The sequence below is a fragment of the Adlercreutzia murintestinalis genome (assembly GCF_943192905.1).
Classification (GTDB): Bacteria; Actinomycetota; Coriobacteriia; order Coriobacteriales; family Eggerthellaceae; genus Adlercreutzia_A; species Adlercreutzia_A murintestinalis.
On sequence record NZ_CALPCC010000001.1, the window covers coordinates 57,672 to 115,342 of the forward strand.

Annotated in this window: 31 protein-coding genes (1 of these 31 only partly in view); 5 read left to right on the plus strand and 26 right to left on the minus strand. The window is 62.0% G+C overall.

Annotation, left to right across the window (positions count from 1 at the left end):
- Positions 1-12 precede the first annotated feature (12 nt).
- Positions 13-2,391 (plus strand): acetyl-CoA carboxylase carboxyltransferase subunit alpha, encoded by a 2,379-nt coding sequence (locus NFR19_RS00260; protein ID WP_251211767.1) that lies wholly within the window; start codon positions 13-15, stop codon positions 2,389-2,391.
- 154 nt (positions 2,392-2,545) lie between these two features.
- Here the strand turns inward: NFR19_RS00260 and NFR19_RS00265 are convergent, their stop codons facing one another.
- The 3 genes from NFR19_RS00265 to lysA form a co-directional block, all read right to left on the minus strand.
- Complete coding sequence (locus NFR19_RS00265) at positions 2,546-3,874, minus strand: putative ABC transporter permease (RefSeq protein WP_251211768.1); 1,329 nt, start codon at positions 3,872-3,874, stop codon at positions 2,546-2,548.
- 96 nt (positions 3,875-3,970) lie between these two features.
- Positions 3,971-4,669 carry an HAD family hydrolase gene (locus NFR19_RS00270; protein WP_251211769.1) on the minus strand — a complete coding sequence of 233 codons (699 nt, stop codon included), beginning with the start codon at positions 4,667-4,669 and terminating at the stop codon, positions 3,971-3,973.
- 223 nt (positions 4,670-4,892) lie between these two features.
- Positions 4,893-6,248: a diaminopimelate decarboxylase gene (lysA, locus tag NFR19_RS00275; RefSeq protein ID WP_251211770.1), complete on the minus strand. Its 1,356-nt coding sequence runs from the start codon at positions 6,246-6,248 to the stop codon at positions 4,893-4,895.
- Positions 6,249-6,455: 207 nt separating this feature from the next.
- Here lysA and NFR19_RS00280 point away from each other — a divergent pair, with 207 nt between their 5' ends.
- The 3 genes from NFR19_RS00280 to NFR19_RS00290 all read left to right on the plus strand — a co-directional run bounded on the left by NFR19_RS00280 (position 6,456) and on the right by NFR19_RS00290 (position 7,792).
- Positions 6,456-6,788: a hypothetical protein gene (locus NFR19_RS00280; protein WP_251211771.1), complete on the plus strand. Its 333-nt coding sequence runs from the start codon at positions 6,456-6,458 to the stop codon at positions 6,786-6,788.
- Positions 6,785-7,192 carry a type II toxin-antitoxin system VapC family toxin gene (locus NFR19_RS00285; RefSeq protein ID WP_251211772.1) on the plus strand — a complete coding sequence of 136 codons (408 nt, stop codon included), beginning with the start codon at positions 6,785-6,787 and terminating at the stop codon, positions 7,190-7,192. The genes NFR19_RS00280 and NFR19_RS00285 overlap by 4 nt, the downstream gene beginning before the upstream one ends.
- Before the next feature lie 204 nt (positions 7,193-7,396).
- Positions 7,397-7,792: a molybdenum cofactor biosynthesis protein MoaE gene (locus NFR19_RS00290; protein WP_251211773.1), complete on the plus strand. Its 396-nt coding sequence runs from the start codon at positions 7,397-7,399 to the stop codon at positions 7,790-7,792.
- 98 nt (positions 7,793-7,890) lie between these two features.
- On the opposite strand, the gene NFR19_RS00295 is transcribed toward NFR19_RS00290, so the two are convergent.
- From NFR19_RS00295 to NFR19_RS00350, 12 genes are all read right to left on the minus strand, one after another.
- The gene (locus tag NFR19_RS00295) at positions 7,891-9,174 is read right to left on the minus strand and encodes a homoserine dehydrogenase (protein WP_251211774.1); all 1,284 of its coding nucleotides are present in this window, start codon (positions 9,172-9,174) and stop codon (positions 7,891-7,893) included.
- 268 nt (positions 9,175-9,442) lie between these two features.
- Positions 9,443-16,753, minus strand: coding sequence for an InlB B-repeat-containing protein (locus tag NFR19_RS00300; protein ID WP_251211775.1), 7,311 nt, complete (start codon positions 16,751-16,753; stop codon positions 9,443-9,445).
- 472 nt (positions 16,754-17,225) lie between these two features.
- Complete coding sequence (locus NFR19_RS00305; RefSeq protein ID WP_251211776.1) at positions 17,226-18,116, minus strand: hypothetical protein; 891 nt, start codon at positions 18,114-18,116, stop codon at positions 17,226-17,228.
- A 50-nt stretch (positions 18,117-18,166) separates the two neighbouring features.
- Positions 18,167-18,922, minus strand: a complete 756-nt coding sequence (locus NFR19_RS00310) for a hypothetical protein (protein WP_251211777.1) — start codon at positions 18,920-18,922, stop codon at positions 18,167-18,169.
- 158 nt (positions 18,923-19,080) lie between these two features.
- Positions 19,081-19,839, minus strand: coding sequence for a DUF3244 domain-containing protein (locus NFR19_RS00315; RefSeq protein ID WP_251211778.1), 759 nt, complete (start codon positions 19,837-19,839; stop codon positions 19,081-19,083).
- Between the two features lie 169 nt (positions 19,840-20,008).
- Entirely contained in the window at positions 20,009-28,570 is an 8,562-nt protein-coding gene (locus NFR19_RS00320; RefSeq protein WP_251211779.1) for a leucine-rich repeat protein, read from the minus strand.
- 299 nt (positions 28,571-28,869) lie between these two features.
- A complete protein-coding gene (locus NFR19_RS00325; protein WP_251211780.1) occupies positions 28,870-29,010 on the minus strand; it encodes a hypothetical protein in 141 nt (46 codons plus the stop codon).
- A gap of 160 nt (positions 29,011-29,170) precedes the next feature.
- Positions 29,171-33,169 (minus strand): phosphoribosylformylglycinamidine synthase, encoded by a 3,999-nt coding sequence (locus tag NFR19_RS00330; protein WP_251211822.1) that lies wholly within the window; start codon positions 33,167-33,169, stop codon positions 29,171-29,173.
- A gap of 52 nt (positions 33,170-33,221) precedes the next feature.
- A complete protein-coding gene (locus NFR19_RS00335) occupies positions 33,222-33,902 on the minus strand; it encodes a hypothetical protein (RefSeq protein WP_251211781.1) in 681 nt (226 codons plus the stop codon).
- 78 nt (positions 33,903-33,980) lie between these two features.
- On the minus strand, positions 33,981-34,871 hold the full coding sequence (locus NFR19_RS00340; protein ID WP_251211782.1) for a phosphoribosylaminoimidazolesuccinocarboxamide synthase: 891 nt from the start codon (positions 34,869-34,871) through the stop codon (positions 33,981-33,983).
- 40 nt (positions 34,872-34,911) lie between these two features.
- Positions 34,912-36,690 carry a sensor histidine kinase gene (locus tag NFR19_RS00345; RefSeq protein ID WP_251211783.1) on the minus strand — a complete coding sequence of 593 codons (1,779 nt, stop codon included), beginning with the start codon at positions 36,688-36,690 and terminating at the stop codon, positions 34,912-34,914.
- Positions 36,691-36,741: 51 nt separating this feature from the next.
- The gene (locus NFR19_RS00350; RefSeq protein WP_251211784.1) at positions 36,742-37,449 is read right to left on the minus strand and encodes a response regulator transcription factor; all 708 of its coding nucleotides are present in this window, start codon (positions 37,447-37,449) and stop codon (positions 36,742-36,744) included.
- Positions 37,450-37,742: 293 nt separating this feature from the next.
- On the opposite strand from NFR19_RS00350, the gene NFR19_RS00355 reads away from it, so the two are divergent.
- The gene (locus NFR19_RS00355) at positions 37,743-39,290 is read left to right on the plus strand and encodes a twin-arginine translocation signal domain-containing protein (RefSeq protein WP_251211785.1); all 1,548 of its coding nucleotides are present in this window, start codon (positions 37,743-37,745) and stop codon (positions 39,288-39,290) included.
- A 436-nt stretch (positions 39,291-39,726) separates the two neighbouring features.
- Here NFR19_RS00355 and purB read toward each other — a convergent pair whose 3' ends face one another.
- From purB to NFR19_RS00410, 11 genes are all read right to left on the minus strand, one after another.
- On the minus strand, positions 39,727-41,076 hold the full coding sequence (gene purB, locus NFR19_RS00360; protein ID WP_251211786.1) for an adenylosuccinate lyase: 1,350 nt from the start codon (positions 41,074-41,076) through the stop codon (positions 39,727-39,729).
- 634 nt (positions 41,077-41,710) lie between these two features.
- On the minus strand, positions 41,711-42,382 hold the full coding sequence (locus tag NFR19_RS00365; RefSeq protein WP_251211787.1) for a potassium channel family protein: 672 nt from the start codon (positions 42,380-42,382) through the stop codon (positions 41,711-41,713).
- Entirely contained in the window at positions 42,383-43,171 is a 789-nt protein-coding gene (locus NFR19_RS00370) for a potassium channel family protein (RefSeq protein WP_251211788.1), read from the minus strand. It lies immediately after the preceding gene.
- A 20-nt stretch (positions 43,172-43,191) separates the two neighbouring features.
- Positions 43,192-44,079 carry a CMP-2-keto-3-deoxyoctulosonic acid synthetase gene (locus NFR19_RS00375; RefSeq protein ID WP_251211789.1) on the minus strand — a complete coding sequence of 296 codons (888 nt, stop codon included), beginning with the start codon at positions 44,077-44,079 and terminating at the stop codon, positions 43,192-43,194.
- Between the two features lie 167 nt (positions 44,080-44,246).
- Entirely contained in the window at positions 44,247-45,053 is an 807-nt protein-coding gene (locus NFR19_RS00380; protein ID WP_251211790.1) for a hemolysin family protein, read from the minus strand.
- Positions 45,054-45,059: 6 nt separating this feature from the next.
- Positions 45,060-47,093: a hypothetical protein gene (locus NFR19_RS00385; protein WP_251211791.1), complete on the minus strand. Its 2,034-nt coding sequence runs from the start codon at positions 47,091-47,093 to the stop codon at positions 45,060-45,062.
- 401 nt (positions 47,094-47,494) lie between these two features.
- A complete protein-coding gene (frc, locus tag NFR19_RS00390; protein WP_251211792.1) occupies positions 47,495-48,814 on the minus strand; it encodes a formyl-CoA transferase in 1,320 nt (439 codons plus the stop codon).
- Between the two features lie 272 nt (positions 48,815-49,086).
- Positions 49,087-49,902 carry an LPXTG cell wall anchor domain-containing protein gene (locus NFR19_RS00395; RefSeq protein WP_251211793.1) on the minus strand — a complete coding sequence of 272 codons (816 nt, stop codon included), beginning with the start codon at positions 49,900-49,902 and terminating at the stop codon, positions 49,087-49,089.
- 35 nt (positions 49,903-49,937) lie between these two features.
- Positions 49,938-55,730 carry a M60 family metallopeptidase gene (locus NFR19_RS00400; protein WP_251211794.1) on the minus strand — a complete coding sequence of 1,931 codons (5,793 nt, stop codon included), beginning with the start codon at positions 55,728-55,730 and terminating at the stop codon, positions 49,938-49,940.
- A gap of 323 nt (positions 55,731-56,053) precedes the next feature.
- Entirely contained in the window at positions 56,054-57,211 is a 1,158-nt protein-coding gene (locus NFR19_RS00405; RefSeq protein WP_251211795.1) for a hypothetical protein, read from the minus strand.
- 12 nt (positions 57,212-57,223) lie between these two features.
- A protein-coding gene (locus NFR19_RS00410) for a hypothetical protein (protein ID WP_251211796.1) crosses the window boundary here: on the minus strand, positions 57,224-57,671 show its 3' portion. Its footprint extends 779 nt past the window's final position; the window shows 448 of its 1,227 coding nt (coding positions 780-1,227); its start codon lies beyond the right edge, outside the window; the stop codon is at positions 57,224-57,226.

The following is a 57,671-nucleotide window of genomic DNA, read 5'->3' on the forward strand; positions in this document are numbered from 1 at the left end:
CGCAGATCAGCCATGGATCCTGAACGCTACTATAAATACACCGACCTGGGAACGGTCGACCACCCCGCAGGCACAGCCCCCGTGCACGAGGCGCCCGCCGAGGCTGACGATGCAGCGCCGGGAGTGGTGTACCTGCTCGATCAGCTGAGCCAAAAGCGCCCCGGTCCGGTGCTGGTGGCAGGCTTTGGCACCCCGCTCAAGAATGCCGTGCGGGCGGCGGACGGGTTCGGCGTGAAGCCCCTCTACACCACGGGCACCGACGACAAGCTGCGCGCATTCAGCTTCGGGAGCACCGCGCAGGTGGCCTCGCTCGGCCCGAAGTTCGACGAGCGCCTGTTCTCCAACGAGTACGCCATTCTTGAAGCCGCAGCTTCGGTGGCGGCGCGCACCCTGCTCTGGGCGCAGAAGCAGCCGCCCAGCGAGCTGCTGCGCCAGGAAGCAGCGCGGCGCGACCTGTTGCTGATGGTGCCCAGCGGCATCGATCGCACTTTGCTCACCTGGAACGGCGCAACCCCCGACGAGCCGGGCCAGCCGGTTGAATGGCGACGCTGCGCCCATTGTGGGCTGACGCACAACTATGCCCAGGTGCGCGCGCAGGGCTGGAAGTGCCCCAGCTGCGGCAGGCTGTATCGCATGGACTCCAACGAGCGCATCTGCGTGACGCTGGATGCGGACAGCTTCCAGGAGATGGATGCCTGCGTGGCCGAGATCGACCCGCTGGGCTTCCCCGAGTTCGAGCAGATCATCGGTCGCGCGCAGGAGCGCAGCGGCCTTGAGGAAGGCGTGCGCACCGGCGTTGGCCGCATCGGCGGCATTCCGGTAGCCATCGGCATCATGGAAACAGCCTTCATGATGGGCAGCATGGGTCATGTGGTGGGCGAGAAGCTGACGCGGCTGATCGAGCGCGCCACCGCCGACGAGCTGCCTGTGATGATCTTTTGCGCATCGGGCGGCGCGCGCATGCAAGAGGGTCTGGTGTCGCTCATGCAGATGGCGAAGGTCTCTGCGGCGGTGGAGGCTCACGGTCGTGCCGGGCAGTTGTTCGTGTCGATCATCACCGATCCCACGACCGGAGGCGTGACCGCCTCGTTCGCCACGCTTGGCGATGTGATCTTGGCTGAACCGCAAGCGCTGCTGGGCTTCGCCGGGCGCCGCGTCATCCAAGACACCATTCGCCAGACGCTGCCCGAGGGGTTCCAGAGCGCTGAATTCGCGCTCGAACATGGGCTGATCGATGCCATCGTGGAGCGCGACCAGATGCGCGCCACATTGGAGAGCATCTTGAGCTTGCACGGCTACAAAGCGGTCGGCCAGGGCGCCGATCGAGCGACTCGCGAAGCGACCGACGCTGATGCGACCAACACTGATGCACCTGATGCTAGCGCGCCCGGCACCACCACACCTGAAACCGAAACGCCGGGCACCCTGCGAGCGCTGATGAGCGGCCTGAGCGGTCTGGCAGACCTGGTGGGCACCGCCGTCAGCGAACAAACATCCCGCGCAGGCATGTGGTGGGCGCTGCGCAACAAGGGCGTGGCCGACGCGCCCCGCCTGCGCCCTGCTACCAGCAGCATTCAGATACCACGCCCGGGCACGAAGGACGAGCCGGTCAACCACGCTTGGGAAAGCGTGCAGTTGGCGCGCAATGCCAAGCGGCCCACCTCGCTGTTCTACATCGACCAGCTGGTAGACGGGTTCATAGAGCTGCACGGCGACCGCATGTTCGGCGACGATGGCGCCATCGTGGGTGGCATCGGGCGCATCGACGGCCGCCCGGTGACCATCGTGGCACAGGAGAAGGGCGCCGACCTGAAACAGCGCGTAGCCCGCAACTTCGGTTGTCCGCAGCCCGAAGGATACCGTAAAGCCCAGCGTCTCATGATGCAAGCCGAGAAGTTCGGGCGTCCCATCGTGTGCCTGGTTGACACCCAAGGCGCCTTCTGCGGGCGCGAGGCGGAAGAGCGCGGCATCGGCAACGCCATCGGCGAGAGCTTGGCGCTCATGGCGGGGCTGACCGTTCCGGTGGTCACCGTGGTGCTGGGCGAGGGCGGTAGCGGCGGCGCGCTGGCGCTCGCCGTAGCGAACCGCGTAGCCATGCAAGAGCATGCCGTCTACAGCGTGCTGTCGCCGGAAGGCTTCGCCAGCATCCTATGGAAGGATGGCAGCCGCGCACCGGAAGCCGCCGAGGTCATGAAGCTCTCTGCGGCCGATGCGCTCGAAATGGGGATCATTGAGGACGTGGTGCCCGAAGGCGCCGCCCCCGCGCACGAAAACCCCGACCAAGCGGCTGCGGCGGTGTGGCTGTATGTCACCACCGCCTTAGACGAGCTGGCCGAGAAATCGCCCGAAGAGTTGCGCAATCAGCGCTACAGCCGATTCAGGGCGTTCTAGGGAACATACGACAGGAAAGCCAAAACCGCAAGAAAGCCCCGGGGTCATCGAAGCGCGATTCTGCAGCGCTAGAAAAATGTGGTACACCTTGTCGCATTTTTCGACGCGCGAAGCCGAGCGCGAGATGGCCCGGGGGCTTCCGAGCGAACCTTCCCTAAACGCTTCCGTGGCGCACCGCGTTGTCGGGATGGATCGTCATGGATTGGAACCGATTGGCCATGTATTCATCATCGAAATAGTCCGCATAGAACTGTTGGATGGGCGTCACCACCGGATCGCCCGACAAGCGCTCGTACCAACAATCCAGCGCTTCCAGCGTCATGATGGCATCCACCAGCATGAACACGGTTGCCACCGTGGTCACCACATAGCGCCAGTTCCACGGAATCAAGTTCACGATGCGCAGCAGCAGCGGCAGCAGCAGCTTGATCCATACCACGCCCAGCGCGCCCCACGCCGCCATGGCAAGCCCGCACGTGCGGCCACCGATGGAGAGGAACTGCCCCGTATAATCCCAGGCCACCGCACCGAAGGTGTATTGCATCCACCAGCTGACGAAGTACTCGAACGCGCCACCGATGACCGCCGAGCACAGGAAGATGAGTAGGATGTTGCGCTTGTACAGGCGGTTCAACAGCAACGTCATCAGCACCGCACCAATACCGTAAATGGGGCTGAACGGCCCGAACAGCAGCCCCGCGCGGTCCTGCCATTCGCCGGGCACCACCACGAAGTAATGATAGAGCGTCTCCATGCCATCGCCCAGCATGCACACCACGAAGAAGATCCAGAACAGATTGAAGAAGTTCAGGTCAATGTAGCCCTTCCCGGACACATCACGCCCGAGCGTGCCGTCCTCCTGCTCCTGGCGCAATTCGCTCTCGTGCAGCTTGCGTTGCAGGCGCCGCTCGTCGCGCAGACCTGGGTCCAAATACACCTGGAAGGCCACCAAAATGCCCGCAGCCACGCCGTACAAGATCAGATAGGCGCTGACGCCATACAGCATGATCGAGCAACTAGCGCCCACCAGCAACGTGATGTACAGCGCATAGATCACCAGCGCTGCGAACCGTCGTCGATTGCGCAAGATGCCAATGCCGAACGCCAAGAACCCAAGCGCAACCAAGATCAGGTCGGCCATGAACACGAATGTGACCACGATGCTAGACAGACCCATCTGATCCATGCGCCCCGACTGGAAAGCCTGAACGGTGCCCACCAGATCCCATACCAGGTTGCCCATGCCATACAGCGCGCCCAAGATGCAGAGCACGCCGAATATTTTCATGGCAAGGGGCAGCTTCTTGCTATCCACTGGCGCGCTGACCATACGGCGCCACCAACTGCCATCGTACGCTTCGCGAATGTCCTCACGAAGGCCGTGCAACTCGGCGCCGAAATCGGCTCCCGTGGACAAGGTCTGCCCCTTGCGCGGGTGCCGGTCGTCTTTACGTTCTCGTCGGTCGTCTTTATGCTCTGTCATGAATGCTCCTTGGGAAAGGGCGCTCAGGTCCCTGCCTCATCTTCAAAGCGCACCTTGCAGGCAGCGCTTCGATCCGTTCCGTTTGTCATGCCGCTCTCATGCGTGCGTTTTGTCCTGCCCTGCATAGGCTATCGCAAGGAACCGTTCTGCGGTCAACTCCGTAAACGAAGCGACGAACAGATCGGAGGTCTCTTTGAGCTGCTCGGGCGTGCCCGCGATGTCGTTGTCAAAAACGCTCATTGTACGATAGCCTGCCGCGCGCAACGTGCGAAGCGCATACGCCGCATCCTCAACGCCCCACGTGACCGCACGCTCGGTGCCGAGCGCCGCGCGCGCTGTATCATAAACGAGCGGTTCGCGCTTAGACGAGCGCACGTCCTCAACTGACACGATGGCCCGCATATACGGGGCAAGCCCCGCATTGTTCAACCCTTCGCGCAAGAACGCAGCGGGTGTAGACGAAGCCACCGCCATGGGCACACCCGCCTCCGCCAGCCCGCGCACAAACGAAGCAGCCCCCGGTTTCAGAACCACCTCGTCAGCATACCAATGCATGATCTCACCGGCGATCAACTGCTCCACCGCCGCGCCCGATGCGCCGAATCCGTAGCGCTCGTGGATGTAGTCGCCGCACTCCCGCAAGGTTGCCTGCGTGAAATAATCGCGGTCGGCCTGCGTCAGCTGCACCCCTGCGCGTTCGGCGATGCGGTCGTCCAGCGAATGCCACATGCCCATGCTGTCCAGCAACGTGCCGTCGCAATCGAAGATGACGCCTATGTCCGAGCGAGTTTCCATGACCTGCCATTATAGCGATAGCAAGAGAGGGAAACGTCCCGTAATTCCTTACAACGCTCGAAGAAGCGTGTCGATGATGCCCTGCTGTGTCCGCACTCTCATCGCATGTCGTACAGGTACGCGCAAACTCTTCGCGTCAATCGCGTTTCTAGATCATCTCTGGCAATAACCGACTTTATTGCCAGAGATAGCTATTTGAGAGTCCTGCTCAGATGATGAAACCCTAGAGATCCTTCGCGTAGAGGTCCTCGTAGGTCTCGCGGCGCGTGGTCACGCGAGCCTGCCCGTCGCGCACGAACACCACGCCCGGGCGCGGCTGGCCGTTGTAGTTGCTGGCCATGGTGTAGCAGTACGCGCCGGTGCCGAACACGCACACGATATCGCCCAGGTCGGCCTGCTGCAGCGGCATATCGATGACCACCGCGTCGCCGCTTTCGCAATGCTTGCCGCACAGCGTGACGATCTCGGTGCGCGGCTGGTCGGCCTTGTTGGCGATGGTGGGCTCGTAGTCGGCATGGTAGAGCGCCGTGCGGATGTTGTCGGACATGCCGCCGTCCACCGCCACATACTTGCGAATGCCAGGCAGCGTCTTCAAGATGCCCACCGTGTACAGCGTGACGCCCGCGTTTGCCACCAGGCTGCGGCCAGGCTCCACCAGCAGGCGCGGCAGCGGCAGGTCGTGGCGGGCGCAAGCCTCGCGCACGGCTGTGCAGGTGACCTCGGCGAACTCTTCGATGCTGGGCGGTTGGTCGTCAGCGGCATACGCGATGCCCAGGCCGCCCCCCAGGTCAAGCTCGGTGATGGTGTGGCCGTAGCCGTCGCGCACGCGCGCCATGAAGTCGATCATGACGTCGGCCGCCTCGCGGAACGAGTGCAGCGCGAAGATCTGACTGCCAATATGGCAGTGCAGCCCCACCAGACGCACATGCGGGGTCTCAAGCGCCGTGCCCACGCACGTATAGGCGAAATCGTTCAGCATGGTGAAGCCGAACTTGGAGTCTTCGCAGCCGGTCTTGATGTACTCATGCGTGTCCGCCTCCACGCCCGGCGTGATGCGCATGTAGATGTCCTGCGTGATGCCCAGGCGCCCGGCGATCTCGCTGACGCGCGCCAGCTCGATGCGGCTGTCCACCACGATGCGGCCCACGCCCGCGCGCATGGCCTCTTCCAGCTCGGCTGGCGTTTTGTTGTTGCCGTGCACGAACACGCGCTCAGCCGGGAAACCGGTTGCCAGCGCCCGCGCCAGTTCGCCGCCGCCGGACACGTCCAGGCACAGGCCCTCTTCGTCCACGATGCGCACCATGGCCTTGTTGATGAACGCCTTGCTGGCGAAGATGATGTCGCTTTGCGAGTAGCGGGCGGCGAACGCCTCGCGGTATTCGCTCATGCGGGCACGCACGTCGGCCTCGTCGAACACGTAGAGCGCTGTGCCCTGCTCGCGCGCCAGCTCCACCATATCGACGCCGCCGATGAACAGGTGGCCGTCGCGCACTTCGGCGGTGCGCGGCAGCACCGCACCCAGCTCCATGGTGGTGCGCATATCGGGCTGCTTGGACAGGTCAGAGGCAGGTAATGACATATTTTCTCCTTGCGATGATCGTATCGGACGATTCTACCAAAAGCCGCCACCGGCCATGTTTCCATCGTGCTACAAAGCACAGGGAAGGCACGTGACCATCCGCGCTGGTAATGCCGGTACTGCCGGTAACAGATCCATGCCGCGCGTTGCTTCATCCATTATGCATGCATTTCGCATGCTATACTGGAACCACGAGAAAGGATCATCATGCCAGCACTCCAGGTGAAAGACTGCCCCTCTGCCGTCTACGAGCAGTTGCGAACATGCGCCTCGGAAGAGAATCGCAGCATCTCGCAGCAGGCTCTCACCATCATCGAGGATTTTCTGAGCGCCCGCGAGATCGCCTGCGATGTCCGCCCGCACCAGCCCGCTCCACGTCAGCATTCGCGCTATGCCGCTTCGCACGACGATATCAACTATGCGGAAAAACGCCAGGCAACGTTTCGTCGCCTCGATACGCTTCCTCCCTTTCCGCTGTCGGAGGATGCGCCGTCCGCCGTTGAACTGTTGGCGCGCATACGAGCCGAGGAAGCCCGATGATCGTCCTGGATGCATGCACGGTTGTGGAAATGGTGCGGCAAACATCAGAAGGCCGCGCGTTGCGTGCGCTTTTGCTGAGCAACGAAAAGGTCATCAGCTGCGATCTTGTCAGAGCCGAAGTTGCCAGCGTGTTCCGGAAACTCGCCCGCGCGGAAGGTTTGACGCCGGAGCAGGCCGAGCAGTACCTCTCTGCATCCATGTTCCTGATCGACGAGTTCTATCCTCTTGACGATCTGCAAGCCGAAGCCCTCCGGGAAAGCGTTCGGCTGGACCATTCTACCTACGACCTGTTCTACTTCGTGCTGGCTCGCCGCACCGGGGCCACGCTGTTCACGCTGGATCGCAAGCTCATGCGTCTCTGCCAAGAGCATGGGGTTGACTGCCTTTCCGAAACGGCGCTTTGAGCCCTCCCTCGGCATTTCTGATCATCTTGGACGATATTTATTCTCAATCAAATACAATTACGGTATGATGAACAGCGAAAAAGAGCTGCTCGGCAAACCGTGCAGACGAAGCGCGCAAACCGCTCGAACTAGATACGCAAGCCACGCGAACCGCGAAGCGACCCGCATCGATCGTCTCCGCGAACCGCGAGATAGGAGAACAACATGGCCACGCAAGAACCCTCGATGGATCAATGGCTCGCAGAAGCCAAAGCAACCCCCGAGGCAGCGCAATGCGGCATGTTCCTGACGCACAACGGCGTGGTGCGCGTGACACCGAAGGCGCAGGTCCGCGAAGGCGTTGAGGGCCTGGGTGACGTGGCGCAGGTTGAGTTCAGCTACGACGCGGCGGGCGTTGACGCCGCGGTGGCCGACGCGCTCACCTGGCCCGGCGTGCACTACGTGCGCGTGTGGTTGAATGAAGGCGCCCTGAACGTGGGCGATAGCATCATGTACGTGCTGATCGGCGCGGACATTCGCCCCAACTGCATCGACGCGCTCCAGAAGCTGGTCGGCAAGATCAAGAACGATCTGGTGGTGGAAAAAGAGATCTACGCCTAAACGTCCTGCGTACCGCGTAGATCCCCTCTTTTCCCACAGTACTACTCTTCTGTGCGGGTCCTGCGCTTCCACGCAGGCCGCATGCTTTCGCGCAGACCCTACTCTTCCACGCGGATCAGCGACGGGCGCCCGCTCACGGTGTTCGGCAGCGCGCAAATTTCGTCGATAGCGTCGCGAATATCCTGCTCGCACGCGATGTGCGTCACATACACCAAGCTCACGCAGCCATCTTCGCCCGCGCCCCGCTGGATCATGGAATGCACGCTGACGCCATGATTGGCGAACACGCCTGCCATAGCCGCCAGCACGCCCGGTCGGTCGGCCGCGCAGAAGCGAATGTAGTACTTCATGGACAGGCTGGTGATGGGGCAGATGGGCAACTCGTCGGTGCAGGTGCAACCCACGATGGGCGCCACGCCCTGCGTCACGTGCCGCGCCACCTCCAGCACATCGCCCATGACCGCACTAGCCGCCGCACCGGCACCGGCGCCTTCGCCGAAGAACATGGTCTCGCCCACGAAGTCGCCCTCCACGTAGATGGCGTTGAACACCCCGTTCACCTTCGCCAGCTGGTGGTCCACCGGAATCATGGTGGGGTGCACGCGCACGTCGATGCCGGTAGGCGTGCGATGCCCGATGGCCAGCAGCTTCACGGCGTAGCCCATCTCGGCGGCCGCTTCCAGATCGGTGGGCGTGACCGACGTGATGCCGTCGGTGAACACGTCGTCCATGACCACGCGCGAATTGAACGCGATGCTGCTGAGGATGGCGATCTTGGCGGCAGCGTCGAAGCCGTCCACATCGGCTGACGGGTCGGCCTCCGCGAAGCCGGCCGCCTGCGCCTCGGCGAGCGCCTGGTCGTAGCTCATGCCCTCTTCGGCCATCTTCGTGAGCATATAGTTGGTAGTGCCGTTCACGATGCCCTTCACCGACAGGATCTCGTTAGCGATCAGCGAATGCTTGAGCGGCCCGATGATGGGAATGCCGCCGCCCACGCTGGCGCCGAACATGAGCTCTACGCCTGCCGCATCGGCCGCATCCATGACCTCTTGGCCGTGCGTGGCCATGAGGGCCTTATTGGCGGTGACCACGTTCTTGCCCGCCGCAAGCGCGTCGAGCACCACGCTGCGCGCCACGGTGGTGCCGCCGATCAGCTCGATGACTATGTCGATGTCCGGATCGTTCACGATGTCGTGGTAGTCGGTGGTGAAGAGGTGCCCCACGCCGTGCGCCTCGGCCTCGGCGGAGGTCAGCGAGCACACGCGTGCCAGCTCTACATCAACGCCCAGGTGGCGCTCGAAATCCTCGCGATGCTTTTGCACGATATCGATGCAGCCGCCACCGACGGTGCCCGTGCCGACAAGCCCAAGCTTTATGGTCATGTGATTCTCCTTAGAATGCGTTTGGAAGATTCTATCACGCCGGGCAGTGAAACCATTTTGGGCGATACGTGACGATCACAGGGAAAACGCGGGTGTGCGCGTGTGGGTCGGGATAGGTGTGAGGCACATGTGGGACAGTTGTGTGTGCATGCCGAAGGGGCGCCCTCTGCATATGCAAAGGGCGCCCCGGAGGACGCCCCTTTTCCCGATGCAACGCAGCTTCTGCTACGCCGTCCCTTGGTTATGCGACACCTGGTGGTCGGTGAGGTTAATCATCTATCGCTGCATGTGCCGCAGCGGCATCCTTGCGCCGACCGCGCGAACGGCTCCATACGAGCACTGCCACACCGAGCGCACCGCACGCCACGGCAAGCAGGCCGGTCGCCATCGGCATGCCGTTGTCCCCGGTGGTAGCTAGGCTGGTCAGCGTGCGCAACAGGCGACTTCCCGCGCTTCCTTGGGGATCTCCCGCTGCAGGCAAGGTTGCCTTGAACTCAACGTGCAATGTCACCTTCGCATCCTTCACGCATACCTCAGAAGGCACGGTATAGGTGCGAGAGGTGTAGTCGCTCTTCTGGCCGTTAAGCGTCACGCTTGCCACCTGATAGCCCGCATCAGGGGTGAAGGTGAACTGAGCAGTCTCGCCTACCTGGTAGTTCTCCTTCGCAGCGCTGATGGCGCCGCCTTTGCCTGCAGTTGCCTCCACGAAGTAGTGCGCTTGCGCTTGGCTCTTCTTCTGAACCGTGGCGAGCACGCTGCCGGGCCCGTAGGCGTAGAAGGTGTTGGGCGCATCCGCAGCCACCTCTTCCGCCCGATCGCGCGGCGTGACGGTCACGTATCCCGTATCATCCGGTGAGATGCTCACCAGTTCGTACTGGGCATTCAAGAGCTCGGCCTTCACTTGCAGCGCACCGCCATAGGCCAGATCAAGCTGTCCATCAACAGTGGTCTTGCCGTCTGCCAAGCGCGTAGCCGTCATCTTCAACACGCTGGCATCCACCGGCACGCGCTGACCGGATTCATCTATCTCAACCGCGCGCACCAGCACGCGATTCGTGAACGCACCACCCTGGCCCGTGAAGATGACGATGGGCTGATCGATGAACCATGTGCCATCTTCGCGTTGTTCGGCCTTGAGCGTGAGTTCGTAGTGCCCCGGTGCTGGCGCATCCACCCACACGAAGCTCTCGCCTGGACGCAGCGCACCGCTCTCCTTCATCTTCTGCGCCACCTTGGCTGGGTCTTGCACACCATTCGTGCGCACATCGCTGCCGCTTAGATCGACCGTCATACCGTGGATGGTAACGCTCTCCAGTTCCTCCTGCGTACCGTCTGCACGTGTGCCCGGCGTGATGATGAAGGTCTTCTCGCCATTAGGCGCCACCACATTGGTGCCGTCCCCCGGCACGACCGTACCGTTACCACCCACGGTGGGCGTGCTCGTCACAAGACCAGCAGCCGCATCGGTGTAGAGGTAGTACTCCTTGCGCGTATTAGCAGGGTCGTTCATGCAATCGTCCAGCGTCACGCGCATGGTGAAGCTCTCGCGGATGTTGCCCACCTCAACGTAGCTGTAGGGCTTTTGCACGGTAGGCACACCGTCGATCGACGACACCTGGTTGGTCTGGCTCGATCCTGCCTGCTGCACCGACGAACCGCTCCCCACCTGTGCCGGGCGCATCTGGCCGGTGCTGTAATCGGGCAACCACGGGTTCACCGCAGGGCGCTCAGTACGTCCATCGGCATATTCCAGCACCACGTCAGCCACATAGAAACCGTCCGCTGGCTTGATGAGGAAGAGCTGCGACGCACCCGGTGACAAGCTCAGCGCATGGTTGGGGTCCACCGTGCCGCCATAGATGTTGCCCGATACCTTCACATCCACTTTCACGTTCACGTTGATGCCGTTGTCCGGATCGGACACCGTACCGTCCGCATTCACGAACGTTGCCGCCACCACCGTGTCGGCTTGCACGCCCTTGATGGTGTACAGGTACGACCCATTGGCAAGCTGCACCGCATCGGCGGTCACCGTGCGACCGCCCACGATCAGCGTGCCCAACGTTGCGCCCGCACGCGGCACCAGCGTGATGGTCAGATCGTCGCCCGGCCGCACCAGCGCCGGACTTGCCGGCTGGATGCTGCCCGCGCCCTGCACGTCGTAGGTCACCTGCACCGTGCGACCCGGCTCGGGGATGTTCCCTTCGCCTTCGGCCACCAGACGGAAGCGCACCGCTACATTCAAGGCACCCGAAAGGTCATGCGCGGTGAACTGGTAGTAACCGCCCTCTTGGGTGAACACCACCGGGTCCCCATTAGCGGTGACCGCATCCACCGTGCACCCCTTGAAGGGAACCATGGTGAAGATGACGTCGCTCCCCGCAGGGAACTGTTGGGTGCCGCCCGGCGTGACCGTGCCCAGCATGTTGCCCGAAGCATCAGGCAGCACCGTGGTGGTCACCGTATAGACCGCGCTCGGGTCGGTCTGAGAATACCCTGGCCCGAACTCCACGAGCACCACGGCAGCGTCAACATCGTCGAAGTAGCGCAAGGGCACATCCACCGGCAGCCGCCCTGCATCCGTGCCCAAGCTCGTTTGCCAGAGCACCTGCGACGGATCCGCCGCGCTCACCACGCGCACCGCAGCTATCTGATTGCCGAACGTGGGTGCCAGCGTCAGTGTCTGGTCTGCGCCTTCCTTCACGTGCACCACGCCGCTCAGCGATGCCTGTACGCGCGCGCCATCCACGTCGATCGTGTAGGTCGTGAAACCCTCTTCGCCCGCAGAACCATCCTGCACGAATACCGCACGAACGCTGTGATCTGCCTGGATGTTGCCGAGCGTATAGCAGCCAAGAGCCAAGGCGCTCGCCGGTATATACGTTGTCGTCGTGCCACCTGCGCCCGCACCGGTCGCATTCGCGTCGATCGCCAGATAGCTCAGATGGAAACCCTCGTCAGGCACCGCGCGCAGCGTCAAGGAAGCTCCTGCATTCACCACGGTGTCGCCCGCTGGCACCACCGTACCGCCCGCACTGGCAGACGCGTTCACGGTGTAGCGCGCATACGTGGGCTTGTTGCCGTCGGGGCCACCCTTATCCACCTGCTTGAAGCACACCGAAAGCGACACATCGGCGCGAACGGAGAAGAAGGTGTAGCTTCCCATCGCCGTGTCGATGCGATGCACGAGCGCGCCGCGCCGAATCTCAATGTAGTCGAGCACGTTCACCTTGCCCTCGGGTGCATCCAGATCGGGCAGAAAGCTGAACGTCTGCTGACCGCCATCCACCACTTCGATGTCGCCCACATCTCCGGCACGCACGTTCCCCGGTGTGACCATGCCGTTGCCGCTCACGCTCACATACACGTGGTGCAGCACCGCATCACCGGGCGTCGGGCGCTCTTCGCCTTCGTTACCGCCACCTTCGGTCTGCCGCTTGAACGTGGCACGCACCACATGCGCCGCACTGACCGGAGCGAGCAAATAGGAATCGCCATCAACCTGGTCCATCTGATCGATACCGTCCACCGTCAGGCTCGCCAGCTGATACCCATCATCGGGAATGAGCGCATACATCACGCTGCCGCCCTTGGGCACGCGCGCATCGCCCGCCGGGCTGATGGCGCCGCCGCCACCGCTCACGCTGGCGTTCACCGTGAACATCTCGTCCTCATTGGTACCCGGCGCGTTCGTTTGGGCCGCATACACCACGCGAAGCGTCATATCCGAGGTCACGCCCGCCAGGAGGTAGCTCTGTACGCTCCCAGCCACGCGCGTCGAACCCACATAGACATCGCTCACCACGTATCCGGGCCGCTCGACGAAGTAGAACATCTGAGACGCGCCCTGCGCCACATTCACCACCGACCCGCAATCGTAACCCGGGCTGACGTACCCATAGCCGCTCGCATCATGGGGACCAGCCGACGCGGAGACTCCCGTCGGTCCTTCCGTCACCACCGTGACCGCATGGCTGACCGCCGCGCGCTCGAACGTCGCTTTCAGCGTCACGGTCTTGCCCGCGAAACGGCTGGCGCTATCGGCTGGCAGCCCGAAAGCGTAGCTATACGTGCCCGCGTCCTCGTTCATGGAGAGCACCGGGATGGGCACGCTCCACTGCGGATCAGCGCAGGTCGCCTCAACGCTCACCAAGGCAGCCCCCCGATCGGGCTTGAACGAAATAGTCAGCGCCGAATCGACGAACAGCTCCTGCGCGCCCGCCGGAGACACCGTGCCGCTCCCTTCGGCTTGCACGTCAAGGGTGTAGCGCGCGGTCTCGTGGCTGGGGTCGAAATCGGGGTCCATCTCGAATGTGGCCACCACGCGCGTGTTGGCGTTGATGGTCAGTTTCAGGCGCTTATCCACCACCATGCTGGTCAGATCTTGCGCGGTAACGCCGTCGAAGCTATCAGCCTGCGCGGTCTGCACCGAAACGCTGGCGAGCCGCTGGCCCGCATCGTTCATGAAGGAGAACTCCACCACCTGGCCGTCTTGCGTCTGAGTGGTGCCCGCAGGGGTGATGCTGCCACCCCTACCATTAGCTACTTCGGTCTGCACGTTCCAGCGCACCTTGGGCGATTCGGCCGTTGGCCCGAACTCCACGAGCACCTTGTAGTCGGTATCTGCCGCAGGCGTCAGGCACAACACGCCATCGCTCACATACCGGGTGCCATCAGGCGCGCTCATGTTCGTCACGTCCACCATGCGCCCGCCATCGCCCACGTTCAGCCACACCTTATCCAGCGTATATCCTGTGTCGGGGATCAGCGTGAAGGCCTGTTGCACACCAGGCGCTGCCTGATAGACGCGCTGCCCGTCCACCAAGGTACCCGCGGGCGACACCATGCCGCCATCCGTCGTGGCAATGGCTATCTGCACCGGGTCGGGCAGGGGCGCAGGATCTGGCTGCTGGCCCCCTTCAGAAGCGTCAGCGAACTCCACTGCGATGGTGTACATGCTGGGCTCTCCCAGTTGATTCCACGGGCTTGCCGTAGGATCGAAGATATAGGAAGCCGCCTGCGCGTCGTTCAGTTCCACGCTGCGCAGCAGGCCGTCAGACGACACCGTCACCTTCGACGCGCGCCAGGTCTCTTTACCTGCCACCGTACCAAAGTTCAGCGTCAGCGCACTGCCGCGCGCGAACGTCACGCCGCCTTCGGGATTCACGGTGCCGTTGCCGTCGGTGACCACCGTAGCGTAGACATAGCGCGCCGGATCGGGCATCTGCTCAGGCACGAACACGGGCGTGATGGTGGTGGAAGCAGCGAAGGAGAGCGCGAAACTGCCCTGCGAAGCGCTCGCATCCACACCCAGATCGGTCAGGCTCTTCTTCGTATTGCCGACCCATACGCCGTCGAAACGATACTCATCCTGCACGGTGAAGCGGAAGTTCACCGGCGTGTCATGCGCCACCTCGTAGGGAGGCTGCGCGGTCTCACCAGCGCTGGCGAGCCACACCCGGCCGCCCGCAACCTGCGCCACATCAACGCTGACCGGGCCGCGCTCGAAGGTGGCCACCACCGTCAGATCGCTGGTCACGCTGGTCAGATTCACGTCGTAGCTCTTCTTGCCCGCCGCCTGCGCGGTCAGGTCGGCCAACGCGGCCACGCTGTTCGCGGGCGCCTCGCTCAGCGCGCCAGCGTACACCTTCACGCTTTCGATCACGTGATCGCCATCAGCCCGCACGGCGCTCACGAAGTAGTTACCGTGCGTCACGCCCATATCAGAGCTGCCGCCAACAGTACCGCCCGCGCCAGCCAGGCCGATCACCTGATGACGGATATCCAGCGTAGGCGGCTGGATGCCCGGTTCGTATTCCACCTGCACCAACTGCGCGTCGGTCGTCATGGCGGGAATGGTGAACGTGGTGCCGGTCACGGTCATGAGCGGCGCGTTGTTCAGCGCCGACTGCGTGGCGCCCATGCGCACGCCGCGCACCACGTATCCATCGGCTACCTTCTTGAAATTGATCAGCACGGGGCTGCCCACTTGCACATTGGTGAGCGCAGGCTCCGCCGCCTGAGCCGTTTGCTGGCTGGCTACGCCATCGGCGCCTACCTGCTGATACGTTGCTTCGATGATGCTGTTCGCCACGGGATCATCGAACGCACTAGCCGGGTTCGCGCACACGCCCGTGATGGACATATCCAGCTTCGACGGCTGCCCGCTCGGCACGAACGGAGCGAACTCCACCACCAGCTGCGTGGTGGTGTTCGCTGGTCGCGATTTCAGCGTCAGCGTGTTCCCGTTCAACGTGTAAGCGCTGAACGAGGCGGTGGTGCCATTGATGGTCACCTTCGCGCCATCCAGCACGAAACCGCCCAGCGGGCTCAATTGGAAGGTCGCATCCGTGCCCACCGGGCGCACCAGCGTTCCTGTCGGACTGATGGTACCGTTCACGGCACGTGCCTCCACGGTGTAGCTGCCCGCCGCGGGCACGGCTACCGCGAAGGCACCTAGGGTGCCACCCAGGCCATCGGTCGCGAAATCGAGCGTAGCGCGACCGCTATCGGGCACGGTCAGCGTGGCCGTCAGGGGCGCCCCGTCCGAGCCGGTCGTCTGACTGGTATAGGTATAGGGAGAAGCCGTTTGACCAGGGTCTTTCGTGAACGTGACGCTGTAGGGCTTGCCGCCGACGAGGCTCACGATAGTGAAGCTGTCGGTCCCGAGCAGCTGATCGCGCGTGGCGTCGGTGATCTGCATGTTCACATTGGTGGCCGCGTCGAAGAGCGTGGGGTCGGGAAGCATCGATCCGTTCACGATCTCCATCTGCCATGCCTCGGCGATCTGCTGACCAGCTGCCGCGTTTTCCAGCATGCCCAGCGTGCCCGCTGCCGCGCTGCCGTTTCCGGCCGTGATGTCGGTCACGCTCAGGATGGCCGATGCCGCAAAGGCGCCGTCCACCACCGCTTGCGGCTGCTCAGGCGATGCGGTGTTGTCGATCTGGTCGCGCGTGAACTGCGAATCGCTGATGGGGAACTCGGCGAACGTGACCCCTTGCGCACGCTGGTCGCCGTTGCCGATGAGCGTCATGCTGAACACGTATTTGCCCTCACGCGGCTCATCGCCGAAGATACTGTTCAGCGAACAGTCCACCTCGTAGGTGTGACCGGTCGCGGGAAGCGGGCGCGTGATGCGATAGGCGCTGTTCGTGCGGCCGTTCTTCGTCCAGGTCAGCTCCATCACATAATGGCTGCCGGATACGATCTGACCGTCCACGGTAGCGCCGGTCGGGTACGGGCTGCCGCCCTCGAACTTCGCCCAGAGCCGTCCGCTATCAGTGTCGGCTTGCTTGGACGCCTCCACCGTGATGGTGCCTTGCGGGCCCCGACTGTCGGTCGCCCGGAAACTGGAATAGGTGGAGACAGTGACCACCGTGTTGGCATCGGTGGTGCCCTCAGCGTTCAGCTGACCACCTTGCTCGTCTTCGGTGGGCTGCCAAGCGTCCATGGCATCTTGCGCTTCATCTGCCGTGGTGGCCGCCCACGCCGTCAGCGCGGTAGCCGGACACAGCGAGACTACCATGATCACCGCCATGAATGCGCTGAGCATCCGGCGCAGGCCGAACGCTATACGCACGTTGCCCGCTTTCCGAAGCGCATCTGCATGTACCCTTGATGTCGCGCACGTTCTTGAGCGCGCTTCAAATGTCTTGCGCGTACTGCTTGCTATGCGAGGCGCATCTGCATGCGACTGCGTCGGCTGATCTGCGCTCGTGCGCATGTGTTTCCCGATTTTGCTTCCCATAATCAGCTCTTTTCCCTTTACGCTCTATTCACAACAGCTTTCCCAATGCTGCACGTGAACCATTCTTGGATCCGTTCTTTCGTTCCCGAAACCCTTTGAATGTTTCACGTGAAACATTTCCACTCGCTCTAACAAACACACCCGTGCTTCTCCCTACATGTTTTCGCGAAGCATCACTGTGCGATCTGGCGAAATCACCTGCATTTCCCCCAGAATGTTTCACGTGAAACATTCTTTCGCTCACGCGTTCAACCGTGCCTGCATAAGACTCGCTCCCCCATTGGATGCCCGAGCGCCTTCACCATCAGCTCTTCACCTGCACGGTGATCTTCGCCGCTGCCTGCCCGATCTGCTGCTCGGTATCCGGGTCGTACGCGCTGAACACCGCTGTGCACGGATACGTGCCCGCCGGAAGCGACACATCCAAGCTGTCGCGCTGCACGTGATAATCAGGCTCGATCATGTCGGTGGTGTAGATCACATCTCCCGTGTCGTCTCGCGTGATATTCACCTGCATCAAATACTTGTTGCCCGGCACATTCTCGATGCGCAACTCGCCTTCCGCATCGCCGTTTTCAAACTCCACCACCGAAGCGATAGAGATGTTGAACATGCCCTCTTCCACCTGCCGATCGAGCTCGGCCTGTATTTCTTCGTCGGTCTTGCCCTCGAGCTGACCGCGCGTGCCCTGCCGCGTGCTGGGCGCCTCTTGCATAAGGAAGAAGATAGCCACCGCAAGCGCGATGCAGACGAGTGCCACGATGATGGAGATCACGATGACACGCCTACTGCGCTTCTGCTTCACCTGCACCGGCTGGCTGGTGGCGGGCTGCACATACGCCTGCGGATACGCATACACCGGCTGGCCGTATTGGTTGTAGGCAATCGGCTGGGCCTGGTTCGACTGCGTTTGCTGGCCCTGCGCGTATGGATCGTAGGACTGCGCTTGCCCCGGCTGGCTCTGGTGCGCTCGGCCCGACTGAACATGCTGCGTCTGGTGACCTTGCGGTCCCTGTCCCAGCTGGCCTTGATAAGGCTGCTGCGGTATATACCCCGACGCATACCCCTGACCACCTTCATAAGGGGAAGGCACACGACCTTCGAAGCCGTCAAAGCGGCCATCGGCGCCCGCGAACTGCTGTGCTCGCGGGTCGCCCTGGTAGTACTGATCTTTTTGATGGCCGCTGTTCGTCATGTGCCTTCCTTGATGTTCCGTATCGCGAACGATCACGCCAGCTACGGCGTTTACTCAGCCAGACCCACCGTGTAGATGATGCCAGCCAGGTCGAGGTCAGATGCTTCCTTGGCCAGCACCGAGCTAGATGCCTTCACCGTAATGACGCACTTACGAGCGGCAACGGCATCAGCGCCGGTACCAGGCTTGGTCGCAGTGCCAGGCACGGTCCACTCGATGGTCGCAGTGCCTTCCTGGGTCTTGCCCGAAGAAGCGCTACCACCCTTGGTGAACCACTCGGTGGTGCCAAAAGTGGCCGTGTCGGTGGGCACAAACGACATCATGATGGTGCCCGCAGCCGGATTCACCGGAGCGCTGGACGTGCCGCTCAGGCGCGATGCAGCTGCATCCACTGCAATGTGATCGTCGCTGCCGCCGAAGTTCCAGTCGGCCTTGTTGTCGCCCTCATCCAAAATGCTGTAGGAAGCGGACTTCACTTCGATATCCGGACCGGAGTTATTCTGGATGAAGTAGTTGGTCGGGGTCTTGCCCATGCCGCCAGCACGGTCGAGCACGACCGGCAGCTTAAGCGGCACGGTCACACTCAGCTGAGAGGTGTAGGTAGAGACGTTGACCACCGTAGAGTTGGCGTTGTCGGTGTTGGTCACCGTGCCAGAACCATCGGCAGCAATGCCAGTGAACTCAGTGTCGTCAGTTGCAGAACCGGTGTTAGAACCGGTGGTCTCTGCGAATGCTGGCATAGCACATCCCATGGCCAGCGCGGCGCTTACGGCTACAGCCCCAAACAGTTTGCTTGTCTTCTTCATGGCTTTTTCCTCCTTGTGTTGTTAAGCCATTCCGTCCTTGCTTGTCGGCCCCTCAAACGGCTTTCCCGAAAACCTCAGGGCCTTATGGTCACGCCCATACGGGCGGTGATCCCGTTGTTGTGCGGTAGTGAGCAAGCATGCTTGCTCACCCAGGCTTTCTAGCCCAGCACGTTGATCGTCACCTTGGCAGCCGCCTTGCCCACTTCGTCGTAGGTTGTGCCATCCATGGCCGTGAAGGTGGCGGTTGCGTCATAGGTACCCGGCTCCAAGTCCTTCGCGAGCGCGATGTTCTCGATGAACTGGTTGGGCTTTAAGATGCCACTCTCGTAGAGCACATCGCCGGTAGCATCATCAGTGATGGTCACCTGCATGTTGTAGCGGTTGCCTGGCACGTTCTCAATGAAGGCTGTACCATCAGATGCACCATCATCGAACTGGATGACGCTGGCGATGGAGATGTTGAACATGCCCTCTTCTACCTGGCGGTTGAGCTCAGCTTGCATCTCTTCTTCACTCTTGTAGGGCGCTTGCCCATCGCGAGCTGTTGTGTCCAGCAAACTGTTGCCATTGCAGGCAAACAGCCATACGAGCAGCCACACCGCCAGCGCTGCCACGATCACGCCGATAACCACAATGAGAGTAGTGCGACGGCTTGAAGCGGGTTTTTGGGCAGACGCAGATGCGCCCCCCGCCGTCCCGCTTGTTGCTACCTTGCCAGCAACATTTTTCTGGGAAGCGCCCTGTGCGCCCGAACCTCCGTGAGTCTGCACACCCGTGCGTCCTTGCGTCTGCATGCGACCGCCGGGCTGAACCTGTGTCTGTTGACGCGCAAAGTGCGGCGAACTTTGGGGCTGCTGACTGCCGCCCATGCCCGCGCCCATCCTGTTGTCGTTGTTGTTGGCCATGCGCCTTCCCATTCGTCGATGCCTTCATTACTTGTGGCGGCTGTCCGCCAAGTCGTGCGTAGCAGCAGATTGCTGCCAGGTCCTGCTGGTCGTGCTATAGGTACAAGTTCCCCAACCCATGGATTCCGAAAGCTGCATCCTAAAAGACCGCTCTCAAAACCCATGGAGGATCTCCTGGTTATCAGTCTTGTCTGCCTTCCGCAGCGTTTGTATCCGCCACGTCACCATTGCTCTCGAAGAGGTATTCCGTGTTCTCGTACTGAGATTCCTTCAATGACACGATCCACTTGATCTTGGCGATCTCGCCCCATGCATGCTCTTCGCCGGCGTAGCGCATGTTCATGCTGAACCGCGATCCGTCATACGACAGTTTCAAATGGTCCTCGATGAGCTGCGTCAAATCGCTCTCATCAGCCGCCGGTCCTATCAGCAACCGATCGCTCGCAGCCAGCGATCCACCATTAATGCCAAAGCTCTTGTTGCTGTAACTGAACGCCACGCCGCTATCAATATCGGTCATGCCAGACAGATCGGCACCCGTCTCATCCTTGAACAGGTCGAGCACTACCGTTTGGTTGGTCACCTCAGACTCAGCACCCACCAGCAGCGTACGTGGCGTGCGCGACACAATGCGCACCGTGTCATCCGACATGCTCTCGGTGGCGGTCAGATCCAACCTGATATGAGCCAGCACATCCTTGCTGTCAGGCAGATCAGCGCTATAGACCACTTTCCAACCCGCATACAGATTCAGCACGCCATTATTCTCATCGGGTAGTTCGAGTGCATTCTCGCCACCCAGCAACTCGAGTACGGTGTACTCATGACCTGGCAAGAATGTGGCCTTCTTCGTGCCGTCCGCATCGTCGAGCACGTTCCAACTTGCAATGTTGTAGCTGAAGATGGAGTCACTCACCGAAGGCTTGGTCGTGCCGGTCGTATCCTGCGACGGCAACTTTATCTTATCGTTCACACCCAGATCGGTGTAGTAGCCATCGTCGGCGTTCACTGTGCACATATCGCGCGGTCGTATGCTATTGAACTTCCAGAAGTCGATGCTGTAGGTGCGCTCGTTCCACGTGGCGCACAGCGTCACCTCCTGCGTGGACGGATCAGCCGCACCCGCTGCGGGCACCGCTGTAAAACCGAGACGTACAAACGTGCTGTTCGCATCGCCATCAAGCGTCACCTTGTCGGTCAACCCAAACTGCTGGCTTTTATCCTCAAGCTGCCATCCGGTATGCGTGAAGCCTACCGGCGATACGATCGCCGTAGAACTTCCCACGTTCGGCTGCGTAGCTGCGCTTGCCAAATCGGCGTACGCGAACTCAGTAGCCGCCAGTGTGGAATCATCCGGCGCATCGGGCATACCGGCAATATAGGCATGCTTATACACCAGCTTATACGCAATCGTCTTGAATACCGTAGTGAAGCTCAGGTTCTCAGTCACGTCCTTGTTGGGTAAATCGGCAGCCGCAGCGTTCTGGTCACGATCGGTTGTAGCGGCGTATTCATTCGTTGGCAGCCATTTCGCGAAATAGTTGCCCGCAGCCGGATCGAAGAAGCCACTCACCTCGTCCAGCGCAGCAGCTGCATCCGCCACCGTTGCCGGCGTTCCTACTTCGTTCGCGCTAGCACCACTGCCATGATCATACGTAACCGTGGATGTCACCACACCATCATCGGCGGTATAGACACCACCGGTACCCGTCCGAAACTCCACGGTGTACTGCTTCTTGAAGTACACGCGCAAGCAGCCGGTACCGTCCTCCTTCACCTCGGCGCCATCGTTGCGTGCCTCCGTGATACCTTCGTCGTACTCGTAGCCGCCAAGCGCAGGCACCTTATACTCATCGTCCAAGGTCAGCGCCTCGCCCATGCTGCCATATCCCAGATACATCATGACACCGTCGCCGGTAGCATAGGTACCATCAGCAGCCTCGTAATAGGCGTACACGTAATACGGAATGTCTGTGCGCCAATGCCACACTGCATACAATGGCAGCGTCACGTTATTGCCCGTCACAGCGTTTTGGGTGACGATGGCCGACACAAGCGTAGCCTCGTTTAGAGGATTCTTCGGCGCATACTTGTTCTCGCCCTCTTCGCTGCCATACGCCCATGCATTCAGGCTATAGCCCGGCTTCGTGAACGTATCGCGCGGCAGCTCCACGCTCTCGTGATACTTGATGCCTGTGGCCAGCGTAGTGCCGCCCGAAGTAACCGCACCGTTGCGCAGCACGATGTCATAGCTGTACTCGTTCCATTGGGGCACCAGCGTGATACCGCGTGTCGTAGTGCTCAACGCCGGATCGTTCGGATCATATTCCACCTCGAACATATCCCGGAACGCCATTACTCCAACACCGCCTGCGGCAATGCCCACCTCGAACACGTTCTTGCTCAAATCGCTGTCGGCAGTATTCCAACCCAAGTGCTCGTATCCGTAACCGCTGTAGATGTTGCGCCCTAGCTGCAAGTTGCCTTCTTGCAACACGCCGTCTACATAGAGGCCGTCATCAAGGCCGTCATCGCGCAGCGTGAGCTTCGCCTTGTTGGCGGGCAGCGTTACGCTATCCTTCGGCGCGCCATCTCCATCGGTGGCGTAGTTGTGCGCGAACGTGATGGAGAACTCGATGAACTCCCATTGCGGGTACAGGTAGATATCAGTGGAGTTCCACGGATCATCCATGTACTCGGCGCTCCCGGTGCCATCAACGATCTCCTTGATGGAAAGCGATGTGGCCGTATCGGCAGCAGCCGTCTTGTTCGCCTCAACATCTGCCAGAGTGCTGTTGTACTTCCGCGTACCCCATGCGGTGTAGTAGCGGCCGTCATAGCGCAGATCCGTCACATCGGCCCCCAGCATGCTCACCGTGCCTTCGTTGTATCCGATGTTCTGCACCACCTGCACGTCCTTGTCCTGGACGAATGGCCGTTTGTGGCTGTACAGGTCGTTGCGGAAGTGAACGGTGTAGTTCTTCTCGGTCCAGCCCGCGTAGAGCATGAGCGTACGACCGATCAGGAGCCCTTCGTTCGCCTCGACGAAACTACCCGAATCAGGCACGTATTCGCGGATGTCGATGGCATCACCCGCAGACAGCTTGTTGCCGCCCCAGGTGTTCTCTTCGTTATCGTAGGTTGTGTACCAACTGTCGAAGTTATGCCCGCGCAGCCGTGGCGATGGCAGCGTGTAGCTGGCAGCCGCCGTGGCCGTTGTCTCGAAAGCCACCAGAGGTGTGTCCTCGGGCAACCCTTCTACTGACGTTTGACCAGGCGTGGTCAACACCACGTAGTACTCAATGGGCGTCCATTGCGCATACAGTTGCACGATAGAACCACGCACGACCGTGCGGTCAGTAAAGCTGGAAGGCAGAATGCCCGTCTGGCCTGTGGTGAACTTGACGCCGGTACCGTCCGCATTGGTGGTCCATGCCGTTACCTCATAACCCACGCGCTTGAAGCCCGCACCGTTGCTCAGCGTGCTGGCTGCGGCCATGTTCATGTAGTCGCGCGCGATAGTGCCCGTACCACCGTTAGCGTTATAGCGCACCTCATAGGTGTCCACCGCCGGGTTCATCCAGCGTGCGTAGTACGTCTTGCCCGCCATGGATGACTCCATGGTGTCCGATATCTCGTTGCCGCCCGTGGCAGCAGCCGTGTCGTACCAGCCCAAGAACACCATGCCGTCACGATAGACGCGGTGGGTAGGCAGTTGCATCTTCTCGCCGACGGTGGAGAAGGTGGCGGCAGGATTGGTTGAGGTGCTGTACAACCCCGCACGCGCCATATTCTCGTTAGCGAATCTGCCACCATTCGGATTGAAATACACCGCTGCGGCTCCATCGATCACGAGCGGGTTCGTGTTGTTCCCTGGATCGTTCAGGTCACCGCGCACCACCGTGCCTACGGTCTCGTAATCGCATTCCATCACGTTCGTGTTGAACAGATGGATACCCGATTGAGCAGCAAAGCCATTCGTTCCCGGCGCCGAGATGGCATCATAACTGGCACCCGTTGCTGGCGCACCATACCCGGAATCGGGGATAATGAAGGTAAAGTTATATGCTTCGCCGGAGGTCGCCTTCTCGAGTGTGACGTACGATCCGGTTGAGGGGAACCAGAACCCCTTCAACTCGGTCAGTGCATTACCGCCATTGGACAAGTTATTGCCACGTGGATAATTGAACCACCGCTTCCATATCTCGTCGGTCATGAACCATGAATGCAACTGAGCTCCCGCTGCGGGCACATTCACGGTCACCGTGCTGCCAGGTCCTGGTCCATCGACCGTGCCTCCGGTCCACGTGATGGTCCCCTTGAAGGCGTCTGACACACTCTCACTCGCTGTGGTAGAAAACATCCAGTCTTGGCCCGCATTGGGATAGTTGAAGTTCTCTATCACGTATCTACTAGCAATACGAACCACACCATTGCTGACCGCAGAGTAATCCCATGTGTTCGTCGCCGTGGCCCATCGTGCATAGTAACGCTTGCCCGCCACAGCTGAAGTCAGGGTATCCGGGAGACGCTCGCCACCCGTAGCTGCACTGGTGTCATACCATCCTGCGAACACTTTGCCTGCCGGCGCATCCAAGACCGATTCAGGCGTGTAGATGCGCTCGCCGATCGTTGACCATACTGCTGCAGCATAACTTGTCTTCGTCTGCCTACCGCCTTCTCCTTCGCTGTAATAGGCATAGCGATACTGACCGCCGTTCGGATAGAAGTAGACCGCAGCCGATCCTTCTACCTCAGCAGTACCGTCGTGAGTATCTCCGCTTACAATGGTGCCGGTATCCTCATACACCGCATCGATAAGTCCTTTTGTGTAGTTGATACGCAGACCTGTCGTTCCTGTATCCGTGCTATTCTGTGCATAGTCAGCATCGGTAGGATTCGGACTGCGCACGTAGTCGGTCCTCGTACCGGCCTCTGAGCTGGAAAAACCTGAGGCAGGCAGCACGAATGAGAACGTATATGACTCCCCTGAAACAGCGGTCTCAAGTGAGACATAGGACCCGGTTGACGGGAAGCGGAAACCAAGTAGCTTCTTGACCGCATCGCCACCTTGCACTGACGTGTTAACAGTACCCCAACCCGCACCATCGCCTTCCGAGAACCACATGCGGTATACCTCTTCGGTGGCGAACCATGGATGCAGGTCATACCCACCCCGAGGCATATCTACCGTGATAGTACTACCCGCCGCTGGTCCGCGATCGGTGCCACCTGTCCACGATATCTTTCCACGAAACGATCCGTGTCCACTGTTCGTACCAAACAACCAGTTCGTACTATTCTTCGGATAGTTCAAACTGTCGATGATGAAGTCGCTCGAGATGCACATGATGCCGGTACCACATGTGGAATAGTCGAACGTATTCGTGGCTGCTTGCCAGCGAGCGTAATAGGCTTTACCCGCCATATCTGATGTCATTGTATCGGGGATAGGATTACCACCTGTCGCAGCAGCCGTGTCGTACCAGCCAACGAAAACATAGTTATCTCGATACAAGCGCCCCGTTGAGGGAAGTTGCACTTCTCCCCCAATGTCAGACCATACCGACGCACCCGAGCTGGTGTAATCGGGAAGACCTAGCGCATCCATCTTCGTGTTTTCATAAACGCCACCATTCGGGAAGAATACGACCGCAGCCGATCCCTCGATCGCCAACGGGTCACTCGTGCTTGTTGGCTTATGCCAATCGCCCGATATCACTTTGCCCGTATCTTCAAATACGCACTCAACGATACCGGGTGTGAAATGCATGGATACACCTACGTATCCATCAGCCGCAGGTGACGAGGGGCCGGTAATATAGTCAGGTCTACCGCTCTTTGACGTTCCTAACCCTTCATCAGGGATGATGAATGAGAACGTGAACGCCTCGCCGGAAGTGATCTGATCTAGCGTTACATACGAATTGGTAGTAGGGAAGCGGAAACCGACCAGCTTGCGCAGAGGGCCTTCGACGTCATCTGCATAGCCGTTTTCAAGCGAAGGCTTATATTCCCCGGTGAGCCAGCGACGATATACTTCTGTTGTCATGAACTCAGGATGCAGCTTCATGCCACCACTGGCCACATTGACGGTAACTACACTGCCCGCCGTAGGTGAAGCTGCCGTACCGCCTGTCCACTTAATGTCACCAATGAAAGTATTTTGCATTGATGATCGGCCCAGACTTCCGAACGTCCAATTCTGGCGATTCATTTCCTTATTCACCGCCACCTGACTATCGGTGGCAATGGTGATGATAGAAGGATCGCTCGCAGTGTACGTGAAACCGTACTCAGGCGTTTCTGCAGCAGGAGTTGCCGCGGCACGCGCAGCAAACACGTTCGTGGAGGCGCTGGCCAAGGCAATATCGCGCATGACCAGATTCTCGCCGCCCAGTTCAAACGAAGCCTGAGCGCTGTCATCGGTACCGGTATACGCCGCCGTCTCGAGGCGCACGTCTTCGCTGTTGATGGTGGTCAGGGCCATCTCCGGCACCTTCAACGTCAAGCTCACCGCCACGTTGGAGTTGCCAACCTGCTTGGCCTCCACATCACCGGTCTCGGTATCCACGCTGATCGCGCGCGCTTTGTAGGCATAATTCACTTCAATGGCACCGGGTGCCTCTAGGCTGCCCTCGTTGAACAGATTGGCCGACTCACCCTCGGCAAGCTGCACCGTGGCATCGCTTAGCTGTACGCCATACGGGTAAATATGATTGCCGCTCGCAGGCAGACCGGCGCTGATGGCATAGTTGCCATCGGCGCGGACGGGTACATACACGCTCAAGTTGGTGCTGCCGTCGAATGCGGCGTCAGACACCAGCGCCACATCACGCAGGGCCACCACCACCGTGCCGTTCAGCTCGCCGAACGCCTGCGCACCCAGCGTTTCCAGGCCAGTCGGCAGCACAACAGACAAAAGCGCAGTGTCCATGAACGCCCGTACGCCAATGCGGCTGACCGCATTGGGCAGCGAGATCGTCTGCAAGCTAGTGCACCCGGCGAAAGCTCCGTCGTCCACACTGGTCAGCGTGTCAGGCGCATCCACGGTCACCACACTGGTCTGACCAGCAAATCCGTCCGACGCGATAGTGGAAACGGCGTAGTTCGTACCGTCGAGCACGCCATAAGCGGGAATGCGCAGCGCCGCCGGAGCAGCATCTTCGCCTTCCCAGCGCACTGCCAGCGTGTAGTCATCCAGCAGCGTGAAGGCAAATCCGCTGCCTTCGGCCGGCTCGATGACATCACCCGGCTGCGCCGAGGTATTAAAGTGTGTGAAGCCCGCGGCCTCCCAAGCGCCGCGCGCCGCATCATCGGTGTCAAGCGCCACGGTAGCGTTCTCCACCGTCTGCGGCATGAAAGCGGGCACCGGCCACACGGCGGTGTCGCCCTCGGCGCTTTCGCCACCTTCGGCCTGCTCAACGGTGGCTACCGCTGCGTCATAGACCGGGTTCACCACGATGCTCTGCACATCGCCATGCACCACGATCGTGTCAAGTGCGGCGTTGCCCCAGAAGGCACCTTCCGCAATATGCTTGGTTTCCGGCGCGATCTCAACGCTTGACCCGATGCCAGCCGGAGCCGCCACCAGCGTTGTCATATCCGCCGTATACAAAAGACCGTTCCGCGAGGTGAGGGACTGGCTACCAGTGCCCCCGTTGGGAAAGACCATGGCCGAAAGCTTGTGGCAACGGGTTAAGACGCAAGCAGGGACAGAGGCCAAGGTCAACGGGAGCACGGCAGCGCCCTCCATACCCTCTGGAACGAGGAGGAGGTCGGTTAGAGCTGCATTGAACAGCATGCCGTTATTGCTTTGATAGTCAGGGTTGTCGGCGGCCACGCTGATGGCGGTGGCGCCGGGGAACTGCTGGAAGAAGGCGGGATCGATGTGCTCGACGCTCGCCGGAAGCGCAATGGAGGTCACACCGGGCGCCTTTTCGGCATCGGTGTAGAAGTCATGCGTGTAGGGATTTGCGGACGCGAGTGCGCCAGATTCGCTATTTGTTGCGGAATTGTAACCCGCCGGGACGCTTGCAGAGGTATCGGTGGTCGGCTCAGCAGCTGCTTTCTGGTTGAGGCTGTCGTTGGTTACGGCACTCGTCAGCCCAGATTGCGCGAACCCCCCCCCCGCAAGTCCGATTCTCGAAACTTTGTACGCGTTCGTGCCGCTCGTGATCTCAGCGGGCACGGTGAGCGCACCTTTCGGCGCGGTGCCGGTCCAGCCGGTCAGCGTCACCGTGTTGTCGCCGTCGTTGTTCAGCACGTAGGCAAGACCGCCGAACGCAATGGCAGTGGCGGCGCCTTCGCCCTGCGTCAGGTCAACCTGCACGCTCAGGATGTCGTCCTGCTCAGGCGCGGCGGTATCGGCGCTAGCCGGGATGCTGGTGGCACCCTCGGAGGCGGCATCGGTCGCAATGTCGCTCGGCTGGGAGGAAGCATCGGCGGAATCGCTTGCGGACGCTGCGGCATCCGGAGCTGCGCTGTCGGCCGACGCCATGGTGTCAGAACTGCTCGCAGCATCGCCTGCCTGGTCGGCCGCGTTGCCGTCAGAAGCACCGGAGACGCCCTCAAGCGGCACGTCTTCCGAGTGGATGGTCGACGCGATATCGCTCGACTGGCCGCTGCCAGCCGCATAGGCGTTGGATGTGAGAGCTTGGCTTGGCACGAGCCCAAAAGCTAACGCCAGCACAAGAGCAGCGCGCGAGGCGCAACCCCAAAGGGTCATCTTCTTCGTTTCCATGAAAAGCCGTCCCTTGCTTTTCCGAAGCGTGTCCGCTTCTATTTTTTCCCGATGTACGTCGATAAACGACGCGGTAACCGTACCATTCCAAAAACGAAAACTGCAACCCTATTCACATTTTCAACATAGGACTTTTTATCTATTTGAAGAATAATAAGGAACGCAAGAAATGCCTGTTCAGGGCATATTTTTTGCATTGTTGCGCGATGAAAAACGCATCCGATCGAGCGAGGCTATCTTCTTCGGCACCGCCTTGAGCAGCCATGCCCTTCCGCACATCACCCTTCACGGTAAGGCCCTCAATCCCACGGATCAGGCTCGAAAAAGGGTGATTCGATAGGCCGGTCGCTATACGGATCGTAGCCGTCATCATCCTCGTTGGGCGCCCGCATGAATGGATCGTCGCGACGCGGTGACCGAGCGGTCTTCTCTTCGTCCATGCCTCTTCCTTTCATCCCTCTGCGATCCGCTCTCCATTCCGGACGAATTCCCTGACGTTGTTGATATCATCCATGAAATGCGAGAAGAGCGCAGAGCTTAGCAACGGGTAGCACCAGGCCGCCAGCCTGGTGCTCACGCGAATCGGCTACCTGACACTCCTTACTGGAAGTAGCGCACGCCCGCCTCGAAAAGCGGTTGCGGGCGATTGTCCGGCACGTTCTGATACAAGCCTTCGCCTGCACGCTCGGTGTGTCCCATCTTGCCGAACACACGACCGTCGGGGCTCGTAATGCCTTCAATGGCCAGCACGCTGCCGTTAGGGTTGGCCGCCAGATCCAGAGACGGCACGCCCTCAACGTCCACGTATTGCGTGGCCACCTGCCCCGCCAACACCAGCTCGTCCACCAACGCAGGCGGCGCAACGAAGCGCCCTTCCCCGTGGCTGATGGCCACCGTATGCACGTCGCCCACCTGGCAATCAGCCAGCCACGGCGACAGGTTCGACGCCACGCGCGTGCGCACCAGGCAGCTCTGGTGGCGACCGATCTGGTTGTACGTCAGCGTGGGGCTCTCTGCGGTTGGCTCCACAATGTCGCCGTACGGCACCAGCCCCAGCTTCACCAGCGCTTGGAATCCGTTGCAGATGCCCAGCATGAGCCCGTCGCGGTTCTGAAGCAGATCGCGCACCGCTTCGGTCACGGCCGGTGCCCGGAAGAACGACGTGATGAACTTAGCCGAACCGTCCGGCTCGTCGCCGCCGCTGAACCCGCCCGGCAGCATGACGATCTGCGCGGCGCGAATATTGCACACCAGCTGATCGGCGCTCTCGCGCACCGCATCGGGCGTCAGGTTGTTGATGATCTGCGTTTCCACCACCGCACCCGCGCGCTCGAAAGCCGCCTGCGTGTCGTATTCGCAGTTCGTGCCCGGAAACACCGGAATGAGCACCCGCGGCCGCGCGATAGCCGGACCGCTGAACGTTGCCACCGGCCGCGCGGTGTAGCTGACCGTGGACACCTCGAACGCTTCGGGCGTCTCAGGCGCCTCAGATTCCCCAAATGCTTCGTGCACCTCAGACGTCTCAGCATCCCCACGAGCGCTGTCATCCGGTGCGCCCGCCTGGCAGCTGCGATACGGGAACACCTCTTCCAACGCGCTTTCCCACGTCTCCTGAATAACGGCCAAGTCAGCAACGTCATCGCGCAAGGCCATGGTATAGCTCTGCGTGGTCACGCCCAGCGACAGCACCTCGCAGCCGCTTGCGGCCTTATCAGCCGCCGCGGCTCCCTCAGCCTCTGCGCGCGCGGACATCTCTGCGTCCGCATCTTCATCTGCGTCCGCATCTTCATCTGCTGCCGCGTCGCCATCCAGCGCCGCGCCTTCGTAGAGCGCCACTCCCGCCGCACGCAGCGCCGCGCACGCCGTCTCAGCGGTATGCCCCTCGGCCAGCTCCACCACGAACGTGCCGAAGGCCATCTCGCGCATATCATCCAAGATCACATCGTCATCAAGCGCGATGCCCAACCGGTTGCCCACGCACATCTTGAACAGCGCCTCGCCCAAGCCGGTCGCGTTCAGCGTCGCGCAGGCGCGCACTATGCCCTGCCCGATCAGCGTCTCCACCGCATCCAGCGCAGCATTGATATCATCGGGCACATCCGACACCGGACACACCCACACCACCTTGCTGCCCGCCTGCTTGAACTCGGGCGACGTGATGCGCTCGATGCTGCCCAGCGCCGTGGCGAAACTCACCAGCGTGGGCGGCACATCCAGATCCTCGAAGCTGCCCGACATGGAATCCTTGCCACCAATGGCGCCCACGCCGAACGCCAGCTGCGCTTGCAGCGCGCCCAGCAGCGCCGCCGTGGGCATGCCCCAGCGCTCGGGGTCGTCGCCCAGCTTCGGGAAGTACTCCTGGAACGTCAGGTACATGCGCTCGCGCGTGAAGCCGGTCGCCACCAGCTTGGCAATGGACTCCAGCACCGCGAGGTAGGCCCCCGCAAACGGATTCGCCTCGCTCACGAAGGGGTCGAAGCCCCACGCCAAACCCGACACCGTGGTGGTCTGGCCGCCCAGCACCGGCAGCTTCGACACCATGGCCTGCGCCGGTGTCAGCTGATGGGCGCCGCCGAACGGCATGAGCACCGTGCCCGCACCGATGGTAGAGTCGAAGCGCTCAACCAGGCCCTTGTTCGAGGCCACGTTCAGATCGCGCACCAGCGCATCAAGATACTGAGCGAGCGTCTGAGCTGCATGAGTTGACCCCTGCACCAGCACCTCTTCCACGCCGGGCAACTGCCCAATGCGCACTGCCGCCTGCTTGGGGGCGCCATTGCTCGCCAGGAAGGCACGGCTCACATCCACGATGCGCTGACCGCGCCACTCCATGCGCACGCGCGGTTCGGCGGTCACCTGTGCCACCGGCGTGGCCTCCAAGTTCTCCGCGCGCGCCAGCTCGATGAAGCGATCGACGTCGTCAGCCGCCAGCGCCACCGCCATGCGCTCCTGGCTCTCAGAGATGGCCAGTTCCGTGCCGTCAAGCCCTTCGTACTTCTTCGGAATGCGATCCAGGTATATCTCGAGTCCATCGGCCAGCTCGCCAATGGCCACCGACACGCCGCCCGCGCCGAAATCGTTGCAACGCTTGATCATCTGGCACGCTTCGCTGTTGCGGAACAGACGCTGGATCTTGCGCTCGACCGGCGGGTTGCCCTTCTGCACCTCGGCGCCGCACGTTTCGATGGAAGTAGCGCTATGCGCCTTCGACGAACCCGTGGCACCACCGATGCCATCGCGCCCGGTGCGGCCGCCCAAAAGCACCACCACATCACCCGGCGCAGGCGTTTCGCGACGCACATCGCGCGCGGGCGTGGCGCCCACCACCGCGCCGATCTCCATGCGCTTCGCCGCGTAGCCCGGGTGGTACAGCTCGCTCACCTGCCCGGTTGCGAGCCCGATCTGGTTGCCATACGAGGAATACCCCTCGGCCGCCGTGATGCACAGCTTGCGCTGCGGCAGCTTGCCCGGCAGCGTCTGGTCAAGCGGCACGGTGGGATCGGCCGCCCCGGTCACACGCATGGCCTGATACACGTACGCCCTGCCCGAAAGCGGGTCGCGAATGGCGCCACCCAAGCATGTGGCCGCGCCGCCGAACGGCTCGATCTCGGTGGGATGGTTGTGCGTCTCGTTCTTGAACAGGTACAGCCAATCCTCTTCCTGTCCACGCACATCAACCTTGCAACGCACAGTGCAGGCGTTGATCTCTTCCGATTCGTCCAGGTCGGTCAGCTCGCCGGTTTCCTTCAGCGCCTTGGCGCCAATGGTGCCCATGTCCATCAGGCACACCGGCCGATCGGCGCGCCCCAGCTCGCTGCGCACGTGCTGATACAGATCGAAAGCCGTGCGCACGGCTTCGTCATCTATTTGAATGTCGGTGAGCTCGGTGCCGAACGTGGTGTGCCGACAGTGATCTGACCAGTACGTGTCCACCATCTTCACCTCGGTGATGGTGGGCGGGCGCCCCTCTTCGCGGAAATACTGCTGCAAGAACGTGATGTCGCCCACATCCATGGCCAGCCCGCGCTCGGCGATGAACGCTGCGAGCGCCGCCTGATCAAGCTCGAGGAAACCTGCGAGCACCTCCACGTCGGCGGGCACCGGGAACTCCTGGTCAAGCGTGGCCACCGTGTCCAGCTGCGCCTCGCGCGCCTCCACCGGATTGATCACATAGTGCTTGATGGCGTCCACGTCAGCATCGGATAGGCTGCCCTCTAACACGTAGACGGTGGCCGTGCGCACCTCAGGGCGCACCTGTTGACCGATCAGCAGCATGCATTCCGCCGCGCTGTCGGCGCGCTGGTCGAACTGCCCCGGCAGCGATTCCACCGCGAACACGGCGGGAGCACCCGGCGCGTCCACCTCGTGCCCGAGCGCTTCTGCAAGACTGCGGTAGGTCGCATCCACCTGCGGCTCGCTGAACACCCCGGCCACGCTCGCATCGAAGAGCGTCTGATCGGCGCCGTCCACATCGTAGCGGTTCAGCACGCGCAGGCGCTTGAGCGCATCCACGCCCAGCACATCGCGAATCTCGGCCTCTAAGCTGCGCGTGTGCGGATCGAAACCCGGCTTCTTCTCAACATAGATGCGATCGACCATGTTCTCTCCCACGTCTCGTTTGAACCGCTTACCCCACGCAAGCCCGGCCGCGCTACGCTTTGTCGGAGCCTCCCGTTGCGTCAGATTCGCCCTTCTCTGCCGCTTCGCGCGCCTCATCGGCCGCCTGTGCCTGCTTAGCTGCCTCTGCTTCCTGGGCCTTCTTGCGACGCGCCCCCAAGCCGCGGCGGCTCTTCACCACCGGCTTAGCGTCCTCGGCCTTCGCCTCGACCTCTGCGTCCTTCTGCGCCTTCTTGCCCTCGCGCTTGGCCTGCTTCTCATCCTTAGCCTCCAGCGCGGCCATGCGCTCTTGGTAGGCGCGACGCTCTTTGCGAATCTTCGAGAAGTCGATATAGAACGCGAAGATGATCAGCGCGTAGGCCAGGAACAGCGCCACGATGGCCAACCAATCCGGCTGCACGCCGCGCAGCGCCCACGACGCCGCCACGCACACGATGGCGCCGATCAGCGCCAGCCACCAGGTGCGGCGCAGCTGCTTGTAGCGCGGGGTGTCGGGCTTGTAGTACTTGCGATCCAGTTCGCGCTGACGTTCTTGCTCGGCTTTGCGCGTTGCCTTTTGCGCCGCTTTGCGCTCGGCTGGCGTCTTCTTCTTGGTGCCAACGGTTACGGTGGCGGCCGCTTTGCTCTTAGGCTTGGCCGAGGCAGCGCTCTTGCGCGTGACGCCGCGCTTGGTTTCACTGTTGTAGCGTTCGTTCATGGGGTTGCGCTGGGACATGCAAAACTCCTGTTCGGGCGAATATCTTACCGAGCATTATACAAAGAAACGAGAGGGGACCGAGGGGCTCGAGCGGCGCTAGACTAGCGGAGCCCCCGTGATCAGCTCATAGGCCTGCAGGTACTTCTGCGACGTCTTCTCTATCACCTCGGCGGGCAGATGCGGTGGCTCGCCCGTGCGGTCCCAGTTGGCCGCCAGCCAGTCGCGCACGTATTGCTTGTCGAAGCTGGGCTGATCGGCGCCCGGCGCGTACGTGTCCGCTGGCCAGAACCGCGACGAATCCGGGGTCAGCACCTCGTCTCCCAGCACGATGCGCCCATCTGCGCCGCGCCCGAACTCGAATTTCGTGTCCGCGATGATGATGCCGCGCGCCGCCGCGTAGTCGGCCGCCGCCTGGTACAGGTGCGTTGAGAGGCGGCTGAGCTCCTGCGCGTCGTCCACCCCGACCAGCTGCGCGCAGCGGTCGAAGCTGATGTTCTCGTCGTGGCCGCCCACCTCCGCCTTCGTCGACGGCGTGAAGATGGGCTGCGGCAGCTTCGACGAATTCTCCAGCCCCTCGGGCAGGTGGATGCCGCACACCGTGCCCTGCGCGCGGTACTCCTTGAGGCCGCTGCCTGCCAGATACCCGCGCATGATGCATTCCACCGGGAACATCTCGATCTTGCGCACGATCATGAAGCGCCCCGCCAGCCAGTCGGCCCACGGCTCGAACTCGTCCGGCAGGTCGGCAACGTCGGTGCTGAGCATATGGTTGTCCACCACACCGTCCAGCATCTCGAACCAGAACTTCGAGAGCTGCGTCAGCACCTGCCCTTTGTAGGGGATCTCGTCGGGCAGGATGTAGTCGAAGGCACTGATGCGGTCGGTGGTCACCAGCATCAGGCGGTCGCCCAGATCGTAGATGTCGCGCACCTTGCCTTGACTGGCAGGATGCAGCATCTCGGCCATACTCGTGGAATTCGCGCTCATTGGTCTCCCTCGTTTCTCGCCTACTTGCTCTTGCTCACCATCAAGCATTCAGGGGCGGCTGGGGCCGCCGCGGCTGCCGCGCATTGCTGCGAGCGCGCACGCGCGAGATGGTGTCCTCGTACAGCGGAATATGGATGGTGAACGTAGCGCCCTTGCCCGTTTCGCCTTCCACGCCAACCCAGCCGTTGTGTCGATCGACGATCTCCTTCACCACAGCAAGGCCAATGCCAAGGCCGCCGCTTTCGCGATTGCGCCCCGCGTCAGCGCGCCAGAAGCGACTGAACACCATCTTGGCCTCTTCGGGAGACAGCCCGATGCCCGTGTCCTTCACCGAGATGTTCGCCATGGCGGTGCCGCGCCGCACCGACACGTCCACACCGCCCGAGGGCGTATAGCGCACGGCATTGCTGATCAGGTTGACCACGGCCTGACGGATCATGTCGGAATCGCCCCGCACCAGCACGCGATTGTCCGCGTAAAAGCCCAGCTTCAGGCCCGAATCGGATACGAACTGCTCGTGTGTCTGCACGATCTCGCCCACCAGCTCGCCCAGATCGATCACTTTCTCGTTCATGGGTCGGCTGCGGTTCTCCAGGCGGCTCAGCTTCAGCAGCGCGTCCACCAAACGGCTCAGGCGCTGCACCTCGGTGTTCACCATGGCCAGGTGCTCGGCATCCGTATCGTACACGCCATCGATCATGGCCTCGATGCTGGCCTGGATGCTCATGAGCGGCGTGCGCAGCTCGTGCGCCACGTCGCTCGTCAGACGCTGCTCCAGCCGCCGGTCCTTCTCCACCGACGCGATCATGCTGTCGAAGGTCTCGCCCAGATGCGCGATCTCGTCTTCGCCGGTCAGATTGCTACGCGCTTCGAACTTGCCCGCCTTCACCGCCGCGGCCGTGCGCGTCAGCCGGTTGATAGGGGCCACCAGCGCGCGGGCGAACGCCACGCCGAACAGCGTGGACACCGCTACCGCCGCGATGCCCGAGAACGCCAGCGCGGCGTACGAGTTGTCGCGGAACTGCTGGTCGAGCTTGCTCATGAGCGTGTCGGAGCCGTACATCCACATGCGCACGCTGCCCACCACCGTGCCGTCCGAGATAATGTTCGCCAGCGCGATCTGCGCCGGGTCGGTAGGCTCGAAGGTGGTGCCGTCGGGGCCTTCCACGCTTTCGCCGGTGGTTTCGTAGATGGTGTTGCCCTGGTCGTCCAGCACTTTGATGCCCGCGTCGGGCGACACCACGGCTGCCTGCACGATGGCGGCCACGGTGTCGGGCTCAAGGTGGCCGGTCTCTTTGTACGACACGGCGATGCGGCTTGCCGCGGTGGATGCCACCGTCTCCATGTTCTCGGTGGTGTACTTCTGGAAATACTGCCCCCACACCATGGATATGCCGCCGATGGCAATAGCTGCCGTTAAGGCCGCCACCATGGCGAACGCGAGCGAGGTGCGCGAAACGTATGAGAGGTTGCTCCAGCGCAGGCGGCTCAGGCGTTTGGGCTTGGTCTCTTCGACGGGTTCTTCGGGCTCGGGCGTCTCGTCGGATGCGGCTTGATCAGCTTTCGCAGCGCTGGCGGCCACCGCAACGGCTACCGCGGAGTCCCATGCAGATTGCGCGGAGCTGACCGTGGACGATGCGGGGCTGTCAGTCGCGGATGGTGCAGATGCAGGACTGGCTCCAGACGATGCCGAATCGGCCGCGGATGACTCGACCGCTCCTGCTGATGCGGGTGCCGCCGCGTCGACCGCAGAGGCGCCGTCGGCATTGGCGGCGTCGGATAGAGCGCTGGGTTCGTTTACCTGCTTCTTTTCGTCCATATCTGCGAGCGGATCGGTTCTCCTGAGCTGATCTGATGCGGTAAGGGCGCGCTATGCCTGCTGCGTGGGATCTTCGAAGCGATAACCAACCCCGTGCACCGTGTGCAGCCACGTGGGACTCTTCGGGTTGTCGCCGATCTTCGCACGCAGGTTCTTCACGTGGCTGTCAATGGTGCGCTCGTAGCCCTCGAAGTCGTAGCCGAGCACCTTCTCCACCAGCTCCATGCGGCTGTACACGCGGCCCGGATAGCGCGAGAGCGTGGTCAGCAGCTTGAATTCGCTGGCGGTCAGGTCGATTTCCTTGCCGTTGACCAGCACCTTGTGCCCCGAGATGTCGATGGTCAGCGCGCCGAACTCCAGCACTTCGCGTTGCGGCGCATCGTCGGAATGCACGCGGCGCAGCAGGGCGCGCACGCGCGCCACCAGCTCGCGCGGGCTGAATGGCTTCACCAGGTAGTCGTCGGCGCCCAGCTCAAGACCGATGATGCGGTCCTCAACTTCGCCTTTGGCGGTCAGCATGATGATGGGCACATCGGAGTTATCGCGGATGACGCGGCACACGCGCTCGCCCGGCACCTTCGGCAGCATGAGGTCCAAGATGACCAGGTCGTAGTGGTGCTTGCCGAACTCGTCCAGCGCCTCTTGGCCATCGGCCACGCCGGTGACCCAGTAATTCTCACGCTCAAGATACGCCATGACGGCGTCGCGGATGTTCTTCTCGTCCTCAACCAACAGGATGCGCGGTGTCTCGCTGCTCATAAACTCCGGTCCTTCCGGTGTGCGACCCGCCGACGCTCGATGCTTCGCTGCTTGACACTCCATGCTTCGACGCTCGATACTTCGATGGGCATATTCGGCCTCAGAATACAGTCTTGGGAATATTGTACCTTTTGCTGAAAAATGATGCGCGCACGTTGCCTGAATGACACAATAGTGGCATGCCAATGAACCATCAGAAACGCCCGCGCACGAGCGGCCATGCACGAAGCGCTTCGCAGCCAGCTCGGTGGGGAGCACATCAAGCGCGAACCACGCGCACGACGCGCCCCTCTGTGGCGCGAGAACGGCGGGCGGGCAGCGTTCCTGCTCAAGGGGCAGCACCTGCCAAAACCGCGAGCAAGACTAAAGCAACGGCGCCCACCAAAGCTGCGGACACCACCAGAGCCAAAGCCAAGCCGCTCTACGTCGGCAAACCGGGCAGCGGGCAGGACTCCGCTGCGCGCGCGAGCCTTCCACGGGACCGGCGAGCGCTGGGCGAGGTTCTGCTCACCCGACGCGGGTTCTTGTACGGGGCGGCCGCAGTCGGTGCGGCGGCCGCGGTAGGCGTGGGCACCTATGCGGCCACAGGCGGCTTCAAGCGCACGCCCGACGTGCTCTCGTTGGAAGTGAGTCAAGACCAGGTATTCACCACCGAGCAGTGCGAGTACCTCGACGACGCAAGCCAGCTGCTCACGCCCCGACAGACTATCTCGCTGCCGTACGGGTCCATGGTGTGGGCCACCGATCCGGACGTAGCTGCCACCCTGCTGCCCACCGATCAGGGGTCGCCCCTGACCCAGGTGGGGCTGATCTCGCTGGGAAACGGAGCGGTGCGCACCATCCTTGAATCGGCGGTGGGCGCGGCTGAGGGCTACGAGATCTACGACGCTCGCGCCACCTCGTCTGGTCTGATCTGGACCGAAGCCGATATCTTGGACGGCAACTGGCGTATCTACCAAGCAGCGTTCTCTGGCGATGCGCTGGGGCAGCCGGTGCTGGTGCACGAGGCTGGCCCCGACTGGGAGATGCCAACGCTCACTGCGGGCGGCGACTACGCCTTCTGGCAGGTGCTTCCCGTACTGGACGGCGCAGCTGCCCGCGAGGATAGCCTGATGGTGTGCACGCGCTTCGGGGCCGCCGCAAGCGATTCGCGCACGCTGTATACCTCGCACGGGCGCATGGCGTGTAGCCCTAGCCCTACTGCCACCGGCATCGCCTTCGCACCGCGCGCCGACACCGCGGACACGCGCTACCAGCTCACGCAGGTAGACGCCGCGACCGGCGAGGTGACCGACGCGCTGACGCTGCCCGCATCCATGAAGCCCATCTACGTGGCGTACGGGCCCACCGGGTTCTCGTTCTCCTTCGACGGCATCTACAGCTATGGCGACGGCATCGCGAATCTAGGCACCTATACGCCGGTTGCCGCCCCGGCCTACGATCTGACCAGCGCGCGCACCGAGGCGCGAGCGGCTGCCACCGACGACAAGGGGCAACTCTCCGACCGCGCAGCCGAGGTGGCCGATGCGCAGGCCGCACAGTCGGTGGCCCAGCTGTATAGCGCCGCCGACTGGTTCCGCTTCCCGCGCACGCCGGTCACGCCGCCGTGCTGGTATGGCGACTGGTTCGTGGTGAAGAGCACCTCAGCCGTGGCGGGCGTCAACGTGCGCGACCGCCGCTACTTCACGCTCGAGGTGGAAAACGGTGCACCGGATTATGGCGAGTTCCTTGCTTCCTATGGCACAGCGCAGAACTTGGTGACCTACACCAATATCGACTACACGCCCATCAATGGCGACCCCATCAACGAATGCCGCGTGAAAGTGTGGGAGAGCGCCTGATCCGCCGCCTTTGTCCAGCCTGATCACCCTGCCGCCTCCCTCTACAAGCTCGGGTAGACGAGTGAGGGTGAAAAGCATCTGATCAGCCGCTTTTCACCCTCCCTTGGGTGGTCAACTGATCCCAGCGTCAAGCGTAGAAAGTATCTGATTCACCGCTTTTCACCCTCCGATCACCCGGCGGGCAGATTAAAACGCGGAAAAGTGCCAAAATTTTCGTTTTTTTACCTTTTATTGGCACAAAAAGGCCTCGAAAAGGCGAAATGGGCTCATTTGAGCCCATATTAGGTGCCTGGTACCGGCTAAAACCGTCCATTTCCCGCAAAATGCTCCGAAAAACCGTTCATTTTGTCCCCGATCCGCCTTTTTGATGGCATTTTGTGCCACGCGGGAGGCAAAACGAGCAAAAAGAATCCGAATAAGGCCACAACGAGCTGGGTTACGAGAAATCGAGTTCTTCCAGCCGCTCGAAGATGGGGTCGATGCGCGTCAGGAACGCACGCGGATCGAAGATGGCGTCCAGCTGCTCAGCCGTGAGCATGGCGGCATCTGGGTCGGCCTCGATGTTCTGCCGGAAGCTGGGGCCCTGCACCGCATTCTGGATGTCCTCCCACACGCGCATGGCGTTGCGCTGCACGATCACGTAGGCGTCCTCGCGCGTGAGGCCTGCCTCCACCAGCGCCAGCAACACCTTCGACGAGAAGATGAGTCCGCGCGTGCGCCACAGGTTGTGCTCCATCTTGTTCGGGTAGGTTTGCAGCCCGTCCAGCATCCACTGCATCTTGCCGAACAGATAGTCCAGCGCGATGAAGCTATCGGCCAGCGCCACGCGCTCGGCGCTGGAGTGGCTGATGTCGCGCTCGTACCACAGCGCCACATCATCGAAGGCCACCTGCGCGTTCGCCTTCACCACGCGCGCCAGCCCACAAACGCGCTCGGCGGTGATGGGGTTGCGCTTGTGCGGCATGGCCGACGAGCCCTTCTGCCCGCGCGTGAACGGCTCTTCGGCCTCGATCACGTCGCTTTGCTGCAACAGACGCACCTGCATGGCGATGCTCTCAAGCGTGGAGGCGGTACACGCCAGCGCGGCGGCCATCTGCGCGTGGCGGTCGCGCGCGAGCACCTGCGTGGAGAGCGGATCGGGCACGAGCCCCAGCTTCTCGCAGACGAACTGCTCCACGAACGGGTCGATGCTGGAATACGTGCCAACCGCGCCCGAGATGGCACCCACCGCGCACACCTCGCGCGCCTGCTGCATGCGCACCAAGCACCGATGCAGTGCCCACGCCCAGCTGCCGAACTTCATGCCGAACGTCATGGGCTCGGCGTGGATGCCGTGCGTGCGCCCCACGCACAGCACATCGCGCATCTCCAGCGCACGGCGGCGGCACGTCTCGCCCAGCTGGCGGATGTCGTTGATGATGATGTCGGCCGCCTGCACGATCTGGTAGCTCAGTGCGGTATCGCCCAGGTCACTTGAGGTCATGCCGAAGTGCACCCAACGGCTAGGCTTCTCGGCGCCTTCCGGCACGTCCGCGTCGATGTTCTCCGCCATGTTCGTGGTAAAGGCGATCACGTCGTGGTTGGTCACCTGCTCGATCTCGGCGATGCGCGCCGCGTCGGCCGCCGCGTGATCGCGGATCCACTGCGCCTCCTCGCGCGTGATGCCGCACTGGCCCAGCTCGGCCTGCGCCTCGCACGCCAGCACCTCTATCTCGCGCCAGATGTCGAATTTGTTCTGGAAGTCCCAGATATGGCCCATCTCCGGGCGGGTGTAGCGGTCGATCATCACAAGCTCCTTCTTTAGCGTCGGCGCCCCCAAGGCGATCGTAGCAACCGCCCGCGGTGAGCCGCCCGTGCGCACCATGATTCGCGTACGACAATTTTAATCTACTTGGAGCGCTCCCTTGCGGTGTCTGTCGAATTGTTTCACGTGAAACAGTGCGAGCGCGAAAGATGCAGCGATGGCGCTGACGCGGGGGCTTACTACGTCCGTCGAATTGTTTCACGTGAAACAGTGCGAGCGCAAAAGATGAAGCGATGGCGCTGACGCGGGGGCTTACTACGTCCGTCGAATTGTTTCACGTGAAACAGTGCGAGCGCAAAAGATGAAGCGATGGCGCTGACGCGGGGGCTTACTACGTCCATCGAATTGTTTCACGTGAAACACCGTGCGCAGGTGCGGCGGTTAAAATACTTACCGCGTTTGAACGTGCTGAAATGCGCGATTCCCATGCCTGAATTGTTTCACGTGCAACATTGCGCGCTTGGAGCGATCAGGAAGATTGAGGCGGTCGAAGCGGCGGTTGCAGCAGATAGAGTGCCCACCACGCTTGTGGCCACCGAAACGCACGCAGCACATGCCCAACGCCACCCGAAAGCTCATGTCCAACACCACGCGAAGGCGCACGGTGCACGCACGCTCAAAGCGACCGGAAAATGGCACGCACCTCGTCCAGCACGCTGTTGTCAGCCACCACGATCACCTGATCGCCCGGATAGAGCATCAGATCGTCGGAGGCCACCTCGGCATCGTCCTCGTAGGCCACCGCCACCGCAAGCGCGCCCTCCGGCAGCTCGATATCGCCCAGCGCGATGCCCTCTTCATCGGAATGGCGCCGCATGTGCCCCACGGTGAACTCGGTCAGCGTCACGTTGCCATGCGAAAGCGACGTGACCACCGACACGTTGCCCAACAGCGCCTCTTCCTCGATCAGGTTGGCGATCAGCGTGGTGGATGACACGCACTCGATGCCCACCTTGCGGAAGATGCGCAGGTTCTTCGGGCTGTTCACGCGCCCGATTACGCGGTCAACATGGAACACGCGCTGCGCGATCTCGCACGCCACCAGGTTCGTGTCGTCTTGGCCGGTGGCACCCACGAAGATATCGGCGTTGCGAATGCCCGCATCCTCTTGGAAACGCGAGTCGCAGCAATCGCCGCAAATGATCAGATAGCGCCCCTCAAGCGCCACCGACAGCCCGTCGGCCAGCTGCTTGTTCTGCTCGATGACCGCCACCTCGTTGCCGCTCTCGAGCAGCACGTTGGCCAGATACGATCCCACTTTCCCGCCGCCAGCGATCACGATGTACATCTACTTCGCCTCGCCTTCACGCGCGGCAGCGCCCTCATCGATGCTGTCCAGCAACTGCTTCACGTCGGCCACATCCGACACCACGGGCACCCCAGCCGCAGCGGCCGCATCGTCGCCCACCGCTTGCATGTACTTCTGAAAGTGACCGATGTAGTCGTGCCTGATGCACGCAAGCACGGTATCGCCGCCGTAGAGCACACTGTCAGAGGTAGGAATGCTGCTGGCCGAACCATCGCCGCGCTCGAAGGCGATGATGCGCGCATCGTGCCCGCGCTCAAGCTCGCTCACACGAATGGACCGTGGCGGCCCCAGCGGATCGCCTCCGTCCAGACGCAAGCTGAACTCCAGCACCTCGCATTCGCCGAACGTGGTGATATGGCTGCCATGCCCGCTCATGACCTTGCTGAACATCTCTTCGGCCACCAACGACGTCCCGCACACATAGTCGATGCCCAGCTGCATGTAAGCGCGCTCGCGGCCGGGATTATACAACCGCGCGATCACATGCCGCACGTCGAACAGGCGGTTGGCCACCTCGGCGCACATGAGGTTGGTGTTGTCGAACTGCGTGACCGCGGCCAACACGTCGCACTCCTCCACGCCCGCGCGCACCAGCGCATCCTCATCGAAGCCGATGCCTTGCACCGTTGACCCATTGAAGTTGCGGCCCAAATTGGCGAACGCATCAGCCGAACGGTCGATGCAGCACACGTTGTTGCCAGCATCGGAGAGCATGATGGCCAGCTGAGACCCCACGCGCCCGCATCCCACTATGATCACATTGCTCATGGAACAGACCGGCTCAGCCGTTAGATCTTCGACATCTCATTCAGAGTGCCGCGATACCAGTTGTCGTGATTGGGCGGGCAATACTTCACCGCGTTGGCGTAGCTGATGGTGTAGCCATATATCTCGGCCAAGCCACGCACATGCGCATTGATGGCCGTGCCCCAGTCGCCCCAGGCGCCGTTGGTCCACCCCCAGGCATTGTGTGATGCGAAGCAGTGGCGCCCCTTGGTCGACTCGGTGTTGCTGATGGCAGGCGACCAGCGCGGGTCAACGCCGTTGTTCCACGCGGCCTCAGCGAACGTGGCGCCGCACCCCGCAAGCGGGCTGCCCACTAGGTACTTATCGATGCGCGCGGTCCATTCGCTGACGAAGGCATCGTGCCCCACCGACCAATCGACCGCGTAGACACCCTGGCCGCCGTTGGCCGCCGAGCGCGCCTGCGCCTCTTGCACGCGCTTGAGAACCTGTACGTCGCGGTCCTTCGCGGCCTGCTCAGCGGCGATGCGCGCCGCCTCTTCCTCGGCCGCTATCTCGGCCACGCCGCTGGAAACATCGCGCGATGCGGGCTGTGCCAGCGCGGCAGTAGCGGAAAGATCGACGTGCGCCTCGGTCGTCTGCACCGGCGCTTCAACCGTATCAGAAGGCGCAACGGAGGTGCCGCCCGCAGAGGCGAGCCCTAAGCCTGCCCCCGTGGCAACCAGCACTGCTATGCCCAAAGAGATCACGACCTTGGCGGCCGATCGGCTGGCGAACGCAGCGCTGGGACGCGCCACTGCAACGCCATGCGCTCCCACAACGACCGTGCGCGCCCCGCCAGCGCGCGCACCGGTACCAAGCCGATGCGAAGCACCCACGCGCTTCAGGGAAGCGTTCGCGGAATGCGCTGCTCTTTGCCTGCTCTGTGCCAACTGTCCTCTTCCAAACGAGCGATAACCGCCGAAGCGGGAGCAGCTGGCTTTGTTGTAAGTGGGTATGCTGCCGAATGGTCATTGATATGTCGTTGGGATATTCTACCCCATATTCAAGTGCCGTACATCAACAATTCGCCACCGGCTGCGAACCGTGGTGCGAGCCGCTATGCGGACAGCTTTTGCACGCGAATCTGCGAAATACGGCTGCGGCGCATCTTCTCTATCTTGAACTCGCATCCGTCGGCCACCACCACATCTCCCGGCTTGGGCACGCCATCAAGCGTCCCCATCAGCCAGCCAGCTATGGTCTCGTAGTCGTCGGAGCACTCCACCGGCCAGCCCAGCTCAAGCGCGTCCTCAACCGGGAAGCGCCCGTCTGCGCGCCACACGCCCGGTTCAACGAACGTCAGCAGCTCGCCGCCCACATCGCTCTCGTCGGCGATCTCGCCCACGATCTCTTCCAGGATGTCCTCTACCGTGATCAGGCCCTCCGTGCCGCCGTATTCGTCCACCACGATAGCCATCTGCTGATGCTGCGCCTGCATCTCGCCCAGCAGGGGAATGACGTCCTTCGTTTCGGGCACAAACATGGGCTCGTACATGAACCGCGTCACCGGATCGTCGATGCTGCCGTCCATGAGCGGCCCGATGAGGTCCTTGTAGTGCACGATGCCGATGATGTCGTCGATGCTGTCGTGGCACACTGGCAACCGCGAGTACCCCGTGCCGCGCATGCGCTCCAGCGCCTGCCGCCCGGTCTCTTCGTCCTCCACCAGCATCACATCCACGCGCGGCGTGCAGATGGCGCCAGTCATGGTGTCGCGCAGGTCCATGATGTTGCTGATCATGCGCTTCTCGTCGTCAGCGAGCGCCGGTGCGTCGTCGATCAGCCCCAATATCTCGTCTTCGGAAACTTCGGCCTTGCGCCCGGTGAGGCGCTCGAAAAAGCCTTTACTGCTGCCCTCGCTCATAGCAACCTACAGGAAGTTCTTCAACGGCGTGGTTTGCAGGTAGCCCATGATGGCGCCCGCATTCGATTCGCCGTACAGACCGCCGTAGAAGTAGGCGAGGAACACGCCGATGGCCACCGCCAAAAGCAGGCTCAAAATGATGCCCACCAAACCGCAGACGCGCCCGGTACCGGCACGCGGGGCAACGCCGCCCTTCTTGTGGTAGCTCTTCGCCAGCAGAATGGCCACGATGGCCAGCACCAAGCCCACTGGCGGCAAGAACGCCAGCAGAATGGACAGAATGCCCAAGATCAGCGACGCAGTTGCCTTGCCGCCCTTCACGGGCACCATGGCAGCATACATGTTGGGGTCGGCATAGGGGTCGTAGGGGTCTGCGCTGTAGCCGTACGGATCGTAGCCGCCTTGATCGTAGCCATGCCCGTATGCGCTCGGATCGTAGGGCTGGTCAGCATAGGGCGTTTGCGTCTGGCCATAGGGCTGCGCGAACTGCTGCCCATAGGGGTCGTAGCCTTGCGCCTGCGCTGGGTCGTAGGAAGCTTGCAGATGCGGATCGTAGCCTTGCGCCTGCGCCTGAGCATGCATCTGCGCCTGCGCCGGATCGTAGGGCTGCATCTGCATGGGATCGTAGGGCTGCATGGCAGGATCGTACATCTGAGCTGGGTCGTAGACGTGCATGCTGTCATACGCTTGTAGATAAGGGTCTGGCATTTGAACCTCTCCGTACACCACTTCTTGCGCGGGCACTTCAATCACCTGCTCTTGGATAGGCGGTATCTGATCGGACGGTATCTCAACCGAGAACGGCTGAGGGTCGCTGTACAGGGCCGGAACGGACAGCTGGTCGACATGGCCGAAGTCGGCCAGCATATGATCGGGATAGTCGGCATACCCGTGCTCGGGCAGCGCCCCATAGGGATACGCCGACTGATCGGCGGTGGGAACGATCTGACCGGTGGTGCTGATGAGCGGCACGCTCGCTAACAGCTCCTGCGGCGTAGGGAGCACCACGGGCGCGTCCCCGAACTTGGGCAGGTTGTTCAACAGCTCAGGTTTGGGCGTGTAGTCTATCTGCGTGCGCGGAAGCGGCGCGTCGGGCGCATCCTCGTCGTTGGAAGCGCTATTCGTGAGCGCCGCCACAGCCGATTTCAAGCTCTTGATGGGCGAGCCCCACCGACGCTTCTGCTCCGGTTCCTTCGGGGTAAAGCCCACCTGTTCGCCCATGGATGCATTGTGGGAAACGCGCGTCAGCGGATCGTCGGGAGCGTAGGCGCCTGGCTGCATGCCCTCGGCATAGCCGATGGGCCCCGACTGAGCCGCGCCCGACGCGCCGGGTTGCGCCGCGAACGGCCCCGATTGCGAAGGCTGGGCGGTCAGAGGCGCATGTGCGAAGGTTTGCAGCTGCTGAACCTGTTGCAGCTGCTGGGGCTGCGGAGCTGTCTGCACAGCCGGTGCTGGCGATGGCGCGACCGCAGGTGCGGATTGCGCGGCAGCCGTCAGAGCGCTTAGCGCAGGCTGTGCGGTGGGCGCTTCTGCCGCCGTGTTGGCCGGAGTGGCCGGTGCAGCTGCCGATGCCGGTGCAGGTACCGAAGCTGCTGGCGTAGGCTCGGCGGGAGATGCGGCCCCCAGCGGCTGCGTGGGCACCCCCACAGCGCCGCCCGCTGCCACATTCGGCGACATGCCCGACATCAGAGCGCCCGCATGCAAGCCACCCATTTGCAGAGCCGCAGGATCGACCGCGGGAAATGCCATGCTCTGTCCAGCAAGCTGGCTCCAACGCGCTTGAGCAACCGTTTGCGCGGCTGATTGCGCGGCTGATTGCGCGGCTGATTGCGAAAGCACCGTGGCCGCCTCGCGCAGTACCTCGGCGCTCTCGCGCGCGGCATCCACCGCATCGCGCAGCACCGCGCTCTGCGCGTTCGATCCACCAGACTCGCGCGATAAGCGGCCCTTAGAAGTTACCGCGCCCTTCGCGCCCTTGGCTTTCGGTGCAGTGCTCTGCCGTTTCGTCTGCTGCTTTTTATTGTTGCTCTTCTTGGCCATCCGTGTCCTTGATCGGAACCGCCTGCACATAGTTGCTAGTAATTGTACTTGAACATGCCGCCGAACGCGGAAAATACGTGAACTCGGTACAAAATCGGTCCCCTGCACCTGCGTCCCGTCTCTGCACCCTGTGCCCCACGCCTGCACCCTGCATCTACTTCTAGGATCGCATCCATGCTCGCACCGGCGCCTGACCCCGCGCAGCGCGCCCCATAACGGCAGAAGCCCCGGCGCACAACCGTGTACCGGAGCTTCCTTCTATTTCCAATCGAGCGTGAACTGCCGATGACATCAGCGGTTCGCGCTCGATATGGGCGATGCGTACGCTGCGAACACCTCAGATGCCGTGCGCCTGTCGCCTGCCGTGCGCCTGTCGCCTGCCGTGCGCCTGTCGCCTGCCGCTATGCCTTCACCAGATCGGCCTTTGCGCCATCGTTGCTGCCGATGACGCCCTTGCTGGTAAGCTCGGCGATCTGGTCATCGGTGTAGCCCAAACCCTTGAGGATCTCTTCGTTGTTCTCGCCGAGCTTCGGTGCGCGCTTGTACTCAGGCGCGTAGTTGCTCATAGTGAACGGCAGACCGATGGTCTTGAAGTCGCCACGTGCGTCTTCCTGGTCGATGGTGATGATGGTGCCATCGCTGTTCAGATCGGGATCGCTCTCCAGCTCGTCCCAGCCCAGCACCGGCCCCACCGGCACGCCCTTGGCGCCCAGCTCCTTGGTCAGCGTGTACTTGTCGTACTGCATGGTGTATTCTTCAACGCGCTTGTACACCTCAGCCTTGTGCTCGTCGCGGGCATTCGCGGTGCTGAACTTCGGGTCGGTCAGCCAATCCTGGAAGCCCATGGCGTTGCAGAACTCTTCGAAGCCCTTCGGCGACTGCTGGATGACGATGTATACGTAGGCGTTCGGATCGGTCTCCCAGCCCTTGGCGCGATAGCACCAGCCCAGCACCAGGCCGCCCTCGGCGTTCTCGGCGCGCGGAATGGCCTTGCCCCACTTATAGCCGGGGTAGCACGCGTAGTACGACAGCTCGCCCAGATGATCCAAGATCAGCTGGTCGCGCAGCTTGATGCGGCACAGGTTCAGCACGGCGTTCTGCATGGACTGATACACGTAGCAGCCCTCGCCGGTGCGGCTGCGCTGCGCCAGTGCGGCCAGAATGCCGATCAGCATGTGCATGCCGGTGTTGGAGTCACCCAGCGCAGCGCCCGATTGCGTTGGCATGGCGTGCTCGCCGTCGTTCCAACCGGTCGTGGAAGCAGCGCCGCCCGCGCACTGCGCCACCGGCTCGAAGGCCTTCACATGCTCGAAGCGGCTGCCCTTGTTGAAGCCCTTGAGCGAGGCCATGATGCACTTCGGGTTGATCTTATGCACCACATCCCAGCCAAAGCCCAGCTTCTCCACATCGCCCGGGCCGATGTTCTCGATGAACACATCAGCGTCCTTCAGAAGGTCGGTGAGGATCTTGGCGCCTTCGGGGTCCTTCATGTCCAGCGTGATGGACTTCTTGTTGGCGTTCAACTGCAGGAAGTACAGCGAATAGCTGCCGTCCACATCGTTCATCTCGTTACGGGTCGGGTCGCCCCCGTGCACCTTTTCCAGCTTGATGACCTCAGCGCCCATCCATGCCAGCATTTGCGTGCAGCTAGGGCCTGATTGCACCTGCGTCCAGTCGATGACCTTGATGCCCGCCAACGGGGCGGTTGATTGGGTTGCCATGTTGCCTCCTTTTGCTGCGCCATCCAGCCACCGAACCATCGGAGCAGACCAGACCAGCGCACTCACGTATCGCATAACCTGATCAAAGAGTAGCCCGCGCTCAGACGCCGCAGCGCAACCGGTCGCCCTTTGAAACGGAAGCGGCGAAGGCACGAAACGTCGCTGTTACCTGAAAGGGCCCCATGCCGAAACAGCGGCCCGCGTCAGCGCGCAAAAAAGGACCGGCACGCGGCCGGTCCTTCGCAACTACCACCGAGCGATACAGGAGCGCGCTAGCTCTGCTTCTCCTTCTTGCGGCGCATCACGATGACCGCGATCACCGCAATGGCGACCACCGCCACGCCCACGAGCGTCAGTACGATGGGCATCATCTGGTCGCCCGTGTTGGGCATGCTGCGCACGTTGGTGGCTGGGGTCTCGCCCAGAATATCGCTATTGTTGCCCGCACCAGCGCTGCTGCTACTGCTGCTGGCGCTTGAGGACGAAGAGACCGGTGCCGCTACCACGTCTGCCTTGACCGGGTCAGACACGTTCAAGTTGCTTGCCGGAATCGCCACCTCGGCACCACGATACTCAGCGAACTTCAACACGCCGTCAGCAGGCGTCACCTGCACATCAGCCGTGATCGCCTCGCCCTGGGGTGCCGCGCTGCTCAGCGTCAGCACCACCGTGCCGATCTTCACCGTACGGCTAGCCGAGCGGGCCTCCGGCTCTTTGAACGGCTCGCCCACCATGTCGCCTGCGTACAGGTTCATGCGAATGCCGTCAGTGCTCTCAGCATCGGTGGTGCGCAGCAGGCTGGGCTTGTCCGGGTTGCTGAGCGCCTCTTCGTTCCACACGAAAGCCGCATCCACATAGCCGGGGGTCGACGTCTTGATATCAAGCGCCAACGACATGGTGCGCGCATCCACCTGATTGGTGGTCACGTACACCTCAACCTGGTTGCTTGCACCCTCAACGGCTTTCAGCTCGATGGAAGCGTTCGGGTCGGTCGCATCGGCCAGCGCCTGCTGAGGGGCTACCAGCGCGAAGCACAGAGCGAAGGCGGCAAGCACGGCCGCTGCGCATCTTTTCATCGTTATCTGCATGGTTCTCTCTCCGCTTTCCTTATCCGTGCGCTCCATTACAGCGCCACCGTCTGGTTGATGGTGCCATCGTCCACGTTGTCATCGGTCAGGGTGATCTTCGGCAGCCCCGAAATGCTGGGGATGGTGACCGGCAGACTGTCGCTGGTCATGCGCTGACCTTGGTTGGTGAACGCGTTGTCCACGCGGTACAGCTCGGCGCGCACCGTCATGCCATCTTCCAGATCGTTCGCATTCTCGATCCAGTAGATCCAGCTACCGCTGCGCGTCTCGCCCAGCGCATCCGGGCCCGGGTTCGGTGCCAGGATGGCCTGTTTGGCCACCAGCACCTCTTCGCCCTGGTCGTTGGTGGTGGTACCGCCCACGATCATGGTGCCCCTGCTGGTAGTGCCGAACAGGATCACGTTGCTGTAAGCCGGGTTGCCCTTGAACTCACCCACGAACACGATGGAGCCAGCCGGTATCTTGCTGGTCACGTTGCCCTGAGCGTCCTTCTCCAGCACGTAGTCGGCTTCCAGCACGCCGATGGCAGGCGTTGTATGCTCGCCCTCGCCGATGGTCTCAGCCAGATTGATCTTATCGCCCGACAGGCCATAGACCTGTACCTGCTGGATATCCCAGTCGGCCGTGCCCTTGCCCGAGGCGGTCAGCTTGATGTAGCGAGCATATTCGGTGTTCACGTAATCCACCGTGCCGCCCACCGTCGTGCGCTTCGGGAAGAAGATCTCGGCCTTGGTGCCCTCAGCGTTGTAGGACAACGTGCCCGAAGCGGGCTCGATCCAGTCGCTGTCGGCGCCGGTCTGGCTCAGCTCAACCTTGTACTCGGTGATGTTCCTTGCCGTCTTGGGCACGTACGTCAGGTGCTCTACCGCGCGCACCGCCTTCATGTCGATCACGACGTACGGGTCGCCCTCGGCCGTCTTGCCGGTATAGCCGTCGCCGCTCAGCACGCCGTTCACGGCCTTCACCGTCTTGGCCTCAGGATCCGCCGCGGTCTCGTCGTCGAAGCCGCTGCACTGATACGAGCCGTTCTGCTCAACGGTGGTGCTGTCCACAATCACATCGTTCGCATCTGCGGGCGAGGTCATGTTCGTGGTCACATCCCACTCGGCTGCGTCATACAGGCCGGTGCCTTCCAGCATGATGGGCTGGGTGACCGCCGCCTTGGAGCGGTACAGCTGCTTGTCCACCGCGCACACCTCGTAGTGCACCGCACGATTGCCCAGCGATGCCGCATCATCGGCGAACGTGTAGGAGCCATCCGCGCCTGCGGTCACGAACTTCACCACCTGACGCACCTCGTTGCCCATCTCATAGGACACCCGCGTCACCTCGAAGCCGTGCACGGCCGCTTGATGCGCCGCCGCAGGCGTGATAGTGCCATGCACCGTGCTGCCCTGCGGATCCACCTCAACCGAGAGCACCTCAGAGGCCGCCGCCGTGCTGGGGATGGTCGGTTGCGTGCTGGCACTGCGGTTCGCCAAGCTGTCGTTGATGTATTGGATGGCGCGCGTTTCCACGTTGCCCGCATCGGCGAATTGCTTGACGAAGGCCTTGGTGGTGGCATCCGCATGGAAGCCCCAGGCCTCGAAGAAGTCCGTCAGGTCCTTGCCAGCCGCAGCGCTGGCCAGGCGGATGATGTTCTGCTGCTCGGTGCTCAAGGTCAGCGGCACGCTGCCCGTGAACGAGTTGGGGTTGCGCGAGAAGCTATCGACCCGCGCGAAGAAGCGATTCGCCAACAGCTCGGACTCCTGCGTGAAGAGCGTGTGAAGCTCGGCGGTGTCGTAAGCCAGCATCAGCTGCCAGTACATGGCCAGCTGCGTTGCCTGGCCGCCCGCATGCGCCTCAGCACCAGAGGTCACGTGGTCGTAGACGCCCCGGTAGTTCCAGCGCGTAGCGCCGTTCTCGTTCAGGCTCTTGCACAGTTGCGCGAAGTAATTGTTGGTCACCTCGGCGAACGCATACCTACCGTCGTTGATGTTGTGGCCGATCTCGTGCGCCGAGCCCCAACCGAAGTACATGCCGCCCGTGCCGTTCGCATCGAAGGGCTTGAGCATCTGGAAGTTGGCCGACTCGTTGAAGCCCACGCCAATGTGGTTGCCCGCCGCATACATGAACGCGCCGGTGAACATCTCCATGTAGCGAATGTTCAGGTGGCGGTTGGGCGTGGCATTCGACCCGCTGCCGCCATCGATCATGCCCTTATGCTGGTAGAACAGGCTTATCATCTGCTCGGAACCCTGCACAGCCGCCTTCAGATGCGCACGCGCATCCTCGGGGCTCTTGTTCTTCACGAAAGCGTTGTAGACCTTCGATGCGGGCACCGAGTACATCATCTTGTTCAGCATGATGTCGGTGGCGTCAGCGATGCACTTGCCGTTCAGGGCATCACCTGCGCTGGTGTGCGTTCCGGCTGCCTTGCCCTCGCTGTGCGCCGTGCTCAAGTTGGCCATCTGAGCCTCAAGCTCACCAACGTACTGGTCGATGGCCGCATCCGTCTCAGCGTCGGAAGCGTTCAGCAGATCCAGGCGCGCGAGGTTCTCGCCGCCCAGCACGCGCAGGTAGTAGCGATCGTTCACGTTGTTGCCCGTGTAGACCGCATACAACTGGCCGCCGTGCTCCTTCTTGTCAACGCTGCTGAACTCGCCGGGCCCGATGGTCAGCTCGGTGCGACCCAAGCGGAACGTGCCGATGCGATGCGGCGTTTGACTGCTCTCGCCCTCGTACTGGCCCACGTACAGGTCAATCTTCGTGGCGCTGTTCGCGCCCTTCGGAGCACCGGCGTACACCGTGATCTTCTCGCCCGCCGACACCGACACGCCCAGCGGCTGCCATGCGTTCAGGCCGCTGATGCCCAGAGCTCGGCCGCTGTCGTAGGCATCGGAGAGATCAGTGTGCACCTTCACGACGTCTTTCATGCCAGCCGATTCGTCTTTCAGCAGCTTCTCTATATAGGTCAGTTCCGTGAGCGCTGAGCTCTGGAAAGGATAGAGCTCGTCGTTGCTCTTGTACTCGTTGAGCTCCTTGCGTAGGTTGTCCACCAGCTCTTCGAAGGAGCGCTGGCCTGCCTCGGCCTTCTTGTACCACGTATCCGCGACGCCATACGCGGTGGTTTCCACCTGGTCGCCCAGCTTGATGCGCAGGTCGGCCAGTTCATCGTCGGCATCGTACATGCTGGCGATGCGCGCCTCGATGTCGTTGTACCCATGGAAGCGCATCTCGGCGATGTTGATCAGGCGCACATAGCGGTTCACGCCGATCAGCATCTCGGTGCAGGTGACACCCTGATCGAGCTTGATCAGGGAATACGTGCGGTTGTCGTTGGCCTTGCGGCTCAGGATGCTGGCTGATGCCGTCTGCCAGGTGGTGGGCGCGTCAGCCGTCTTGTAGAGCACCTTCACCCCACCGTAGTCGATGTTCTCCGACGAAGCCGCGAACGTGATCATGCCCACTTCCTGCGGGCTGGTGAACGTAACATCCACACCATGGGTGTTGCGATTGTAGCTGGTGCCCAGATCCCAGTCGTTGACTTGCGCATAGCTCTTGAAGTCGCCGTCGAACAGGCACATGGCGTTGCTCGCAGCACTGTTGACCCCATTGGGATCCTCGATGGCGCTGTTCGTTGACGTGAAGCGCGCCGAGGCGATGTTGGTGGTGTAGGCACCGTTGGCCGTCTTGGAATTCAGCAGCATATAGTTGGGCAGGTTCACCGGGGTGAGCGAGGTGGTCTGCACCGTGGCGGTGCTGGATGCCGGGCCTTCGCCGATCTCGTTGGTGGCCGTCAGGTACAGCTGGTAGCTGGTCGCCTTGTCGGGCAGGTTAGAGACGGTGTAGTTCAAGCCTTCGATGGCCTCAATCTTGAGATACGAGCCGCTGGTGCCCTCGCGGTAGTACAGCGTGTAGGTATCCGCTTCCTCAGCGGCGCCCCAGCTGACCTTGAACATGCGATAGCCGCCCACCACGGCAACCTTCTCGGGCTTGGTGGGCACCTTGGTAGCCTTCGGGGTCACCGAAACCGCATCGGTGTACTCGCCGCGCCACGAGCCGTTGGTCGGGCGCACCTGCACCTGATAGGTCACCTTGTTCGCCAGTTTGCCCTTCGGCCCCGCCGCGAACGACGTGATGGTCTTCGAGATGTCGGCACCGGTAGAGTTACCCACGTTGTAGGTCTGGGTCTTGCCGGTCTCGGTGTCGGTCACCAGGATCTCGTAGCCGGTCACGTTGGGCAGGAACTTCCAGGTGACGGTGAATTCCTTGTTGCCCGCCTCAGCGCCCACGATCTCGGTCTTGGTGAACTCGGGCTCGGCAACATGGTCTTCCATGTTGTTCAGGAACTCCACGCTGCTGATCTCAACCAGGTTCGCCGAGATGAGGTTGCTCTCTTCGTCGTATACCTGCGCGCGCGTGAAGGTGAGCGTGACGGTCTTCACGGCGATGCGCTTACCGAAGTTGATGGTGATGCGACCATCCTCCACCACCGTGGGCAGCAGTGGGTCGCCCAACGCACGCACGGCGGCACTGACCTCAGTCAGCTGCACCGCATCGCCCATGGTGCGCGGTGCTTGCAGTGCATTGCCAACCATGGTGGCGCGCTGCGCGGCAGACGATGTTGCGGCGCTGGAGAAATCGTAGGTCTCGGTCAGCGTGCGACCGGTCGGATTGCCGTTCTCGTCCAGCTCTTCGCCTTCAACGGTGGCATAGCCTTCGATGTTGTTGTTGTCGGTAGCCATGGGCATGCCCACCGTGGTGGACGTGCTGATGGTGTTCGCAGGCGCCTCGTAGCGCACCGCTATCTCGTTCTCGGGCGACACCTCTTCGCCATCGCGGCTGGCGATGCGCGCCGTGTTGCCTTCCTTGGTCACCCAGGTGTTGTCGTTTGCCGCTGCGCCCAGCGTGTCTACCGGCGTCTTGGTGGTGGTGGAGCCGTTCACGTCAGCCTGCGAGGACACATAGCGATAGAACTCGGCCATCAGCTGATAGTCGACCAGGTCAACCTTGCCGTCACCGTTGAGGTCGGCGTCTTGGCTGGTGTCGCCCTCGATGGCGTTGAGCAGCACGCGCACGTCGGCGTTGTCAACCTGATCGTCCTCAGCGCCGCGCGTCAGGTTGCCGCCCTGCATGATGCCCGGCTTCTTGCCTTCCTCAAAGCCACCCAGCTCCACGCCCGCAGCGTAGACCTCGATGGACATGTCGTTGTCGCCGTCGTAGGTGAACTTCTCCTGGTTATACGTGATGAACGTGTCGCCTGTCAGCGTGATGCTGTACTCGTTGCCGCTGACCAGCATCTTATCAATGAACGGGGTGAGCTCGTAGGTGGCACTGTATGCGCCGCTGCGGCCCGTAAGCGTAACGGGATAAGCGCGCTCCTTCTGACGTGTCTCATCTTTGAGCGTCAGCGTGAAAGCAAGCGGGTCGGCGCCCTCGTAGGGGAAATCGTAGTGCACGGTGACCAGCACCGAGCTCTTAGCCGTGTTCGCCGTCGTGTTACCAGGGTCAGTGCTATCGGTTTGAGCCTCGGCGATGGCAGCGATGCCTTCATCGTCGGTGGTCGTCTTGGCCGCGGGTACGGCAACCGTGCTCGAGGAATCCGGCACCTCCTGCTCCGTGGTCCCTTCCTGGTTCTCGGACGGATCGATGGCCTTGCCCTCGTCGTCCAGATAGGTGACATCAGAATCGGCGGTAGCCTCTTCCGTTATCACGCTGGCGGTCTCGCTCCCCTGTGCGGCCGCCGTGTCCTCGGTTGCAGCTGCGATTGCTGGTGCTCCGAAGAGCGAGCACGCAAGCGCCGCTGATACCATCACGGACAAGATGCGATTACTTGTGCGTTTCATGGTCTTATCCCGTTTCTTACTCTTATCCCGTTTCTTACTCATGTCTCACCCTGTGCGAAATGAGACAGATAAACAGCATATTGTAAACAAAAAGGTAACGTTATAGGCAATATGTTTTACCCGATAAACAAAGAAAAAGCGGCGGCCCTAGATGTTGGGAGGGCGCCGAGAAGCACACCCGAGATATAGTGGCCACCAGACTGAAAGAGGCCGTAAACCGGAAACGAAGAAGTCGCAGGGTGCAGAAAGGATCGCGTACGAAGAGCTGCTGACAGGGGACCGCTTATACGATCGCGTACGAAGAAGCGCTGACAGAGAACTGCTTACGCGGCCGCGATGACGCCCACGACGTTGGCGCGAGCCACATCCAACTGCGCCATGCTCGCCTCGATGACCGCACGCGCCGTGGTGAATTCCTGCACGCAGAGCACGGTAGCACCAGCCGCATGCGCCACGTACGTGAAATCAGCATGGACAGATGCGGGCGGCACGTTCACCACCACCAGCTCGTATTCCAGCGCGGCTTGGCTGAGCACCAGACCCAAGCGCTCGGTATCCAAAAGCGCCGCAGCTGCGATCTGCGCATTTCCTGCGGACACGTATGCGAACCCTTGAACCGTGCGAACCACCTCGGTCAGCTGCGCATTGCCGGAAAGCACCTCTGCCAGGCCTTGCGCACCGGCTTCTTCGAGCTGCGCTGCCAAAGGAGATGCGCCATGCAGATCGGCATCTATCACCAGCACCGTACGGTCGGCCTGCTGCGCGGCTTCTGCCAGCTCCGTGCATGCCTGCGCCGAGAGCCCTTCGTCGTCGGCGGCCAGCACGCACACGCTTGCATGCTCGCCTGCCGCGAAGCGCACGTTGGCGAACAACTGCTCGCGCGAGAGCGCGCTCTCCTGCTGACCCGCGCGCGGAATGCGTCCGAGCAACCGCAGCTCCATATCCTCTTCCAGATCGCGCACGCTATGGATGCGGCCGCGCATCATATCGCGAACGACCACGATGCAGACAGCGACGAACAGGCCCGCCACGAATGCGATGCCCGCTGTCTTCGGCACGCTGGGGCTGATGTCGGTCGCCGTTTTCGCGAAGCTGACCGTCAGCGCCACGGTGACGTTGAGATTGTCGCCCGAAACGTTATAGCGGTTGAACGCATTCAGATACGCCGCGTTGGCCGCCCGATTGACCGCCGTGATCACTTGCTCGCGCGTACCGCCTTCCGCGGTCAGCGTGATGACGCGCGTGCTGGTGTTCGCAGCCGAGGTAACCTTGATGCCGCCCTTGGATTGCGCCTCGGCAGCTTCGGTGGCGAACGCATTGACGCCTGCGACCTCGGTGGAAGCGTTGATGGTGGCTTTTGCCGAGAACTCAGCGGGCGTGGCCAGCAGTACCCCGGCGCACACAGCCGCGCACAGCACCGGCAGCCCGATGACCAACCACAGACTCTTCTTGAGAAGCTTGTATAGGTCGAGTAGAGTCATAGCGATGCGGCCTTACCCCTCGTAATCAAGATTGATCATGAGCGGTGCCTGCTCAAGCGTGCCGGTAGCGCTGATCTCACCAACCACGGACACGTGCGCACCGTTGGTGACCACGAAGGTGTTAGCCGTCAGCTCGAAGTAACGCGCGATATAGGTGCGTCCATCCAGCATGACGCGAATGGTATAGTCGGAGCGCAGCAGCACGCGATTGTCGCGATACTCGATGATGCCGGGAACCTCGACCAGATCGCCCGTGGTGCAGGTGAGCAACATCTGAGCACCGTCAGTGCTTCCGCCGTCGGTAGCGGCGCCGCCATTCGCGTTATCAGAAGCGCCCCCTTCAGGGGTTTGGACGCCGTCGCCGTCGCCTTCGCCTTCAGCGGGCTGCGTGCCACCTAAGATTTCGCCCACCCAGTTAATGGTGGCGACCCAGCCTTTGCCGTCCTGCCACACCAGGCCA

Excerpts from the sequence above, each read along its gene's own strand:
- NFR19_RS00260 (WP_251211767.1), top strand. The coding sequence starts at position 13 with ATGGATCCTGAACGCTACTATAAATACACCGACCTGGGAACGGTCGAC.
- NFR19_RS00265 (WP_251211768.1), bottom strand. The coding sequence starts at position 3,874 with ATGACAGAGCATAAAGACGACCGACGAGAACGTAAAGACGACCGGCAC.
- NFR19_RS00270 (WP_251211769.1), bottom strand. The coding sequence starts at position 4,669 with ATGGAAACTCGCTCGGACATAGGCGTCATCTTCGATTGCGACGGCACG.
- lysA (WP_251211770.1), bottom strand. The coding sequence starts at position 6,248 with ATGTCATTACCTGCCTCTGACCTGTCCAAGCAGCCCGATATGCGCACC.
- NFR19_RS00280 (WP_251211771.1), top strand. The coding sequence starts at position 6,456 with ATGCCAGCACTCCAGGTGAAAGACTGCCCCTCTGCCGTCTACGAGCAG.
- NFR19_RS00285 (WP_251211772.1), top strand. The coding sequence starts at position 6,785 with ATGATCGTCCTGGATGCATGCACGGTTGTGGAAATGGTGCGGCAAACA.
- NFR19_RS00290 (WP_251211773.1), top strand. The coding sequence starts at position 7,397 with ATGGCCACGCAAGAACCCTCGATGGATCAATGGCTCGCAGAAGCCAAA.
- NFR19_RS00295 (WP_251211774.1), bottom strand. The coding sequence starts at position 9,174 with ATGACCATAAAGCTTGGGCTTGTCGGCACGGGCACCGTCGGTGGCGGC.
- NFR19_RS00305 (WP_251211776.1), bottom strand. The coding sequence starts at position 18,116 with ATGACGAACAGCGGCCATCAAAAAGATCAGTACTACCAGGGCGACCCG.
- NFR19_RS00310 (WP_251211777.1), bottom strand. The coding sequence starts at position 18,922 with ATGAAGAAGACAAGCAAACTGTTTGGGGCTGTAGCCGTAAGCGCCGCG.
- NFR19_RS00315 (WP_251211778.1), bottom strand. The coding sequence starts at position 19,839 with ATGGGAAGGCGCATGGCCAACAACAACGACAACAGGATGGGCGCGGGC.
- NFR19_RS00320 (WP_251211779.1), bottom strand. The coding sequence starts at position 28,570 with ATGGAAACGAAGAAGATGACCCTTTGGGGTTGCGCCTCGCGCGCTGCT.
- NFR19_RS00325 (WP_251211780.1), bottom strand. The coding sequence starts at position 29,010 with ATGGACGAAGAGAAGACCGCTCGGTCACCGCGTCGCGACGATCCATTC.
- NFR19_RS00330 (WP_251211822.1), bottom strand. The coding sequence starts at position 33,169 with ATGGTCGATCGCATCTATGTTGAGAAGAAGCCGGGTTTCGATCCGCAC.
- NFR19_RS00335 (WP_251211781.1), bottom strand. The coding sequence starts at position 33,902 with ATGTCCCAGCGCAACCCCATGAACGAACGCTACAACAGTGAAACCAAG.
- NFR19_RS00340 (WP_251211782.1), bottom strand. The coding sequence starts at position 34,871 with ATGAGCGCGAATTCCACGAGTATGGCCGAGATGCTGCATCCTGCCAGT.
- NFR19_RS00345 (WP_251211783.1), bottom strand. The coding sequence starts at position 36,690 with ATGGACGAAAAGAAGCAGGTAAACGAACCCAGCGCTCTATCCGACGCC.
- NFR19_RS00350 (WP_251211784.1), bottom strand. The coding sequence starts at position 37,449 with ATGAGCAGCGAGACACCGCGCATCCTGTTGGTTGAGGACGAGAAGAAC.
- purB (WP_251211786.1), bottom strand. The coding sequence starts at position 41,076 with ATGATCGACCGCTACACCCGCCCGGAGATGGGCCATATCTGGGACTTC.
- NFR19_RS00365 (WP_251211787.1), bottom strand. The coding sequence starts at position 42,382 with ATGTACATCGTGATCGCTGGCGGCGGGAAAGTGGGATCGTATCTGGCC.
- NFR19_RS00370 (WP_251211788.1), bottom strand. The coding sequence starts at position 43,171 with ATGAGCAATGTGATCATAGTGGGATGCGGGCGCGTGGGGTCTCAGCTG.
- NFR19_RS00380 (WP_251211790.1), bottom strand. The coding sequence starts at position 45,053 with ATGAGCGAGGGCAGCAGTAAAGGCTTTTTCGAGCGCCTCACCGGGCGC.
- NFR19_RS00385 (WP_251211791.1), bottom strand. The coding sequence starts at position 47,093 with ATGGCCAAGAAGAGCAACAATAAAAAGCAGCAGACGAAACGGCAGAGC.
- frc (WP_251211792.1), bottom strand. The coding sequence starts at position 48,814 with ATGGCAACCCAATCAACCGCCCCGTTGGCGGGCATCAAGGTCATCGAC.
- NFR19_RS00395 (WP_251211793.1), bottom strand. The coding sequence starts at position 49,902 with ATGCAGATAACGATGAAAAGATGCGCAGCGGCCGTGCTTGCCGCCTTC.
- NFR19_RS00400 (WP_251211794.1), bottom strand. The coding sequence starts at position 55,730 with ATGAAACGCACAAGTAATCGCATCTTGTCCGTGATGGTATCAGCGGCG.
- NFR19_RS00405 (WP_251211795.1), bottom strand. The coding sequence starts at position 57,211 with ATGACTCTACTCGACCTATACAAGCTTCTCAAGAAGAGTCTGTGGTTG.